Annotated in this window: 47 protein-coding genes and 1 other annotated feature (1 of these 48 cut by a window edge); of the genes, 6 read left to right on the forward strand and 41 right to left on the reverse strand. The window is 40.1% G+C overall.

Features of this window, described 5'->3' with window-relative positions; genetic code table 11:
- The first annotated feature begins 183 nt into the window (after positions 1-183).
- Together CBM15_RS02280 and CBM15_RS02285 are read left to right on the forward strand one after the other, a co-directional pair.
- Positions 184-582 carry a globin domain-containing protein gene (locus tag CBM15_RS02280; RefSeq protein WP_008403570.1) on the forward strand — a complete coding sequence of 133 codons (399 nt, stop codon included), beginning with the start codon at positions 184-186 and terminating at the stop codon, positions 580-582.
- Entirely contained in the window at positions 579-1400 is an 822-nt protein-coding gene (locus tag CBM15_RS02285; protein ID WP_008403571.1) for a DsbA family protein, read from the forward strand. The genes CBM15_RS02280 and CBM15_RS02285 overlap by 4 nt, the downstream gene beginning before the upstream one ends.
- Before the next feature lie 904 nt (positions 1401-2304).
- Here CBM15_RS02285 and pepF read toward each other — a convergent pair.
- The 4 genes from pepF to spxA all read right to left on the reverse strand — a co-directional run bounded on the left by pepF (position 2305) and on the right by spxA (position 6984).
- Positions 2305-4113 (reverse strand): oligoendopeptidase F, encoded by a 1809-nt coding sequence (gene pepF, locus CBM15_RS02290; protein WP_087615572.1) that lies wholly within the window; start codon positions 4111-4113, stop codon positions 2305-2307.
- A 54-nt stretch (positions 4114-4167) separates the two neighbouring features.
- Positions 4168-5295 (reverse strand): competence protein CoiA, encoded by a 1128-nt coding sequence (locus CBM15_RS02295; protein ID WP_087615573.1) that lies wholly within the window; start codon positions 5293-5295, stop codon positions 4168-4170.
- A 323-nt stretch (positions 5296-5618) separates the two neighbouring features.
- Positions 5619-6272 carry an adaptor protein MecA gene (gene mecA, locus CBM15_RS02300; protein WP_087615574.1) on the reverse strand — a complete coding sequence of 218 codons (654 nt, stop codon included), beginning with the start codon at positions 6270-6272 and terminating at the stop codon, positions 5619-5621.
- Positions 6273-6585: 313 nt separating this feature from the next.
- Positions 6586-6984 carry a transcriptional regulator SpxA gene (gene spxA, locus CBM15_RS02305; RefSeq protein WP_008403575.1) on the reverse strand — a complete coding sequence of 133 codons (399 nt, stop codon included), beginning with the start codon at positions 6982-6984 and terminating at the stop codon, positions 6586-6588.
- 466 nt (positions 6985-7450) lie between these two features.
- Positions 7451-7668: a binding site (T-box leader), on the forward strand.
- Between the two features lie 64 nt (positions 7669-7732).
- On the opposite strand from spxA, the gene trpS reads away from it, so the two are divergent.
- The gene (gene trpS / locus CBM15_RS02310; protein WP_087615575.1) at positions 7733-8722 is read left to right on the forward strand and encodes a tryptophan--tRNA ligase; all 990 of its coding nucleotides are present in this window, start codon (positions 7733-7735) and stop codon (positions 8720-8722) included.
- A gap of 245 nt (positions 8723-8967) precedes the next feature.
- On the opposite strand, the gene fabF is transcribed toward trpS, so the two are convergent.
- Together fabF and CBM15_RS02320 are read right to left on the reverse strand one after the other, a co-directional pair.
- Complete coding sequence (fabF, locus tag CBM15_RS02315) at positions 8968-10209, reverse strand: beta-ketoacyl-ACP synthase II (protein WP_008403577.1); 1242 nt, start codon at positions 10207-10209, stop codon at positions 8968-8970.
- Between the two features lie 119 nt (positions 10210-10328).
- The gene (locus CBM15_RS02320; RefSeq protein WP_087615576.1) at positions 10329-11264 is read right to left on the reverse strand and encodes a beta-ketoacyl-ACP synthase III; all 936 of its coding nucleotides are present in this window, start codon (positions 11262-11264) and stop codon (positions 10329-10331) included.
- Positions 11265-11710: 446 nt separating this feature from the next.
- On the opposite strand from CBM15_RS02320, the gene CBM15_RS02325 reads away from it, so the two are divergent.
- Positions 11711-11914: a YjzD family protein gene (locus CBM15_RS02325; protein WP_087615577.1), complete on the forward strand. Its 204-nt coding sequence runs from the start codon at positions 11711-11713 to the stop codon at positions 11912-11914.
- A gap of 339 nt (positions 11915-12253) precedes the next feature.
- Here CBM15_RS02325 and CBM15_RS02330 read toward each other — a convergent pair whose 3' ends face one another.
- The 3 genes from CBM15_RS02330 to CBM15_RS02340 all read right to left on the reverse strand — a co-directional run bounded on the left by CBM15_RS02330 (position 12254) and on the right by CBM15_RS02340 (position 15684).
- Positions 12254-14383, reverse strand: coding sequence for an ATP-dependent Clp protease ATP-binding subunit (locus CBM15_RS02330; RefSeq protein ID WP_087615578.1), 2130 nt, complete (start codon positions 14381-14383; stop codon positions 12254-12256).
- 174 nt (positions 14384-14557) lie between these two features.
- Positions 14558-14866, reverse strand: a complete 309-nt coding sequence (locus tag CBM15_RS02335) for a metal-sulfur cluster assembly factor (RefSeq protein ID WP_039966323.1) — start codon at positions 14864-14866, stop codon at positions 14558-14560.
- A 62-nt stretch (positions 14867-14928) separates the two neighbouring features.
- Complete coding sequence (locus CBM15_RS02340) at positions 14929-15684, reverse strand: serine aminopeptidase domain-containing protein (RefSeq protein WP_087615579.1); 756 nt, start codon at positions 15682-15684, stop codon at positions 14929-14931.
- Between the two features lie 111 nt (positions 15685-15795).
- Between CBM15_RS02340 and CBM15_RS02345 the strand changes: the two genes are divergently transcribed.
- The gene (locus tag CBM15_RS02345) at positions 15796-16602 is read left to right on the forward strand and encodes a Cof-type HAD-IIB family hydrolase (protein WP_008403583.1); all 807 of its coding nucleotides are present in this window, start codon (positions 15796-15798) and stop codon (positions 16600-16602) included.
- Positions 16603-16657: 55 nt separating this feature from the next.
- Here CBM15_RS02345 and CBM15_RS02350 read toward each other — a convergent pair whose 3' ends face one another.
- The 17 genes from CBM15_RS02350 to CBM15_RS02430 form a co-directional block, all read right to left on the reverse strand.
- Positions 16658-18112 (reverse strand): alpha-amylase family glycosyl hydrolase, encoded by a 1455-nt coding sequence (locus CBM15_RS02350; RefSeq protein WP_087615580.1) that lies wholly within the window; start codon positions 18110-18112, stop codon positions 16658-16660.
- A gap of 472 nt (positions 18113-18584) precedes the next feature.
- Positions 18585-18953 carry a YisL family protein gene (locus tag CBM15_RS02355; RefSeq protein WP_008403585.1) on the reverse strand — a complete coding sequence of 123 codons (369 nt, stop codon included), beginning with the start codon at positions 18951-18953 and terminating at the stop codon, positions 18585-18587.
- Positions 18954-19164: 211 nt separating this feature from the next.
- Positions 19165-20067 (reverse strand): fumarylacetoacetate hydrolase family protein, encoded by a 903-nt coding sequence (locus tag CBM15_RS02360; RefSeq protein WP_087615581.1) that lies wholly within the window; start codon positions 20065-20067, stop codon positions 19165-19167.
- A gap of 139 nt (positions 20068-20206) precedes the next feature.
- On the reverse strand, positions 20207-21385 hold the full coding sequence (locus CBM15_RS02365) for a DUF418 domain-containing protein (protein WP_087615582.1): 1179 nt from the start codon (positions 21383-21385) through the stop codon (positions 20207-20209).
- A gap of 12 nt (positions 21386-21397) precedes the next feature.
- Positions 21398-25117, reverse strand: coding sequence for a helicase-exonuclease AddAB subunit AddA (gene addA, locus CBM15_RS02370; RefSeq protein WP_087615583.1), 3720 nt, complete (start codon positions 25115-25117; stop codon positions 21398-21400).
- On the reverse strand, positions 25092-28733 hold the full coding sequence (gene addB, locus CBM15_RS02375) for a helicase-exonuclease AddAB subunit AddB (protein ID WP_087615584.1): 3642 nt from the start codon (positions 28731-28733) through the stop codon (positions 25092-25094). The genes addA and addB overlap by 26 nt, the downstream gene beginning before the upstream one ends.
- Before the next feature lie 126 nt (positions 28734-28859).
- Positions 28860-29483, reverse strand: coding sequence for a TVP38/TMEM64 family protein (locus CBM15_RS02380; protein WP_087615585.1), 624 nt, complete (start codon positions 29481-29483; stop codon positions 28860-28862).
- A gap of 139 nt (positions 29484-29622) precedes the next feature.
- Positions 29623-30792, reverse strand: coding sequence for a PDZ domain-containing protein (locus CBM15_RS02385; protein ID WP_087615586.1), 1170 nt, complete (start codon positions 30790-30792; stop codon positions 29623-29625).
- A 212-nt stretch (positions 30793-31004) separates the two neighbouring features.
- Positions 31005-32438, reverse strand: coding sequence for a S41 family peptidase (locus CBM15_RS02390; RefSeq protein WP_087615587.1), 1434 nt, complete (start codon positions 32436-32438; stop codon positions 31005-31007).
- 127 nt (positions 32439-32565) lie between these two features.
- Complete coding sequence (locus CBM15_RS02395; RefSeq protein WP_087615588.1) at positions 32566-33138, reverse strand: peroxiredoxin family protein; 573 nt, start codon at positions 33136-33138, stop codon at positions 32566-32568.
- A gap of 109 nt (positions 33139-33247) precedes the next feature.
- Positions 33248-34552: a murein hydrolase activator EnvC family protein gene (locus tag CBM15_RS02400; RefSeq protein WP_008403594.1), complete on the reverse strand. Its 1305-nt coding sequence runs from the start codon at positions 34550-34552 to the stop codon at positions 33248-33250.
- A 133-nt stretch (positions 34553-34685) separates the two neighbouring features.
- Positions 34686-35582 carry a permease-like cell division protein FtsX gene (gene ftsX / locus CBM15_RS02405; RefSeq protein WP_014824629.1) on the reverse strand — a complete coding sequence of 299 codons (897 nt, stop codon included), beginning with the start codon at positions 35580-35582 and terminating at the stop codon, positions 34686-34688.
- Positions 35572-36258, reverse strand: coding sequence for a cell division ATP-binding protein FtsE (gene ftsE, locus CBM15_RS02410; RefSeq protein ID WP_008403596.1), 687 nt, complete (start codon positions 36256-36258; stop codon positions 35572-35574). Before ftsE ends, ftsX begins: the two co-directional genes overlap by 11 nt.
- Before the next feature lie 534 nt (positions 36259-36792).
- On the reverse strand, positions 36793-38007 hold the full coding sequence (locus CBM15_RS02415) for a DUF4097 family beta strand repeat-containing protein (RefSeq protein WP_087615589.1): 1215 nt from the start codon (positions 38005-38007) through the stop codon (positions 36793-36795).
- Positions 38008-38093: 86 nt separating this feature from the next.
- The gene (gene uvrA, locus CBM15_RS02420; protein WP_087615590.1) at positions 38094-40961 is read right to left on the reverse strand and encodes an excinuclease ABC subunit UvrA; all 2868 of its coding nucleotides are present in this window, start codon (positions 40959-40961) and stop codon (positions 38094-38096) included.
- A gap of 5 nt (positions 40962-40966) precedes the next feature.
- Positions 40967-42949, reverse strand: a complete 1983-nt coding sequence (gene uvrB, locus CBM15_RS02425) for an excinuclease ABC subunit UvrB (protein WP_087615591.1) — start codon at positions 42947-42949, stop codon at positions 40967-40969.
- Positions 42950-43309: 360 nt separating this feature from the next.
- A complete protein-coding gene (locus CBM15_RS02430) occupies positions 43310-43549 on the reverse strand; it encodes an IDEAL domain-containing protein (RefSeq protein ID WP_008407312.1) in 240 nt (79 codons plus the stop codon).
- Positions 43550-43736: 187 nt separating this feature from the next.
- On the opposite strand from CBM15_RS02430, the gene CBM15_RS02435 reads away from it, so the two are divergent.
- Positions 43737-44228: a competence protein ComK gene (locus CBM15_RS02435; protein WP_087615592.1), complete on the forward strand. Its 492-nt coding sequence runs from the start codon at positions 43737-43739 to the stop codon at positions 44226-44228.
- Between the two features lie 5 nt (positions 44229-44233).
- Here the strand turns inward: CBM15_RS02435 and CBM15_RS02440 are convergent, their stop codons facing one another.
- The 15 genes from CBM15_RS02440 to CBM15_RS02510 all read right to left on the reverse strand — a co-directional run.
- Positions 44234-44587, reverse strand: coding sequence for a YhjD family protein (locus CBM15_RS02440; RefSeq protein ID WP_008407316.1), 354 nt, complete (start codon positions 44585-44587; stop codon positions 44234-44236).
- A 163-nt stretch (positions 44588-44750) separates the two neighbouring features.
- A protein-coding gene (gene prfB, locus CBM15_RS02445; protein WP_140405549.1) for a peptide chain release factor 2 occupies positions 44751-45855 on the reverse strand; the annotation gives its coding sequence in 2 pieces (ribosomal slippage) (positions 44751-45782 and positions 45784-45855; 1104 coding nt in all).
- Positions 45856-46126: 271 nt separating this feature from the next.
- The gene (gene secA, locus CBM15_RS02450; protein ID WP_087615593.1) at positions 46127-48637 is read right to left on the reverse strand and encodes a preprotein translocase subunit SecA; all 2511 of its coding nucleotides are present in this window, start codon (positions 48635-48637) and stop codon (positions 46127-46129) included.
- A gap of 153 nt (positions 48638-48790) precedes the next feature.
- Entirely contained in the window at positions 48791-49348 is a 558-nt protein-coding gene (gene hpf / locus CBM15_RS02455; RefSeq protein WP_008407321.1) for a ribosome hibernation-promoting factor, HPF/YfiA family, read from the reverse strand.
- A 158-nt stretch (positions 49349-49506) separates the two neighbouring features.
- Positions 49507-49884, reverse strand: coding sequence for a PilZ domain-containing protein (locus CBM15_RS02460; protein WP_087615594.1), 378 nt, complete (start codon positions 49882-49884; stop codon positions 49507-49509).
- A 238-nt stretch (positions 49885-50122) separates the two neighbouring features.
- Positions 50123-50665 (reverse strand): competence protein ComK, encoded by a 543-nt coding sequence (locus tag CBM15_RS02465; RefSeq protein WP_087615595.1) that lies wholly within the window; start codon positions 50663-50665, stop codon positions 50123-50125.
- Positions 50666-51308: 643 nt separating this feature from the next.
- Positions 51309-51716 (reverse strand): flagellar export chaperone FliS, encoded by a 408-nt coding sequence (gene fliS / locus CBM15_RS02470; RefSeq protein ID WP_087615596.1) that lies wholly within the window; start codon positions 51714-51716, stop codon positions 51309-51311.
- 44 nt (positions 51717-51760) lie between these two features.
- On the reverse strand, positions 51761-52120 hold the full coding sequence (gene fliT, locus CBM15_RS02475; protein WP_087615597.1) for a flagellar protein FliT: 360 nt from the start codon (positions 52118-52120) through the stop codon (positions 51761-51763).
- 18 nt (positions 52121-52138) lie between these two features.
- On the reverse strand, positions 52139-54205 hold the full coding sequence (gene fliD / locus CBM15_RS02480) for a flagellar filament capping protein FliD (protein ID WP_087615598.1): 2067 nt from the start codon (positions 54203-54205) through the stop codon (positions 52139-52141).
- 26 nt (positions 54206-54231) lie between these two features.
- Positions 54232-54603 (reverse strand): flagellar protein FlaG, encoded by a 372-nt coding sequence (locus CBM15_RS02485; RefSeq protein WP_239534735.1) that lies wholly within the window; start codon positions 54601-54603, stop codon positions 54232-54234.
- Positions 54604-54706: 103 nt separating this feature from the next.
- Positions 54707-54946, reverse strand: coding sequence for a hypothetical protein (locus tag CBM15_RS02490; protein WP_087615599.1), 240 nt, complete (start codon positions 54944-54946; stop codon positions 54707-54709).
- Positions 54947-55271: 325 nt separating this feature from the next.
- Positions 55272-56783 carry a flagellin N-terminal helical domain-containing protein gene (locus tag CBM15_RS02495; RefSeq protein ID WP_087615600.1) on the reverse strand — a complete coding sequence of 504 codons (1512 nt, stop codon included), beginning with the start codon at positions 56781-56783 and terminating at the stop codon, positions 55272-55274.
- A gap of 182 nt (positions 56784-56965) precedes the next feature.
- Positions 56966-57178, reverse strand: coding sequence for a carbon storage regulator CsrA (gene csrA, locus CBM15_RS02500; RefSeq protein ID WP_087615601.1), 213 nt, complete (start codon positions 57176-57178; stop codon positions 56966-56968).
- A gap of 4 nt (positions 57179-57182) precedes the next feature.
- Positions 57183-57617, reverse strand: coding sequence for a flagellar assembly protein FliW (gene fliW / locus CBM15_RS02505; protein WP_087615602.1), 435 nt, complete (start codon positions 57615-57617; stop codon positions 57183-57185).
- A gap of 11 nt (positions 57618-57628) precedes the next feature.
- Positions 57629-57671, reverse strand: the final stretch of a protein-coding gene (locus CBM15_RS02510; RefSeq protein ID WP_087615603.1) for a DUF6470 family protein. It continues 512 nt past the right edge of the window; 43 of the gene's 555 nt are visible here — the last part of the coding sequence; its start codon lies beyond the right edge, outside the window; it ends in the stop codon at positions 57629-57631.

Raw genomic sequence — 57671 nt, forward strand, 5'->3', positions numbered from 1 at the left:
CAACAATTCCAACATACTTTTAATAGAAGTGAAATGCCCTTCAAATTTTTTGGCAGGGCACTTTATTTGTTAAAATGGCCCTACGTTGCTAGAATGATTGTATCGCCTAAATGAAATTTACATTACTTACATGACATTCATATTTCATATACTGGCAAAGAAAGACACAAAGGAGTATAACTAATGAATCGAAAATATACGATTCCTTATGAGGAACTCGGTGCTGAAAAGCTTTCTGAATTAATTAACGCGTTCTACTCTCGAGTGGCGAAGCATCCTTTATTAATTCCTATTTTTCCTGAAGATCTGACGGAAACAATTCGTAAACAAATACAATTCCAAACGCAGTATCTTGGAGGGCCTAACCTTTTCAGTGAAGAACATGGTCATCCAATGATGCGTGCTAGACATATGCATTTTAAAATTACACCCGATCGTGCCCAGGCATGGCTTGAATGTATGGCAGAGGCGATGGACGAAGTGGGCTTGGACGGGAAATTCCGTGAAGTTTACTATAAGCGTCTCGTAATGACTGCTCACCATATGGTCAACGCCCCAAATGATGAGGAGGGATTTGAGTGAATAATATCCAACTTTTACAGCAACCTGTTGCACCATCCACATGTAATAAACCGATTGAGCTTTATATTTTTATTGACCCCCTTTGCGAAAAAGCATTATCTCTTCAAACGACAATGCGTAAACTGCAAGTAGAATATGGTCATTACTTTACATGTCGATATGTCCTTAGTACGGAACTCTCTGCTCTCAACAGCATGACGAGCCGGATGAAAGGCTGTGTTTCCGGAGCGGAATTGGATATTACACATCCAGCATTACCTTCAATTGCAATTAAAGCGGCTGAACTTCAAGGAAAGCGAGCAGGTTTCCGCTATTTAAACAAAGTTCAAGAAGTAGCGACACTTAATACACGCAATATCAATTCCCATGCGACATTAATTGAAATCGCCCAGCAAGTTAACCTGGATATGGATGAGTTCGTGTCCGACTTTGGTTCAAAAGAAGCAGCTCGTGCCTTCCAATGTGATTTATACTTAACACGTGAAATGGAAGTTGAAGAAATTCCAAGCATCGTATTTTTCAATGAATGCATTGAAGATGAAGGCCTGAAAGTAAGCGGTTCTTATAATTATGAAGTTTACGAGCATATTTTAGCAGAATTGCTTGGGGAAGAATTAATTCGCCAACCGGTTCCCGCATTAGACGAGTTATTCGATCGATTCAGCACCTTAACAACAGCTGAAGTAGCCGAAATCTACTCAATCAATGAACAACTGGCAGAACGTGAATTAAAGAAACGCATGCTTCAGCAAAAAGTAGAACGCATCATGACTGACGAAATTACACTTTGGCGTGCAAAAGAACGCACGACCTACTAAATAATTTATAAAACGCACTTATACAATATTTTGACCAGCTATGCATTCATGCAGGGCTGGTTTTTTGTTTTTTCCGGAGGTTGTTCCGAGTTGGGATAAGGTAAGTAGATTCTTTTAGGGTTGTAAGAATAGATATAGGTAAATTTGCCCCTGTGCTTGTTTATACGGCTGTGAATGGAGAGCCTGCTAGCATCAGTTAGGGAGAGTACGAAAGCTGTTGTGAGGGATTCAGAAGCGTTTTGGGATGAAGTGCAGTAGCGCTTGTTTTATTCGCCGTTTGGATTGGAAAAGTAGCAGTTTTTGGGATGAAAATAGAACGTTTGCCTTGGAATGTGGGAATTTTCGAGTGGAACGTGGAACACTTGCCTGATTAAGTAGAACGTTCTCTCTTTATACGCCAATTTAATCGGAAAAGTAGAAACTTTTCATCGGAATGTGGAATACTTGCCTGATTAAGTAGAACTCCCTTTCCCCTTAAACCTACTGCACGGATTATGGAGAACAAAACAAAAGAGGCGCCTTATTCTCGAGAAATAAGACGCCTCTTTTTCACAAAGGGGATGGGAGAAATGTTCACGTTCAAACAAAGGGGTGTATGTTTGTTATGTGATTTATTTCACGAGTATTACTCTATCATGGAATAATATTTCTTGCAATGTATCTTTCACAATTTCACAAATTCGTCATATAGTAAGCGTTTCCATTCAAAGAAAAGTGGTTTAAAACAAAATGTCATAAATCTGTAGTCAACTCCCCGCCTCAAACGCCGATACATCAACATTTCCCAACCCTTCCCCCTCAATATCAACCGCAATGTTTTTCCATCAAATTCATCATCGAATAAGTAAATTTACATTTTTTCAAGCAAAAAACGCACCTGAAACAGATGCGTTTTCACAAACTATTAATTATTTAATAATAATTTTTCAAGCTCTTCTAGCTTCTCTTCGAATACTTGACATGCCAATGCAATCGGTTCCGGAGATTCCATATCTACACCCGCAGCTTTTAATACTTCGATTGGGAAGTCCGAGCAGCCTGCTTTTAGGAAGTTGTTAATATAACGCTCAACTGCCGGTTCGCCTTCTTCTAAAATTTGTTTAGATAATGCTGTTGCCGCTGATTGACCTGTTGCGTATTGGTATACGTAATAGTTGTAGTAAAAGTGTGGAATACGTGCCCATTCCAGACCAATTTCCTCGTCAACTGTCATTGCATCACCAAAGTATTGTTTGTTTAGATCGTAATAAATCGATGTTAATTTTTCCGATGTAATCGATTCGCCTTTTGCATCCAATTCATGAATCATATGCTCAAACTCAGCGAACATTGTTTGACGGAATACCGTACCACGGAAACCATCCAGCCATTGATTTAATAAATAGATTTTCTGCTTATCATCATCTAATGTTTTCATTAGGTGATCAAATAATAGTTCTTCGTTACATGTTGAAGCTACTTCTGCAACGAAAATCGAGTAATCTGAATATTGATATGGCTGGTTGGCACGTGAATAATAACTGTGCATCGAGTGGCCGAATTCATGTGCCAATGTATAAAGGTTATTCACATTATTTTGCCAGTTCATTAAGACATACGGATTTGTACCGAATGTTCCCGAAGAATAGGCACCGCTGCGTTTCCCTTTGTTTTCTAGCACGTCTACCCAACGGCTTTCCAAACCTTTTTCGACGATTTCCTGATATTCTTTACCAAGTGGCGCGAAGCTTTCTACCATCGTTTTCTTTGCTTCGTCATATGTTACTTCCATTTTCACTTCTTTAACAAGCGGCGTAAATAGATCGTACATATGCAGCTCATCTACACCAAGTACTTTTTTGCGAAGCTCTACATAACGGTGTAATGCCGGTAAGTAATCATGGATTGTTGAAACAAGCTGGTCATACACTTTTTCAGGAATGAAGTTATTGCTAAGTGCTGCATGACGCGCTGAATTGTAATTACGAACTTTTGCATTTACATTATGTGCCTTTACATTACCTGCTAATGTAGTCGCAAATGTATTTTTATATTGACCATAAGTTTTGTAAACGGCTTTAAATGCTGCCTCACGTACTTCGCGATTGTCGCTTTCAAGCATTGTAATATAGTTACCGTGCGTAATTTGTACTTCTTCGCCGTCTTCCCCTTTAATTTTCGGGAATTCTAAATCAGCATTGTTTAATGCGCTGAATGTTTTGCCGGCTGTCGATGTCACTTCCGAAAATTGCGCAAGTAATTCTTCTTTTTCAGCTGATAGGATATGAGGACGGCCTAAGTTAAGTTCTTTTAAGCTTTGTTCATATAATGAAAGTGGTTCATAGCTTTCCACATAGCTGTTTAAAGTTGCTTCATCCAAGGCTAAAATTTCAGGCGTAATAAATGACCACGCTGCCCCTACATTTGTAAGAACAGAACGCACACGACCATCCAGATCCTGATATTTACTGTTCGTAGTATCCTGGTCATGTTTTAAATGTGAATATACGTACAATTTGTGTAAACGCTCGTATAATGCATCGCTAAATTGCAAAGTGTTGTATAAGCTTTCCGCACTATCCGCTACTTTTCCTTTATAATTTGAAGCTTGTTTTGATAATTGCTCAACTTCCTTCAGTTCAGCTTCCCACGTTTCATCCGATTCAAAGATTGATGTTAAATCCCATGTTAATTGCTCAGGTACTTCTTCACGCGTTAAAATTTGCTTTGCCATTTAATTGCCTCCTACTATTCCGATATTCGAAATTATAAATCTATTTAAACAATTTCAACATCCAATTGCAACCAATTCGTCGTATAGAACATTAAAAAGTTGTTCTTCGGCTATATTTTCATCCAGTTGCTCAATTTTAAGATGTCTTAAAATTGTTAAATAATGTTCCACCGCTGTTTTCCGCTCATTCGTCAGCTCCAATTGACTCCATTTGAAAAAGTAAGGAATCGCTTGCACATTCATCGTTTTAGGTGTGAGCGCATGGGCGTTCATAAAATGAAATAGCCCTACTTGCCATTCTATACAGAATCGGTTAAAAGCATGCGTATTGCAGACAGGAATCCCTAAAAAAATCGGTAAATTCGTCATAGTTAGCCTTAATTCATAAATGGCTCGAAAAAATCGATCGTTAACCCCTTTTTTGCTCAATAGTAGACGGTGACGGATATAGTGCTCCCGATAACTCCTGTATTTTTTTAGAATCAAATGAAATTGTGATTTTGATATTTTCTCTGGAACTAAAAGCGGAAAACGTTGTTGGCTAAGGGGCAATGGCTTAACGACAGTAAAATACTGCAATTTATGAAGATGGATTAAATTGCTTAGATAGTAGAAAGTTCTACTTTTCTCATCGTAGGTGATGAGGTATTTCTGTTTTTTATACTGTTGCACAAACTGCGCGTTTGTATGATTCATTGAAATTTTTACGATACCGGGACTTTTGAATTTTTCGGGAGTGTGCAATATCCAGATCGGTGTGATTTCAGCATTTAAATAGCCGGTTGTACGCAGTTGAAAAGATGGATGCGCGATTGGGCTGCACTGAAATTCAATAGCATATTGGCGGTCTTTAAATGTAATGAGGAGATCTGGCCGCTGTTGTAGCTGTGGTAAATACGGTTCAAGAACGGGACGTAGCTGAAGGCTTGTAAAAAGTTGAAAGAGGTGTTGTTTCCCGAGGAGATGCGCGGCAGATTCCCCTTCTGAAAACAAAGAATCGCATTCACTATTTTTTTTATGGGCAAAGTGCGGGATTTTTATTCGACCAGCTTTTAACAGAAGCTGTTCTTTACATTGAGGACAAAAAAAGGATTGCTGCTTTTTTAATTTTTGCAACTCATCCAGCGGCAGTTTCGACGTTAAATAGAATAATTGCTGTTGTTCCGTCAAAGCGACCAGCATTCGCTACCCCCCTTTTTTTATCCATCTTAATGAACTGAACATTCAATTTCAACTTATAAATAGTAACTATTGGAAACTGATTTTTTCAAAGGATTTCTACTTTTATTGATTGCCGTTCCCTTTTATAGACGAACTTTCCACTTTTCCGTCACAAGGTTCTACTTTCTCGATGCTCTGTTCTGCTTCACACGCACGATATTCCACTTTCCTCAACCATTATTCTGCTTTTGCCCCTCTATATTCTACTTCCCCCAACCAGATATCCCCCCAGCACAAACACAAAAAAGCCACCTGAAATCAGGTGGCTTTCGTAAACTGCTGTCCTAATCAAAATACGTAATGATTGTTTCGAAGCAGTCTTCAGCAATGATTGTTTCCCCGTACTCTTCAAGGCGGTGCGCTGTAATTTTGGAAGCAGATAAATATTCAGTACATAAAGCGATGATATTTCTCGCTTCCTGGCTTTCCAAATCTTTTAAATCTACATATAAATAGTAATAATCTTCCCATTTATACAACACAGACTCTATTCCTAATGGTGCTGCGCGTTTTGCAAGAGGTACTAGTTCGTCAATATCTTTAAATCGGAATCGGGCATTTTCAAGCGATTGTTCTTCTTCTTTTGCAGCTTTGCCAATCGCATTGAAGATCGATTCTTCCATTTCATTTAATTGATCTGATATATGAAGGTCATCTTCAAAGTTGCCTGTCATTGAAGAAGTTTCGGAGTCATTACCTACAGACGCGCGTGTAACAACGACTTCCAATCCACTTTCTGAAGCGTTAATATGAATCCAAATTGGACCATCTAAATCGAAATAATCATCTGTATTTATTTCACCAATGATATCCCAGAAAAGCTCTTCACCTTTTGCGCGATTGTACCATATTTCTTCGCGAGTATAACCGCGGTCCTCGATATCACTATACGTAATAAATAATTTTAGCGTATTTTCATTAATGCGTTCGATGTCCATTAGACCTCAACCCCCTTCACAGTCATTGTATAGAACGTCGCTTTATTTCCAAGTGGCATACAATATGGCGTTCTATTGCATCGGAACTGAGATACTTTTAAATATTAGAAGTATCTATAACTCTATTGTATGATGGAATGGATTAAAATGAAAAGGAAAAACATTATTCATCATAAATTATTTGAATAATTGAAATTGTATTGCACCACTCCATTTAAATCAAGTAATTAAGGTGTCTTTCTAATATGTTCTAAAATAAAAAAAAGATGCTACAATTGCACAATATGCATCCGTAACATCATGAGCGGTCTATTTAGTTAACCATGCGTTGGGCTTCTTGCAACTGGTATGCTCGTACTTTACGAGGCAGGAATCGACGAATTTCATCTTCGTTATAACCGACTTGCAGACGTTTTTCATCTAAAATAATCGGACGGCGTAATAATCCTGGATATTCCTGAATAAGCTCATATAATCGCTGTAATGGCAATGTTTCAACATCAACATTCAACTTTTGGAAAATTTTCGAACGCGTCGAGATAATTTCATCGGTACCATCTTCTGTCATTCGTAAAATCTCTTTGATTTCACTAATTGTAAGTGGCTCGGAAAAAATGTTGCGTTCTGTATATGGGATATCATGTTCCTCTAACCATGCTTTTGCTTTTCGACATGAAGTACAACTTGGTGAAGTAAATAATGTTACTAACATTGGCTCACTCCCTCTCTAATTGATTTCAATTCAATTGCTAGATGTTGCTTCCTTTTAATGAAGAAGCACAAATGTATAAATAAAACTCAATTTAGAATTAATTTAATTTAAGATTCTGTTCCCATTATACATGAATAACCCATGTTTGAATATACAATGTCAACAAATAATTCAACTTACGTAATAAATTTTATTACGTATTTCTCTCTAATAAGCACACTTTCTAGAATTTTGTGCCATATTAAAATTTACCCATAAAATAGTAAAATAAAACGTACTGATTTTTAAAGTTTTTTCTCATTTATCAAATTGTAATTGAGAAAAAAGTCAGATAATATCATGCCATTTCTTAAAATATAATTATCTATTTACTACTATTTCCATTTTCACTTTGTTTTATTCCTATTTCTTTAAATAAAACAATTGCTTTCTTTTCAATACTTACGTTATAATCCATTCAAGATTATGAAAAACGATGACGAAGAGTAGTACATTTAATTTGAATGCCTAGAGAGTCTGTGGTTGGTGCAAACAGATCATTCGTTAAATGGAATGGACTTCCGAGTTAGCTTGATGAACGTTTCTATTAGTAGTCCAGCTCGTCGCCTTCACGTTACGAAGTAAAGTGGCCAATTGAGGCAAGCTGGGTGGTACCGCGGATTTTTAACATCATTCGTCCCTTCTATTTTCGAATAGAGGACGCATGATGTTTTTTTATTTTCATTTGATTTTTAAGGAGGAACACCCAATGAAAACCATCTTTTCAGGTGTACAACCAACAGGAACAATTACTTTAGGGAATTATATCGGTGCGATTAAACAATTCCCCGCTTTACAGGAAAACAACAACGCCATTTACTGCATCGTGGATCAGCACGCAATTACTGTGCCACAGGATCGACTTGAGTTACGAAAAAATATTCGCTCATTGGCAGCAATGTATATCGCATGTGGCATTGATCCGAAGAAATCGGTTTTATTTATTCAGTCAGAAGTCCCTGCCCATGCCCAAGCAGGCTGGATGCTTCAATGTGTCGCTTCAATCGGAGAATTAGAGCGCATGACACAGTTTAAAGACAAATCGACAGGTAAAGAATCCGTTTCTGCCGCACTTTTAACATACCCGCCGTTAATGGCTGCCGATATCCTTCTGTACAATACAGACATCGTACCAGTTGGTGAAGACCAAAAGCAGCATATTGAATTAACACGAGATTTAGCTGAACGTTTCAATAAGCGCTACAATGATGTATTAACGATTCCTGATATTCAATTGCCGAAAGAAGGCGCTCGTATCAAGTCATTGCAGGAGCCAACGAAAAAAATGTCAAAATCCGATACAAATTCAAAAGCGACGATTCGCCTGCTTGATACAGCAAAAGAAATCGAAAAGAAAATCAAATCCGCAGTAACGGATTCTGAGGGAATCGTTAAATTTGATATTGAAAACAAACCGGGTGTATCGAACTTGCTTATTATTGAATCTGCCCTATCCGGTACAGCGATTGCAGATTTAGAAGCAAAGTATGAAGGCAAAGGCTATGGTGATTTTAAAGCTGGAGTAGCGCAGGCTGTTATTGACCATTTAACACCAATTCAAGAACGCTATTATGCACTGATTGACTCACCGGAACTTGATGAAATTTTGGATGAGGGTGCAGTAAAAGCGAATGCCATTGCCTCTAAAACACTCAAGAAAATGGAGAACGCGATGGGTTTAGGCCGTAAACGACGCTAATCATCCCACCAATAGCAACAATCAACAGATACAACTCTGCTCCATGTACAATGTACAGTAATACAGCATGCCATGAATAGCCGAGCGTGCGGTAATTCAAGTATAGAATCATATTACTGATCGACATGACACTGAGCCCATAAAAAAATAAAAATAGTACGAAGCGTGTCAAAACACCATCCTTCGTACAACTATACGAAAAACGAACGTGCGATAGAAGAAGCACGTTCGTTTTTTGTCATTTATTAATCTGTATATTTTTTGAATAATAAACAAGCATTATGTCCGCCAAAGCCCAGTGAATTGCTTAACGCATATTCAACTTCCGCTTTTCGTGCGGCATTTGGTACATAGTCCAGGTCACATTCCGGATCCGGATCCTGTAAATTCATTGTCGGTGGCAAAATGCCTTCCTTCAATGCAAGTACCGTAAAGATTGCCTCAATCCCGCCTGCTGCACCTAATAAATGGCCTGTCATACTTTTCGTTGAACTCATCGCCAATTTATAGGCATGGTCACCAAAAACAGTTTTGACTGCCTGTGTTTCAAATAAGTCATTATATGGTGTACTCGTACCGTGTGCATTAATATAACCAACGCGGTCAGGAGATACTTGTGCATCATCGATCGCCATTTGCATCGCACGTGCTGCACCTTCACCGTTTGGAGCCGGTGCTGTAATATGGTGGGCATCCCCTGTTGAACCATAACCAACGACTTCTCCGTAAATTTTTGCACCGCGCGCTTTCGCATGTTCATATTCTTCTAAAATTAAAATCCCTGCACCTTCACCAATAACGAAGCCGTCACGGTTTTTATCAAATGGACGTGATGCAGTAGCCGTATCCGGATTTAACGATAACGCTGTGTTTGCACTGAAGCCTGCAACCGCCATTGTTACGATCGGCGCCTCTGCTCCACCCGTAATCATCACATCAGCGTCTCCACGTTCAATTACTTTAAATGCGTCACCAATCGAGTTAGTTCCCGATGCACAAGCCGTTACGGAACAAGAGTTGACCCCTTTTGCCCCAAGATAAATCGATACTTGACCTGAAGCCATATCCGGAATCATCATTGGTACGAAAAACGGGCTCACACGTCGAACACCGCGTTCCTGAAAAGTTAAAAACTGCTGCTCATGCGTTTCCATTCCGCCAATCCCTGACCCGATCCATACACCTACGCGTGGCGCCATTTCCTCTGTAATAGTCAAGTTGGCATCTTTTGCAGCCATCATTGAAGCAGCGATCGCATAATGTGTAAAACGGTCCATTTTGCGTGCTTCCTTCTTTTCAATATATTCTTCTATATTAAAGTCTTTTACTTCTGCCGCTACAGACACAGTAAACTTACTCGTATCAATTCGTGTTAATGGTCCAATACCAGACTTGCCTGCAATTACATTTTCCCAGGCTTGCTCTGCACTGTTTCCTACTGGCGTAACTGCACCGATTCCTGTAACAACAACTCTTCTTTTCTCCATTATTTAACACCCTTTTCTAAGTTAAGTTCTTTTTCCTCTATTTAAAGGTTAATTTCCATTTCAGTCGAACGCTTTCCAAAGGGAAAAATATTGTACCATTCTCCCAGGAGCCCAAGTTTTTATTTACCCCACTTTAATGCGAGCGCTCCCCATGTAAGCCCACCGCCGAAACCCACTAAAACAACGATATCATCATCTTTGATTTTACCAGACTCCAAATCTTCTACAATCGAAATTCCGATTGAAGCGGCAGATGTATTGCCGTATTTTTGGATTGTTTTCGACATTTTTTCCTCTGGCAAGTCAAGACGCTCTCTTGCGGCTTCCATAATGCGGATGTTTGCCTGATGCGGCACTAAATAATCGACATCTTCCTTAGTCATGCCTGCCTTTTCGATGACATTTACAGCCGATTCGCCCATTTGACGAACCGCAAATTTAAATACTTCACGACCATTCATTGCAATGTGATTTTTAGGATTTAAATAAAGATGCTTTCCGCCTGTTCCGTCAGCTCCTAGTTCGAAAGCCAATATACCGCGCCCTTCCGAAACTTTTCCAAGAACGGCCGCACTTGCACCATCTCCGAAAAGGACAGCCGTGTTGCGATCATCCCAGTCCACAATTTTCGACAGTTTTTCAACACCTACTACTAACACATATTCATAACTATTGCTCTCAATAAATTGCTTGGCAATAGCCGTTCCATAAATGAATCCTGAGCATGCCGCGGACACATCCATAGCGCCGCATCCCGATATTCCAAGTCGCTCTTGAATCTGACAAGCTACACTCGGGAAATTCTGATCCTGTGTAACGGTTGCCACTACGATTAAACCGATTTGATCCGGCTTAATACCTGCGTTTTCAATAGCTTGCAATGCTGCTTTATATGCTAAATCCGATGTTTCTTCATTCTCAGCGATAAAACGATTTTCAATACCTGTACGAGAACGAATCCATTCATCTGATGTATCTAAAACATTTTCAAAATTCTTATTTGGTATAGCTTTTTCCGGAACATATTTCCCCATCCCTATAATACCGGCATTCATATAATAGCCCCCTTGTTTTCTCGTGAATCAAAAAATATAACTAATTATTAGTAGTTGGTACTAATTATAGAGCATAATTATTTTGAACACAATTAAAATTTCTGGAAAACGAGGGATTGGGGGAAATATTCTTGTTTTCTCCCCATTAAATTGGCTATACTAACCGAGAAACACCTTACTCAAATTGACATGCGGATGGACGTTTATTACGTGTAAATTTTTTACTGAAACAATTGTTAAAAACGAACATTGATAGAGAAACAAATTCGAGCTAATCTTCTCTATTTTCCTGTTAATTCCTACTTAAAAAAGCGATAAAAATAGGCATTTATGACAACTTGAAGAATAATTTGATTCGCCCTTTTAATTTCATGAAGGCTTGTGGTATGATATTGAAGATGTAATTTCACAATAACGTTATAAATAAGTTCAATGAGGTGAATTTGATGCAATATATCATTACGTTCTTTTGGTCATTCTTATTAGTTTCAATGCTAAACTATGTAGTAAGTTCTGTATTAAGTGTAGATTTTAACTTCATGAATGGCGTAATCGTATCATTAGTATTCAGCGTATTAGTTATTATTATCGCTGCAATCATTCCAAACGAATCAACTCCAGAAGCAGAAGCAGAAGCAGAGCATCATTAATAGATAACAAGGGGCTGTCCGGTAAAATTACTGGACAGCCCCTTGTTATTTACCGCTCTATTTGTTGCGGCGCTTACCAGCCTCATTTTTTATTAGAACACTTCTATCCAATATTAGATGTTACATACTTGATATTAGAAAAGTTGGCTTGTTTATTTGAACAGTAGCACCTCTTATTAGAACAGCTGACATTTATATTAGAACTTCCGACTTTTATTAGAACTTCTTCATTTTTATTAGAACTTCTTCATTTTTATTAGAACTTCAGTCAGCCTTATTAGCACATCCCTACATACAAAAAAGCTTGTACGCCATTCACGTACAAGCTTTTTTTTACACTTAATTTGAATTTATAACCAACTCTTCATTTTCCAATGCAATTGACAATGTTCCACCTGCTGCGACTTCCCCTTTTAACAGTTCACGTGCAACAATCGTTTCTAAATGGCGTTGAACAAAGCGTTTTAATGGACGTGCACCGAATTGCGGATCAATCCCATGCTTGACAATCCAGTCGACCACTTCACCGTCCACTGATAACGTAATTTCCTGTTCGGCAACTCTATCTTGAAGCTGCTTTACATATTTCCAGGCAATCTTATGGAAGTGCTCGTTCGATAAGGCATGGAACATAATAATATCATCCATCCGGTTTAACAGCTCTGGTTTAAAGTGCTGACGTAATGCCGTTTGGACAAGCTGTTCCGATTCTTCTGATCCTTCCAGTAAAAACTGCGAGCCGATATTCGATGTCAAAATAATGACGGTATTCGTAAAGTTGACGATCCGCCCTTGGCTATCCGTAATGCGGCCATCATCGAGCACTTGCAGTAAAATATTCGCAACATCCGGATGCGCCTTCTCGATTTCATCCAAGAGTACAACGGAATACGGGTTGCGGCGTACCGCTTCTGTCAGCTGACCGCCTTCTTCATAGCCAATATAGCCTGGAGGTGCTCCGACGAGGCGCGATACAGAATGTTTCTCCATATACTCGCTCATATCAATACGGATGAAATGATCTTCTGAATCGAATAATTGTGCTGCCAATGCTTTTGCCAATTCGGTTTTTCCGACACCAGTCGGCCCTAGGAACAGGAAGCTTCCGATCGGCTTATTCGGATCTTTAATACCTGAACGTGCACGCCATACTGCTTCTGTTACATAAGTTACCGCATCGTCCTGACCGACTACCCGTTCATGCAGCGTATCTTTTAAACGGAGCAGCTTTTCGCGTTCACCTTCAACAAGCTTCGTTACCGGAATACCTGTCCAGCGTGAAATGATTTTAGCAATTTCCTCTTCCGTCACTTCTTCACGCAGCATGCGGTTACCTTCCGACTGTTTCAGCTGCTGTTCCAACTCGGTAATTTCCTTTTCAAGCTGTGGAATTTTACTGTATTGGAGCTCACTTGCCCGCGCTAAATTATTGCCTGAAATAAATAAGTCATCGCGTTCGGCCTCCATTTTTTTCAGTTCATCTTTTTTATCGCGCACGATCTGCAAGCCGTTTTTTTCAAGCTCCCACTGTTCTTTCATCGATTTAATCGAAGTTTCCAATGTATCAATTTCATCAGTAATTATTTCAAGACGCTTTTTGCTCGCGCCATCTTTTTCTTTTTTCAAAGCCTGCTGCTCAATTTTAAGCTGTGTAAGACGGCGCGTTAACTGATCCAGTTCCTGTGGCATTGAATCGATTTCAATACGGATCATTGCACATGCCTCATCAACGAGATCAATCGCCTTATCCGGTAAAAAGCGGTCTGTAATATAGCGGTTTGCCAGCTGGGCCGCTGCAATAATCGCGCGGTCATGAATGCGTACGCCACGATGATGTTCTTCAAATCGATCTTTTATACCGCGTAAAATGGATACCGTATCTTCAATAGAAGGTTCACGCACCATTACTTGCTGGAATCGGCGTTCCAATGCAGGATCTTTTTCGATATACATGCGGTACTCGTCCAATGTTGTTGCTCCAATACAATGCAGTTCACCGCGTGCTAGCATTGGTTTCAGCATATTTCCTGCATCCATTGCTCCGTCCGTTTTCCCTGCACCGACAATTGTATGAATCTCATCGATGAATAAAATGATGCGTCCTTCTGATTCTTTTACTTGTTTTAATACAGATTTCAGTCGCTCTTCAAACTGTCCGCGATACGATGCACCGGCAATGAGCGCACTCATATCCAGTTCATAAAGCTCCGCATCTTTCAATCCTTCAGGTACATCCCGTCTCACAATACGCTGTGCCAATCCTTCGACGATCGCTGTTTTACCAACACCTGGTTCACCGATGAGAACCGGATTGTTTTTTGTTTTACGTGACAGGATACGAATGACGTTTCGGATTTCTTCATCTCGTCCGATAACCGGATCCATCTTACCTTTTTTTACTTGTTCAATTAAATTACGTCCAAATTGTTCTAATGGCGGACGATTATCTTGAGTTTGATTAAATTGCATACAGTGCACCCTTTCATTTAGTTTGACCTTTTTTGATTAATTTAATTATAAGTCAAAATTGGTCAAACAACAAATAATTACACCCAGATTCCTTCGCATATATGTTCGTAAAAAAAATCGATCACTTTGCCTATATGCAAAGTGACCGAATTTCAAATGATTTATTTACTTTTATTAACGAATACCTAATGCCATTTTTGCATAACGGGACATATTGTCTTTAGACCATGCCGGTTGCCAAACGATGTCAACTTTTACTTCTTTTACTTCCGGTAATTCACTAAGTGCAGTTGTTACTTGGTCAACAATTACCGGAGCAAGCGGACAGCCCATTGATGTTAATGTCATTGTAACAATTGCTAAACCCTCGTCTGTTAAATCCACTTCATATACTAAACCTAAGTTGACAATATCAATGCCTAACTCAGGGTCAATTACGTTTTCCAATGCACCTAACATACTTTCTTTCATATCATGATCAATTGCCATTTTTAAATTTCCCCTTTCGCCTTGGTGTTATTGTTAATCATAGCAGAACGTATGGTTTATGCCAAACATTGCGCCATAAATTGCGTGACTTGCAAAATCCCATTTCTCGATACGGCATGGCCTGCTTTTTGTTCTGCCAAATAAGTAATATGTTCTGCTTTTTTTTCTTTTTCTAGTTGTTCAACATAATCTCGGCTCATATGATAAGGAACGACCGTATCGCGCTCACCATGCCAGAAAATAATCGGTTTGTTTGCCCATAGATCCTCATGCTGCTCCATATCGAATTTTTGCAGCATTTGAAGCAAGCCTGTTTGCTGTTCTTCAGACAATGGGAATGTTACGCCTTTTTGCTTTAATTCCTCTACTTGATGAAGAGCCAGTTTCGTATAACTTGTCGTTCCCATGCAAATACCTGCCGTTTCAATCCAAGGATAGATCGCTAAACATCCTGATGTAACGATTCCGCCCATTGAAGTTCCGGCAATACCAACTTTGCTCCCAGCTAAGTTTTTCAGCTTCAATTCTTCATAAATAGTATGTACTTCTTCCACTGACTTTAATACAATTTTCCAGAAGTTAAAGTTCATCTGGTCTTCCGTCAATTGATTCGAGCGCTCACCATGCAATAATGCATCCGGAAGTATAACGCGTATACCTTGCTGCACAAACTGATAAGCATAATGTAAATTATGTTCCTTTGCGCTTAAAAAACCATGGAGAAAAATCACGACTGGTGTTTGCTCATCCATCGTTTCATCATATACATGCAGTAATGGAATGGACTTCCATTGTTCTTTATTAACTATCAAATTTCTCACCTCTTTGTTTACATTAGCAAAAATTGGTCAATGTTTCAAAACTTTGACGAATACTAAATTTGCACGTTACAATTATACCCAGGCTAAAGGAGGCTTACTCTTATGAACGAACATTTAATTGTATTAGATTTAGACGGCACTTTATTGACGGACGAGAAAAAGATTTCTTTGCTGACAAAGGAAACGTTGTTGAAAGCAAAGGAAGCCGGTCATCAGGTGATGATCGCGACAGGACGTCCGTATCGTGCAAGTCAGCTTTATTATCAGGAGTTGAGTTTAACAACCCCGATTGTCAATTTTAACGGAGCCCTCATCCACCACCCTAAAAATCCGATGTGGAAAGCGATTCATACAACAGTCGATTTAAGCGTAGTCCACGATGTTGTAGAATCTGTTCATAAATATGAATACGACAACTTAATCGCCGAAGTAATGGATGATGTATATCTTCACCGTGAAGATGAAGGTGTGCTTCAGTTGCTGCATATGGGTAACCCCAATATTTTAACAGGCGATCTGAAAAATACATTAAAGGAAGATCCGACAAGTTTACTCATTCAAGCCGACGATGTTAATACACCGATTATCCGCAAGCATTTGCAGGATGTCCACGCTGAGCTGATTGAGCATCGACGTTGGGGGGCGCCTTTCCCAATTATCGAAATTGTCCATAAAGGGTTAAGTAAAGCGGTAGGCATCGACTATATTGCAAAAGAAATGGGCATTCCGCGCGAACGCATCATTGCATTTGGCGATGAGGACAATGACTTGGAGATGATTGATTACGCTGGTGTCGGGGTTGCGATGAGTAACGGGATTGACGATTTGAAAACAATCGCTAATGAAATTACATTATCAAACAATGAAGACGGTATTGCGAAGTTTTTGCAGGACCGCTTGAAACTGTAGCAGCTAGAATATAAATAGCCTGGAAAAGCATGTGGTCTGCTTCTCCAGGCTGTTTTTATTGTGCTGAATTCTCGGCACGGCGTTTTTTCCCGCGCTTCATAATAACAATCATAAATGCTGTGTATAATACAACGACCAAACCAAGTGCCACAATGTAAGAAGTGTTAATACCCCGCGCTTCAATCACCTGGTACACTTCCACCATTTCGCGGTCTAAAATAATCGCATAATTGCCGTCCTTATTTTCACGAATAATTTCACTGTTGAACATGCCGCGAACTTCTTTTCCTTCACCTAGCTCAGCTACCGGAATATGCACACGTTTTGTCTTACTACTATTATTAATGACAACAATCCATGTTTCCTCATCAGATTTGCGTTCGAATACAAGATAGCCGTCTTCATTTTCAAGCCATTTAAATTCCCCGCGACGCAGTGTCTCGGAATCATTTCTTAATGACTGGAGCTTTCCTACATAATCGGCTAATTCCGAATCCGTTTTAAAATTGTAGTACTGGTGCGCTTCAACACCCGCTTCCCCATTCATCGCAATTTCAGATCCATATTGCACTACTGGCACACCTGGAAGTAAGAGTGTGCTCGCGATGGAAATTTTACTCCGTGTCGGCGGATACATACCTTCCTCGGTTGCCGCCAATGTGAAGCGATCCGACCAGATCGTATCCGTCATGGATAAAACCGGTGTCCCTGAAAGCATTTCCTCGATATGAGGATCCAGTACAGTCGTATTTAAATCGACATTTTTAAATGCATATGTGAAGTTTGAAGCAGTATCACTATAAAATTTCGCGTCAAAATTTGCATCACTTTCCGCATTCGCAATTGTATAAGCACCTGCTGCTTTTAACTGCTCGATAAAGCGATTTAAAAATGCAGTATCGGCTTGTTCAATATTCGTCAAACGAACCCCATCTAATTTATATGTATTTACAAATTGTACAGCACTGTTGATCAGCTCATTTTGTACTTCTTCATTCGTTAAGTCCCACTGTATTTTTCCATTATTCTCAGATGCTACAAATCCTTGTTTTTCTGAAAGTTCATGGTTTGGACTTACATTAGAAATAGGGAAATCTACCATTATTTTGATGTCACGTTTTTGATAAGCCTCGACCATTTTTTTAAATTCCTCTGCTGTACCAAATCGGTGGTCAAACATTGTATAGCTCGTTGGCATCGACCCATCATATTTTTCAGTCTCAAATACAGAGCCAATCGAAAGCATCGTATACCCCATATTTGCAACATAATCGATTTTCTTCAGTAAACCATTAAAATCCCCGCCTGCAAACATCGTCGGGTCCTGTGTATTTACTGTATCATCATCATTTTTACCGGTACCATTAAAGAAACGGTCCACTAAAACGTCATATATACTTTCATCTGCAATCGTACGCTCTTCTTCCGCATTTGCAACAGCAGCAACTGACAATGAAGTCGAAAGCAGCACACCCGCAGCCAATGTACGAAACCATTTATTAAATCCCATTCATTTCCCTCTCTTTCATTTACAGTCCAACGTCATTTTACCAAAAAAGGTACAAACGTAGCCAGCTTAAAAAGTTATTTATAGGAAATTCGGCAAATACGTGACAAAAATGTGTATGGATTGTTACATAAGGTTAGAAATTGGTGGCGCGGTGTCTTTTAATAGAAGTTTTCGTGTGGAAAGTGGAACGATTGATTGGGAAAGGAGATTATTTTGGCTATAAAGGAAAGCAGCTCTCCTCATTTGTAGAATGATTCACGGTAATATAGTAAGTTTTAGGGATATTAGAACCTTGCGCATGAAATGTAGAACGATGGGCCGGGAAAGTAGAATGGTTTGTGTCAAATGTAGAAATTTCCGGAGATAATGTAGAACGAATCTCCTTAAATGTAGAACCTCTCAATTCTGCCTTTACTCCATACAAAAAAGCGTGTAAAAAGCCACCTCCACTTTTTACACGCTTCAACCTTTATTAGAAATTTACACCGATACCCATGCTTAAGCCTAAGTATAATGTGATTAATAGAACGATACCGAAAAGTACCCAGAACATGTTGACAGATTTGCCTTTGTTTTTGCGTACTAGCACCATTTCCATAAAGCCGATTACTAAAATACCAAATAAAACTTTCATATCATAGTTCATGCCGCTTTCAGTAATCTTGTCGCGCCATTCCAGGAATAAAGACAACCCTGTTACGATTACTAAAATATACATTACACGTAAGATCATGTGTACTGCTTTCATCTTTTTGCCGGATAATGCAGCGATAAAGAATAATATTAATGCTATTACCCAAGTCGTGATGTGCATATGTGTCGTACTAGTTAAGAAATCCACGAATTTTCCACCTCTTCTATTTATTCTCTACAGGCAATATCCTACCATGTAAAGCTATATAAATTCAATTGAATCTGCCAAGTGTTCTATGAGTTGTCATAAAAAAACGAAACTTTTCCGCAAAAAAGCAGTAGATTTTCCTTATACCAGAAAATCTACTGCCTATTAATAGCGAATCTAGCAATCTGCAGCTATGAATATCCTAATTTAATTAAGCAAATCGGTTTGCTAAAGTCCCGATTCCTTCAATTGCAATTTTCACTTCATCGCCTGCTTTTAAAAATTGCGGCGGGTTCATCCCTTTTCCGACTCCGGCCGGCGTACCTGTTAAAATAACATCGCCCGGTTCTAATGTGATATATTTAGAAACTGTCTCAATAATTTCCGAAACGGAAAACAGCATTTCTTTTGTCGAACCGTTTTGACGTACTTCACCATTTACTTTCGTCACAATTGATAATGCATGCGGATCAGGAATTTCATCTTTTGTTACTAAATACGGCCCCATTGGACAGCTGCCTTCCAAGCTTTTCCCTAAGAAAAACTGCTTATGCTTCTCCTGTGCATCGCGGGCTGTAAGATCATTGGCGATTGTATAACCGAACACATAATCAAATGCCATTGCTTTTGGAACATTTTTTCCGCGCTTGCCGATTACAACAGCCAACTCTCCTTCATAATCAAGGTAATCCGTCACATCTGCATGCACAGGTAATGTTGATTCATCCGGGGCAATTGCAGTTGGTGACTTTGTGAAGACAACGATATGTTCCGGTGCCTTTTCTGCACCCATTTCACGGGCATGATCACTGTAATTTTTACCAACACATAAAATATTTTTCGGTGTACGAGGAACTGGCGACAGCCACTCAATATCAGAATAAGCCAGTTTGAACTGAGCACCATCTTCATGATTCTGAGCTGCCTCTACTAATTTACGAACTTGCTCAACAAATTCATAGCCATGTGCAATCCCGTCAATAATTGTTTTCGGAAAGTCTTTTAGTACATTAAGTTGGTTTTGGATTTCAATAACATCCCAAACTGCCTCTTCTTTTTTTACTTTTGGGCCAAACTTTACTTGTTCGTTTACTTTAAATGATAACAATTTCATAACGTGGAGCACTCCTTCTGTTTTTTTACATCATACATTAAAACAAAAACAATTGCCTTACTTTTCTGACAAAAAGGGACTTAATACGTAAAACTAAGCGTTCGGCGCATAAAACTTTTTACAATACCGTATTCTTTGTTCACGCTTTACGGTCTGCCGGTTTGCCGTAAGTAAATCTTTTCAGTAATGCTTCAAGCGGTCCTTGTTTATATTTTGAGAAATAGATTTCCGCAAACAGTACTTGGATAATGAAAATTCCGACGGCCATATAAATCCCCATCTGCACATCTACTTTTCCATATAAACCGAATCCCCAATTGTAGAACAGTACCGTACAAATGACGGATTGCATCAGATAGAGCGTAAGAGACATACGGCCAGCCTTTGCAATTGGCGACAGCATTTTTACAATGACCGGCAATTGTGTCAGCAATGTGATGACTGCCATATAGCCAATCGCCAGCAACGGTCCACCAATGTAAACTTGCAAGTATTCATTGCCGAATGTTTGGTCACCGGCAATCGGCAAGCTCTTCATATAAAGTCCACCGCCCATACCAGCAACAGCCAGAATGATCCAAACAGCGATTTTTTCTTTCGCTTGCTCGATGAGACGCCATTTCGCAAGTGCTGCGCCAAACAGCATATAAGGTAATATCGTAAATAAAGACGAAATCCACATCATGACACCCATCTGAATCGATAAATCATCCAGACGCTGCATAAATGCATCTGTCCAGTTCCCGATACCGTATGCTGTTAAGGCACTTTGAATTGCTTCAATATCGACAGAAAAACTATCCGTTGATGCCGTAAAAAAGCCTGCCGCAACATATAAACTTAAATTAAAACCATGATACAAAGCATTTACCGCAATTGCTACAAGCAGGAGCCATTTTGCCTTTAACCGAATAAGCGCGATTAAAAATATACCGCAAAACGCGTACGTCGCTAAAATATCGCCCCACCAAATAACAACTGCATGAAACATCCCAATGCAAAACAACAAAATGAGACGCTTCGGTGCAAACCGGTAAAAATCGGCGCCCGTCTCCTTTGCTTTAATATATTGCATAGCTAGTCCATACCCGAACAGCATAGAAAATAACGGATAAAAGCTACTTTGTACATAAATATCCAAAAGCTGTTGGAGTATGATATCCTGCACTTCGTTAAACCAGCTGCCTAAATCCGCTATATGCGGCATTGGTAAATAAAAACCGAACATATTCACTAATAGTATGCCGAGCAAACTTACCCCGCGTAATATATCCAGTGTCGCAACACGCTCTTTCGTACCTACTGGGCGAAAATCCACCGTCAAATCCCCCTAATCTATTTTCACTTCTTGTCCAATACTGTATAAATATAAAATGCGTTCACTTATTTGAATACGCTTAATTGATTGGACAGCATGCTGATAATAGTTTAATTGAATTTGGTACGACTTTGTCATTTTTTGTTTAATTTTCTCAAAATCGCCTAATAAATATTGTTCGATATAGTCCGTTTTATAATCAAGAAGCACCCAGTTCCCATGTTCATCTTCAAAAATACAGTCGATGACACCTTGAATAATTTGGGCGTCCCCTTCCTGATCTTTCAAACTAAGTGTAAATGGTTCTTCACGCAGCACTTGTTTCGCTTTTTTAAAACGCCCACCTATTTCTGTTTCGAAAAAGGCGAATACCTTTTCTGCCGAAACCGCATCTGCTTCGATTTGCTGCAGAAGCTGACGTTCTACGAGTGATTGGATATACTGTTTTGTCTCTTCAATCGATGCAAATCCTTGCTGCGGGATATGCTGCATAACGGCATGGACAGCTGTACCGACTTCGGTTGCCGAAAGTTTACGTTCTTTTTTCCCTTTCAGCATAAAGCTTGGTACATCGGTTTTTACATAGCGCTTCGCTTCCATATTGTAAAGCTGCTCTTCTTCCATTTGCTGCAAACTTTCGAGACGCTTTTGCTCCGACACCGACGTTTTCGATTTTTTCGTCACCGCATTTGCGTACGGGTACGGTGTTGTAAAGCGTTTTGTCAGCAGCTCCACCAACTCTTCATTCACTGCCTGTTCAACCACTTCCTGCTCCACCGTTTCCGCTTCATTGGCAAGCAAATAGTCGCGGTTTGGAATAATGCGGACTGTCCACTTTTCTGTTGTTGCCGCGTCATTTGAATAGCCGTAATCGGCAAACAGGAAATCATTATGTCGGGCAACAGCCGGACCGACCCAGCTTAAATAACTGTTCGCTTTTGAACGAATGTATGCAGGAAGCACCGTCTCCTCCAGCTCCTGATAAAATGCCCATTCTTCCTTCTGCTTCTCCCAATCTTTAATCGAGCCGACTAAAATAAGTCGTTCCTTTGCGCGAGTCATCGCAACATATAAAACACGCATTTCCTCCGCCTTCATTTTCGCAAGCTTTTTCTCCTTCACATATAAATGCGGCAAAGAGGTCGAAATGATATTTAAATCCGGATTGACCGATTTAATCGCCAAACCGAAATCCTGATCGAAAATATAGCGGCTGCCTAAGTCTTTTGTATTGAAAGCCCGGCTCATCCCCGCTACAAACACGACCGGATATTCAAGCCCTTTTGATTTGTGGATTGTAAGCAATGTCACGACATCATCAGCTTCACTTGTCGATTTCGCAATCCCTAAATCGTCTCCGCGTGAACTCATGCGGTCGATAAATCGCAGGAAGCGGAATAATCCGCGGAATGACGATTTTTCATAGCTTAATGCACGGTCATGCAGTGCCCGTAAGTTCGCCTGTCGCTGCTTGCCGTTCGCCATCGCGCCGACCATTTCATAATAATTCGTATCTAAATACACTTGCCATACTAAATCAGCTAATGCCCCGTGACGGGAAAACTGCCGCCATTTCTGATGCATTGTGAAGAACTTATCAAGCCTAGCTTCAGTTTCGATTGGCATGTCACCCGCTGCTTCTTCTTTATATTGTTTTAACGCTTCATAAAAAGGTACTTTTCCATTAATTAAACGGATTTTTGCCAGTTCATTTTCCGTTAACCCGATAAACGGAGCACGCAGTACAGACGCGAGCGGTATATCCTGATACGGGTTGTCGATGACTTTTAATGTGTTAATCATAATCATGACTTCTAGCGATTCAAAATAACCGCCGTCCGTTTCGGCATATAGCGGCAGGCCAGCCAATTTGAATTCCTCCGCAAATGTCGTATACCATGTACGTGAACGCATCAATACGACAATATCGCGGTAGCTGACAGGGCGCATCGATTTCGTTTTCGGATTGTATACTTGTCCACCACGATCGACTAAATCACGGATGCGCTGGATAATGTAGCGCGCTTCCTGCTGTGCCGAGCTGATGCTCTCTTCCTCTGAACCATCTTCGCTTCCCGGAATGATTTGCGCTTTTGAATCACCTTCCAGTAAAACTAATTCAATCGGTACTTGCTGTTCATCATAGCTCGCCCCGAACTTCAGTTTTGCCTGTTCATCGTACGCAATTTCACCGACTTCTTCATCCATAATTTGCTCAAACACATAGTTCGTACCTTCCAGCACTTCCGAACGACTACGGAAATTGGCATTCAAGTCAATTTTCATTCCTGTGCCGGACGGGTCTTCTTCAAATCGCTTATATTTATCAAGGAAAAGACGTGGCTCTGCAAGACGAAACGCGTAGATGGACTGCTTTACATCGCCAACCATAAACATATTCCCGTCCTGCTCCCCGCCATTTTTCACAAGCTGTAAAATTGTTTCCTGTAGAAAATTGACGTCCTGATACTCATCGACAAGCACTTCTTTGAAACGCTTCTGGAAATTCAATGCAACATCGGACGGCAGAGGCGGATTTGACGTACTTTCTTCATCCGTCAAAATTTCCAGTGCATAATGCTCTAAATCCGAAAAATCAAGCAGGCCGCGCTCTTGCTTCGCCTTTTTAAACGCTTCACTGTATTCAATCGTCAGTTTTACGAGCGTTTCCAAAATAGGCTTTGTCGCCGCCATTTCCTGTACATACAACTTTGGATGGCGTGCAAAAAATGTTTCCTTTAAATCAGACAGCATTTCTTTTGCCGTATCACGATGATTTTTCGCTACCGCATAATATTGTTTATCTTCCTCGGTATCCTTTTTCGTCAATGGCTTGATCCGTCCGAACTCAACAGCTGGAATCAGCTCATATGCCTGTTCCCATGAACCTTCTTCCATTGCCTTGAGTACATGCATAACCCCTGTATATTCAGCTTCAAACAATGGCTTATTTTTCTCTAACGCTGGTTTAACGGACACAATTTGCAATCCTTTTTCAAGACGAGTGGCAATTTCTCTCAGGCTCCCGATAATAAACGGGCGGACTTCCTGCGCAATGACCAGTTCATCAATTGGACTTTCAGGATCAACATCATATTTTTCCGGCAATGCACGCAGCCACTCATACGGGTTTGGCTGTACGCGCGATACTTTATACATTTCCTGCAGTAACAGCTCAATCGCCTGGTCACTGCGGTCAGACGCAAAGCTGTCGATTAATGTATAAAGCTCCTCTTTCGTGAACAATGCCTCCATATCACCGCGGTATGCCTTTTCAAGCACATCCATCAGCACATCATCCTGTAATAATGAAGCTTCCTCCGTACTTGCCAGACGGAAACCCGGGTCCAGATCAATCGTGTATGCATATTCACGGCAAATCGATAAACAGAATGAATGCAATGTAGAGATTTGTGCTTTGTTCAGTAAACTTAACTGACGGCGAAGAAATTGGTTGTTCGGATTTTGGGCAAGTTCCTTTTCAAGCGCTTCTGCCATACGGTTACGCATTTCCGCAGCCGAGGCATTTGTAAACGTCACGACGAGTAGCTCATCTACATCAATGCGCTTGTCTTCAGGCGCTAACATCTTTTGAATCAGTCGCTCGATCAATACGGCCGTTTTTCCTGAACCGGCCGCTGCCGATACTAATATGTCATGACCGGATGCATAGATGGCTTTCCACTGCACATCTGTCCATTGAACATCATTCGGCTTCGCTGGAATCGTCATCTGCACATACCACCTTTTTAATATTTTCGAATACTTCCTGTTCCGGCTGTTTTTTAATTTCATTATAGCTGTTGCCGGTTTCCGACTGGTCGAACTGGCAAACCGATTTAAAGCTGCAATACGTACAAGCCTTTTGATTCCCTAGGCTGTACGGTTTAATTTCCGTATTTCCGCGGTAAATTTCATTGCCCGCCTGCCGGAATTTATAGTGTACAAATTCCTGCAGGTTTTCCATCTGGTCCTGTTCGATTACTTTTGATGAACGGCTGTTAAATTCCGGATTCTCGCCGCTTTTGAACGCTGCCGGCACAATAATCGATGTTTTACTCGGCTCAAGTGACTTGTCCATCAACTGTGCCACTTCCACATCTTTTACCATATAGCCGCTTAACTTGAACTTCTCCTGACGTAAACTTTCCACACGCTCATACTGCTCATAGTCCTCTGTCGGAATAAGCGGATTATGCACATGGAGATAGAACATCCCTGCTGCCTGGACAATGATATTTTCCAGCTCCGATAAGTCCTGGATGAACTTTCCTTCGCGTGCGATAATCGGGATATTTTTCATCGCTACATCCAAATACGTCAACAGCTGCAGTGAAATCCCGTTATATACTTCTGTAAAATCGAGTTTACGGCCGCTAGATTTATAATCAATGACGCGCAAATACAGGTTTTCCGCATCTTTATATGCATCGATCCGGTCAATTTGTCCGCGTACATACATTTTCCGGTTATGCTCCAAATCAATTTTCAGTGCTTCCAGCGGATTGCGGTCATCCTGTTCCGTATTTTTATCGTCTCGCTTCCCAAATGGCTTTTCATGAGCAATCGCTTTAAACTTCGACAGCTCACTTTGATTAATGAGCGCATAAATCGTACGGGCAACAATTTTCACAAGTTTCGTTTTAATATATTCGAAACGGTGGCTGCTCTTCAGAATACTGTAAGAGAAATAATCCGCCAGTTTTGAAATCGTTTCATCCGCTTTTTTATAGCACGCTACATATGTTGTGAGCGGAATCGATGGCTCTTTCTCGGATAAAATCGTTCGGATTGCCTCATGGAACAGATCGCCCATCGCGAACGTTTCCAGCTTGAATTCAGTACGCTCCTGCAGTTTCAGCCCGTAGGACGCAAAATGCGAATACGGACAGCTGTAAAAGCGTTCGATACGCGACACACTCGCCAAGAAATCTTCGCCATACAATGCTGTCGCTACTTCTTCCGTTAGAGGCTCCGCTTCATTTGTCGTATATAAAGGTTTTTCCACGAAATTCAGTACATCTTTCCAGCGCTGTTCCCGTTCGTAAAAAGCTTTTAATGCTGTCCATTCTTCTGTAAGTGGACGTCGCTCATGCTGCGCCTGCTTCAGCTGGGTCATTAAGAAGCCAATCGCCGGTGATGGGTGCTGTATATAATTGAGCACATTGTCCTTTTGGAACTCATCAAGCGGGTCCATTGCAATTTTTCGATGAGGCAGTGTACGAACCACTTTTTCATCTGGTGTACCGCGGTTTTCCGTCATTTCAAACATGCTGTGAAGGCGGTTAATATAAAGTGATGGCAGTTTGCTTTTACTTTCCTCATCTGCATTTGCATACGTAATATATAGATATTGTGTCGATGAAGAAATTGCCCGGTAAAACAGGAAGCTTTCCTGCAGGAGCCTGCTTTTTATACCTGGTGCAAGTTCCACATCGATTTTTTCAAATGTTTCACGCTCATCATCAGACAGCAGACCTCCCGCTTCCATACGCATCGGGTACACCCCGTCATTGACACCGATTACGAAAATGGCCTTTTTATTATCAAATCGCGCAAACTCGACAGTCGAAACGGTTACTTCATCCAATGTCGGCGGTACACTTGCAAATTCAAGTGTTTCAAAGCCTTCATCCAAAATTTGCGCAACTTCTTCCAACGGCATAACTTTATCGCCGAACATCAGGTCAAACTGCTCCAAAATATGAATCCAGCCATTCCAAGCCTGCTCATGCTCCAATGACTGATGCAGTGAAGCGGACTGCTCTTCCTGCTCCTGCATTTTTAACAGCTTTTTATAAATATCAAGCTGCTCCATAAATTCATACAGTGCAACTACAATTTCACGGCCTGTCTTTTTGCCTTTCAACCGGTTCTGCAATGCCAGTACCGGTTCACGGATTAAGTCTCGTACCGATTTCAAAAGCTGTTCATGCTCCAGCTCGTCTTCTGTCTGAACCGCATTTACTTTTTCCAGTGATTTAAAGCGACGGTAATGCCATACTTCCTCTTTCATCCAACGGTCATGAACAATCCCTTTTGCAATGACGAAGTTTTCCAATATATCCGCTCTGTCTCTCATCGCGACTAAGTTGGCTCCATAAGGGAAGAACAGATCTGTTTTTATACTTCTGAAAATCGGTTCGTATTTCCAGTTTGTTGTAATAATTTCCAGTACAGATCGACTAAATTCGATAAGAGGATGATAAAGCATCGCCCGCTTCTCATTTGAGAAAAACGGAATTTCATACTGTGTAAAGGTCGTTCCGATAATCGCATCATATACATCTGCCTGTCGGTACATAATCCCGATATCTTTATAACGCAGTCCCTTTTCCAGAACAAGCTGTTTAATTTCCTGGGCAATACCTTGCACTTCTGCGCGCGGATTTACGCCTTCCAATATTTTCGTGTGTCCCGTTGATTCGACTGGTCTATCGGTAATTTTGTCGAAGCAATGTTCAATCTGCAGCAAGTCCCGATTAGTCGCACGGTAATTTACTTCTAAATGAACACGCGGCTCCTCTTCAATATCAATTCCTCGTTCGAATCGTAACTTTTGCAGCTCATTCTTTATTTTGTCATACGTCATCGCAGCTCTGTAAAATACCGAGCCTTCCAGTAGATCCATTTGCGGGTCTTCCATTGGGAGGACAATTGTGACACTCTTCGCATAAATAAGCAGCTCTTTTAAAATGGCGAATTCCTGTCCATTAAACGAAACAAACCCGTCCAGATAAATATCGGTATTGCGCAAGCTTTCCATTTTCGGAATACGTTCAATTAGCAGCGGGAAATAGCCATCGCCATCAATGTAATCTGTCCCGATCCGTTCATGCAGCTGCTTTAAAATAATATTCAGGTCATGTAATTTATGAAGCAGTACTTCACTTGCACCGTTTAATCTTAATGACTCGATCAATGGCTCGATAGTTTCCACATCAATATGATATTGGCTGAATTCCTTTAAAACCTGCTCGACTTCTTTCGTAAAACCGGATTTACCTGCCGCGCGTTTAAATAATAGGAACTCCTCCTGATGTTCTTCCAAAATACGTCGTAACAGCATGCGGTACCCTGTGCCGTCAATACGTTCGTGGGCGATACCTCCTTCATTTTGCAGCACAAACCAGGCCAGCCGTTTGAATGTCATAACCTGTGCACGCATCATTCCTTCAATGTCATAGTTCGTCGTCAGCTCATATTCCGTTGTAAACGACATTTGGTCAGGAACTAATATAAAAATTGGATGTCCAAATATATTTGTTTTTAAATCATTGACTATTTCACGGTGTATCAAAGTCGTTTTCCCCGTGCCTGCCCGTCCTGTTATAACTCGTAACGTCACAATTCCCACCTCATTTCTATTTCTTTCTTCTATTATAATATAAGAATGCATGTTCGTGCATTAATTGCCATCATACAAAAAAGCCCTGTCTTTTCACAATTTGTTAAAAGACAAGACTGAAGCTTTTTATTTATGTTTTCGTAATTTTCCAATCTCACGCAAATCTCTTTCCACACGCTTATTTAAAATGTGTTCGATCAATTTTCCGATTCCCCAAATAATTAAAATTATCACAGCTGAAATAATAAGTTTTACAGGAGAGGTTAAAATATCACGTAGATCACTGCCTAAATAGCTAATCAAGAAGATCAAGATCGGTTTTGAAATAAGGAGTGTCAAAAAATAATATTTCTTTTTTATATTGGATAAACCGGCGACCGTATTGACAACGACAACAGGTGTAAATGGCAGGCACAGCAGCACAAACAATGGTGTAAATCCTCTAATATCCACCCAGTTAATCAGTTTTTTCACTTGTTTCTGCTCTTTAATCCGACGGAAAAGACGATACTTCCCAAACATGCGAATCATGAGAAAGAACATGTAGGAGCCTGCGACTGTTCCAAGCCATGACAGTAAAAAACCCCAAAATAACCCGTAAGCTGCAGCATTGGCAATGATGATTACAAACAGCGGCAATACAGGGATAAATGATTCCAGGAACGTTAATAAAATCCCGAAGAACGGACCTAACAGTTTATATTTTTCTACAATTGTTTCAATATTATCGATTGTCATCCATTCTAACATAACTGCTCACCCCTACCAAAAACGATAAAAATTCCTGAAGCTACACAATGTAGTCTAGTACAATTTAATCTTAACATAATTTCTTTATACCCGTTTTCACCAAAAAAAAGAACCTCGTCTTAGCGAGATTCTTTTGAAATTAACTAACAACTAATAACCCGATTTTGTGGTTATCATCTCGATGGACAACATGCTGGGCTAGACGCAATTCGCCTGAATGATCAAGCACTTCCAAGCGACAATGGGCAGCATTAATCTGCAATGCTTTGTACAAATCTTCTTCTGTAAAAACATCTTGTCCATTTACACGTTTAATAATTTCACCTGCAGCAAGTCCCATTTTCTCAGCAGGAGAATCTGGTAAAATGCCGGCAATCATCACACCTTTATCACTGCGTACAACAGCATAACTGTTGCGGTCCTCTGAGCGACTATAATGAATACCGATAATTGTACGGGAAATTGCACCTAATGCTAATGCAGCTGCACCTAGTATCGGCAGGAAATAAGCGGCTAATCCGACGACCAGCACAAATTGTCCTATCATAATAATCGAACGTCCCATTTGCGGATACACATTCATCGGCAGCTTTTGACGCACCATCTGCTGGAATCCGATAATAAACGGGAAAACAATGATCGAAAACTGTTCTGCTCCGATCGTAAATTGTGGCCAATAAGGCGCAAAGTTTTGAATGCCTTCACCTGGAATAATCGTAAAGACAGGTAAAATCCAAAGCTGCTTACTGAAATAGCCTATCCCATTTAATCCACGCTTTGTTTTCTCCACAATCGGTGAAGCAAAACGGGCACCATACCGGCGAATTAAAATCCCTTCCGCCATGAGTAAGAGCCCCGTCATCATCGGAATTGTCATAACAAGATCATTTGTAACATTTCTGCCTGCCAATTCGAGTGTTCCGATTGTATATGACCAATCTTGCCATTGCATCCAAACAATTCCACAAAAAGCAACCGCCATCACAATCGCTGGCGATAATAATTGATACATATAAATGAGTAAACCTAAGAAACTTACAATAAAAACAATTGTCAATAATTCGAGTGATACTGTTAAGCCTATTACAAGACTAAATAAGGAAATAATAACGGACAGCATAAAACCCATCGCAAGCATATTTTTCAGCTCGGACCAGCCACCTAATATCCGTCGGTTAAAATACCTTCGTTCGCGCTTCACTCGGCGATATCCTAAAAAAACTGCGGAAATGATGGCGACATAAAACAAAGGATTTATAAAAAATCGGCCAATCCCTTTTAAAATTTCAATCAAAATTGTTCCATCCATATTCTCACCTACCGTACGAATAATTGTACCAAATCCTTTCCGTAATGCGTAGTCCCATTTGTACCGGAAATGAAATAAAGGCGTTTTCGGGAAAATTGAAAATCTACGGGTGAGTTAAATAAATTGGATATTCTTCATATCGTTTTTATGTTTATCATATAAAAAGCCCGTTTCATTATGAAACGAGCCCTCAATATGTTTTACAATGTCCATCACTCAAACTGATGCATAATATAACTGATCGCCATCTGCAGTTGCATGTCATTTACTTTTGACTGTTTGAATGTTTGCAGTTCTTCTGTTAATTCATGGAAGAATACTTCATCCATATAGCTTCCTTCTGCAATATCATGCTTTTTTCTGAAGCTTTCCACTTCCTGTGCCGTATCCTTATCAAAGAATCCATCTGTCCGGCTGATACTGTAGCCTAATTCACTTAAAATACGTTGGCTGTAGGCAACTTCTTCACTGTATTCTCCCTCTTCAAATCGGCCTTTCAGTATTTTTGTTTCTACACTGTAAAGTGGATGCTGTGTCACTTCGACATCGGGTTCAATCCCTACATCATGGATCCACTTTTTCGAAGGAGTAAGCCATTTATTCGTCGACAATTTTACTTCTCCGCCATTTTGAAGATCCCATGTTTGTTGGACCGTTCCTTTACCGAAGCTCGTCACCCCAATAATGACCGAACGTTTCCAGTCCTGTAGGGCACCGGCAAACACTTCACTTGCTGATGCGCTTCCTTCATTTTGGATAAGTGTTAAAGGTGTGTCACGCAGCCAATTTACATAAGGCTGGAACTGTTCCACTTCCTTTGTTTTCAGTGGCTCTGTTACACCGTCATGATTTTGCATATACGCAAAGATTTTTTCTTTTTGCTCGAACATGCTCATCATTTGGGCAACACTATGTAAATAGCCACCTGGATTGTCCCGCACATCAATGATTAACCCTTCTACTTCCTCCTTCATCACTCCATCAAGAGCCTCTTTCCATTCTTCTGCTGTTTTTTCACCAAATAGATTGATCGTTATATAGCCGAGTTTTCTTCCTTCTACTTCGAGAACTTCAGCTTCTACCGTATCATTTTTCAAACGTTCTCTTTTCACAACCAACTTTAAATGCTGGTCCAGTTCCGGTCGATAAATGACAAGTTCCACGGCTTCCCCTTCTTTACCATACATCAGCTTACGAACTTCCCCCATAGACTTTCCGTCAAGTCTTACTTCATTAATTTGTATAAGCTCATCCAATGGTCGAATGCCCGCTTTTTCTGCAGGTGAAGCTTTAATAGGGGCTACAACGATAATCTTTCCATTCGCATCTGCCAATTCAACACCAATACCGATTCGTTCACTTGCGAGCGTCTGTTTATGTAATGCCGCTTCTTGCTCCGAATAATAAGTACTATAGGGGTCATTTATTGCATTTGCCATCCCTCGCAGTGCACCCTCCACCAATTTTTCAGAGTTGACATCATAAACTGATTCGCTCGTGATTAACTGATGCAGTTCATTGACTACCGCAAAATCTGCCTGTTCCTGCTGTGGCTGCGGCTTCACTTTCATCACACCATAAACAATTACTCCGATACACACCACCGCAACTACTAATACTAATAAAAAAATCCGACTTTTTCGCACGAATTCTCCTCCGTTCCATAAAATTTATGAAGCGAATGAAACTTTCATACTTATAAAGTCGAATTTAAACGTCCTAAAGTGAAGATATTTTAAGGTTCCGGCGGCCGAATCGTCTCAATTCCTGCATTTAATCTAGTTGAATGACATTTTCCCGCAATGCATCCAAATCCAGCGGACCGATTATTTGCTTTTGTATTTTCCCTGATGTATCAATCATATATGTTGTTGGCATCGTCATAATTTCATATTGATAGGCAACAGCTTCAGTTTGTTCCAGTACGATTGGGAAGGTGATGTCATAACTTTTTAGAAACTGCTCTACACGCTCCAGCTTTTCGTTTGCGTACGTCATATTGACACCGACAATTTCCACATTGTCTTCTTCACGGTATTTTTCGTAGTATTTTTGCATATGCGGCATTTCGGCTTCACACGGCGGACACCAGGTTGCCCAGAAATTCAGTACGACACGCTTCCCTCTCAGCTCCGAAAGTGTCAGTGGCTCGCCCTGTAAACTATATAATGTAAAATCCGGTGCAAACTGACCTTTTTCTAGGCCGACTTCTTCATCCAATTCAACTTCTTTTCCTAATGCATGCTCGTTGATTGCAGTACTTTGATCGATTTCAGCTTTTATGTAAGTGCCAAGCATCGTGATGACAAGCACTAAAATAATACCGACTCCAACATTTTTCTTCATCAACTTCACCCCACATTTCTTCCTATTAGTACATTATCATAACTTTTAGATAATTATTCAAACGAAAAAGGCAAAACTTTAATAATTAAAGTTTTGCCTTTTAAATAACTTACAGTGAAATATAGTTTAATGGGTTGACGGCGTTTGAACGACTACCGTTCCATTCACCGACATGGATCTCAAAGTGTACATGAGGTCCTGTTGAGTTACCTGAATTCCCAAGTCTTGCAATTTGCTGACCTTTTGAAACAGATGCGCCAACACTCGTATTAAATCCGCTTAAATGGGCATACGTTGTCGTGAATAATTGTCCTTCAATCGAGTGCGTAACCATTACAACATTCCCGTAACCATTCATCGAACCAACATAGGAAACAACACCATCCGCTGCTGCAACAACCGGTGTTCCGATTGAGTTGGCAATGTCAATTCCTAAGTGATTTTTACTTCCGATTGGTCCAATATCACGCCCACCGAACCCTGATGTAAAACGGCCCGCTGCAGGTCTTGTCCAATGTCCTGAAGAAACAACCGGCAAGTTTCCGGAACTTACAGTACTATTGCTGCTGCTACTGTTTTGTTGTTTCTTTTTAGCAGCCGCAGCTTCCAATGCCTTTTGACGGGCAACTTCCGCTAATCGGCGCTGTTCTTTAAGAAACTTCTCTTCCAGCTCTTTACTTAATTCTACCTTATCATCGTACTCTGCTTTCAGTTCTGTTTTCTCAGATCGTAGTTTAGCTTCTTCTTTTTCAAGCTCTGCTACTAACTGTTTCTTTTCTTTCTTTTGTTGATTTAACGAAGCCATCAAACTTTTCAATTTCGCTTTATTCGCTTCAAGCTCTTCTTTCGTCTTCACAAGCTCCAGCTTTTGAACTTCAAGTTTTTCCTGGTCTTCCTTTTGCTCACGCATAATTTGACGGTCAGCGTCCATAAGTGTGCTTACAGCAGAAAAACGATCGATAAAGTCTACGAAACTATTTGCTCCAAGCAGGACGTCAAGGTAACTAACTGTACCTGATGACTGAATCGCCCGTGCACGCTCACGCAATAGTTCATTACGTTGCTCGATCTTTTCTTTTAATTCTGCAATTTCATCTTCTAAAATAGAAATCTCTTCGTTTGCAATTTCAATATCCAATTCGACAACGGCAATGCTATGATTCGTTTCATTAATTTTTGCACCCAGTTGCTCCAGCTGCGAAATAATTTTTTGCTGTCTGTTTTGATTTGTTTGAATCTCGTTTGTTTTTTGTTCGAGTGATTTATTAATTGATTTCTTTTCTGCTTCGAGTTGACTGCGCTCTTTTTTCAGTTCACTTAATGATGCTGCGGATGCTGCCGGTATTTGAACAAATAGTACTAGCGCAAGTATTGCTGCAATGGTTTTAAATGAACGCGTCGTTAGCTTCTTCAAAAACTTTTCCCCCTAAATGCATGGGTAATAGTGGCTCTTTTTGTCTCTCTTAGATGTAAAAAACGAGCCACTTCCCACTATTTTCGTCATTGTCAATGTTGCCTTTGCAATGTGTGACAGTCGCTGAAAGAAGTTATACTTTTAAAAACTTACGAACTGACATGAAACTTCCCCATATACCGATGAACATCCCGATGAAGATGATTAATCCGTTCACCTGGTACATAAGTGGTGTTACTTCTAACATTTGGAACAATTCCCCTTTTAATCGAGGTGCCAATAAATCATAAATATTGTAATAAGCAATTGTAACGGCTGCGACTGGAATAATAGATCCAATCAAACCAAGCCACATTCCTTCCAATACAAATGGAATGCGGACGAAAGAATTTGTAGCCCCTACAAGCTTCATAATTTCAATTTCATCTTTACGTGCAATAATCGTAATGCGAATGGTATTAGAGATTAAGAACATTGCTGTGAACAGCAGTCCTAAAATTAATACGAGTCCAACATTACGAGCGATTTCTAAAAAGTTAAATAGTTTTTCTACTTTACCCTCGCCATATTTTACTTCAAAAGTATTGTCTAAGCTATCAATCTGCTTAGCGACATCAGCTGTTTTCAAAGGATCGACAGCTTTGACGTACAATACGTTATATAATGGATTGTTCTGTTCGAATAAACTTAATTCATCGCCAAAATCTTTGATTAACTTACTTAATTCTTGTTCTTTTGAAGAATATGTAACTTCCTCGACATCCGGCATATTATGAATCTCGTCAAGAAGCTGCTCTTCTGCCAATTTTGCTTCTTCCGCTTCCGGAATAATATCAATCATGACACGAATTTCAACATCGTTTTCCAAATCGGAAGCGACTTTGTTTAAATTCATCATAATCGCAGCAAATACACCGACCAATAATAATGTAACCGTTACAGCACTGATGGAAGCCAGTGTCATCCAGCTGTTACGGCCTAATGATTTAAAACTTTCACGGAAATGACGGGCAATTGTTCTAGTTTTCATAGCCGTAGTCACCTCCGTACTCATCACGGACGATCATTCCGCCTTCAATTGCAATAACTCTTTTACGTACAGTATTTACGATTTCACGGTTATGTGTTGCCATCAAAATCGTCGTACCTTGGCGATTAATTTCCTCAAAAATATTCATAATTTCCCACGATGTTTCCGGGTCTAAATTTCCTGTAGGCTCGTCCGCAATCATCACTTTCGGACGGTTTACAATCGAGCGGGCAATTGCTACACGCTGCTGTTCTCCACCTGACAGCTCATTCGGCAGCATTCGCACTTTATGCTTTAAGCCCACCAGTTCAAGTACTTCCATTACCCGCTTACGGATGACGCTTGGCTGTTCTTCAATTACTTCCATCGCGAACGCTACATTTTCATACACTGTTAAGCGCGGCAATAATTTAAAGTCCTGGAAGACGACACCAAGATGACGGCGTAAATGAGGTACGCGATTATTTTTTAGCGTTCTCAAATTAATGCCATTAATGATGACATCGCCGGAAGTCGGTTTTTCTTCACGGTACATCAACTTAATAAATGTCGATTTACCTGCTCCACTCGGGCCAACAATATACACAAATTCACCTTTTTTTATATGAACCGTAATCCCGTTTGCGGCGACGACCCCATTAGGATACTTCTTCACTACATTATTCATTTCAATCATTCACGAAACCACCTAAGCTCAATATCTAGAATTTTAAATTTTAGTCTTACCCATTATAGCATTTTCAAGCTCAAATTTTATTACATTTTCTTTTCAATGTAAGCCCCGTCTCGTTTTCAGGCTCCCGGAGCGCCATGACAACATTACAAAATTTCATTTGTTCATAAAATTTCATAGAATTACACTTATTTTTTGGTTTTCGTAATGTAATTGTTAAAATATGAAATGTTCTTAATATAATAAAATACTCTACACTATTTTTAATTATTCGACGATTTCACTGAAAATCCTTCTCATCATTTGGATTATTATGGTATTTGTAGGGAGATTTTTAGAAAAATTCTTTTTCCATGTAGGAATGTGGCAATTTGTGACTTTTTATTGGAGACTTGGCGGAAAACAAAAAGTTCGAATAAAAAGCACCCAAATTCTTTGTAAGAAAATGGATGCTTGATTTTATAGGAATTTATTTCTTTGAAGAATTAGTTACTCGAGCTTCACCAAATCCGGAAAGCTGTAGCTGAAATCCTACGCCTATTGAAGCGTATAGCGTACCAACACTGTACCTGTGCGGGATTCTCCTACTAATTTCAAGAGTTTCGCGCCTTCCAGTTCTTTAGTGAAACGTACCGATTTTGACAGGAATTGCTCTTCTTCTTCTGTAAGCAATACATCACTTAAACCGATATCTGCTTTTCCGAAGTTCGAGTAAACCTGACCGTCCAGTGCCACTGTTTTCGGCACGTAAATTTCTACTGAACCTGCTAGAGCACGGGCCTTGATTTTATGCGCTTCCGCACTCGTTGTTGTAATGACAACATGTCCATTCATCGATTCAGCTTCTACTTCATTTAATTCACCATCTACATATATACGTCCATTCGCTGTGCCGATTTCCAAATCTTCACCTTTAATATGACGGGCTTCTACTGCACCATTGCTCGTTTGCAGTTCCGCATGATCAAATGTTGCATTTTCCAGACGGATTACCCCGTTATGTGTACGCGCTTTAACTAACTTTGCGTCAACCTGTTCGATTGAAACGCTACCTGTTAATAGTTTTGCGATTACTACGTCATAATGTTTCTCTGGAATAGCTACTTGTACTTTCACTTGTGCAAATTTATTTGTAGACTGGATAAATAATTTGTCATTTGTCAGCTTCGACATATTTTCCGTTGCCTGTGCAATCGTTTCTTCTTCTGTACCTTTTAACGGTGTTTTCCCTGTCACATTTACAGTAACTAATTCATCCGCTGCGCGTACGATATCGATTTTACCATTGGCGATTTCCAGCTCTACCCCTTTAACATCTGCTGCAGGGTAAGCATACGTTTTAGTAAACTCAACTTTTTCTCCAAACGGTGTATCAATATCAAGTTCTTTAAACTTGGATAATGCTGCGCCGACCAATCCTGTCATGCGTGTGCTGAATTGCGATAAATCCTGTTTAATATCGCCCATGAACTCGTCCATCTTTTTATTGAATTCTTTATCGTTAAATGACTTGCCGAAAATATCTTCAAATCCTGTTGTTTTACGTTTTTCTTTTTGCTCTTCAAAAACCGGTTCTGCCTTATGCGGCTCTTCCCCAAACTTTTCTTCAAAAAGCGGTTGCTCGACTGGTGCTGCTTGTGATGGAGTGGATTCCTTTTCCGACGACAATTTTTCCAGTAATACAATTGCCTCTTCTGCCGTAATTGTACCGCTTTCAACTAATTTTAAAATGCGTTTACGTTCTTCTTGCATAAAAAAATTCCTCCCTCTGCTTCGTATATAGTTATTATACGAGGAGGGAGGACGAAAAGTTTCGTTTGCGCTCTTAGTTTTTCAATCTATTTATTTTGCGCTTCTCTAATTCTTGATTCCATACGTTCACGGTCACGTTCCAAAATCGGTTTTAAGTAGCGTCCTGTATAACTTTCCTTCACTTCGGCTATTTTCTCCGGTGTACCTGTCGCTAAAATTGTACCGCCACCTTCGCCACCTTCAGGACCTAAATCAATAATATGGTCGGCTGTTTTGATAACATCGAGATTATGCTCAATCACAAGCACGGTCTCACCGTTTTCGACTAAGCGCTGCAGGACAATCAGCAAACGGGAAATATCATCGGCATGCAAACCGGTTGTTGGTTCATCCAAAATATAAAATGACTTACCGGTTGAACGACGGTGCAATTCCGACGCCAATTTCACACGCTGTGCTTCACCGCCAGATAATGTAGTTGCAGGCTGACCAAGTTTCACATATCCAAGACCAACATCGACAATCGTTTGCAGTTTCCGCTGGATTTTTGGCAAGTTCCCGAAAAACTCCAACGCATCTTCTACCGTCATTTCCAAAATATCGGAAATATTTTTATCTTTATATTTTACTTCAAGTGTTTCGCGGTTATAACGCTTCCCGTGACAAACTTCACACGGTACATAAACATCCGGTAAAAAGTGCATTTCGATTTTAATAATGCCATCTCCGCGGCAAGCTTCACAACGTCCGCCTTTTACGTTGAACGAAAAACGTCCTTTTTTATAGCCCCGCACTTTCGCCTCATTCGTCATAGCAAATACATCGCGAATATCATCAAATACGCCAATATACGTTGCAGGGTTAGAACGTGGTGTACGTCCGATTGGCGATTGGTCCACATCAATTACTTTTTCAAGTTGTTCTAAACCTTCTATTGTTTTATGCTTGCCCGGTTTTACTTTTGCCCGGTTCAGTTTTGATGCGAGCGATTTATATAAAATCTCATTCACTAATGTCGATTTACCAGAACCGGACACACCTGTAACGGCGATGAACTGACCTAGCGGGATATCGACACTGACATTTTTCAAGTTATTTTCAGATGCGCCTTTAATCTTTATTTTCCGGCCATCTGATTTACGGCGCTCAAGAGGCAGTGGGATAAATTTCTTCCCGCTCAAATATTGGCCGGTAATCGACTCTTTGTTTTTCATGACTTGCTTCGGTGTCCCTTGTGCAATGACTTGACCGCCATGTACACCGGCACCCGGACCGATGTCGATTAAGTGATCCGCTGCCATCATCGTATCTTCATCATGTTCGACGATAATTAACGTATTACCGAGGTCACGCATATTTACAAGTGTATTAATTAACCGGTCATTATCACGTTGGTGGAGCCCGATTGACGGCTCATCCAAAATGTAAAGTACACCTGTTAAACGGGAGCCGATTTGAGTGGCCAGTCGAATACGCTGTGCTTCCCCGCCGGATAATGTTCCAGCAGATCGTGCAAGTGTTAAGTAATTTAATCCGACATCCAATAAGAACTTCAGTCGTTCAATCACCTCACGAATAATTAAATTCGCAATCTGGCGTTCTTTTTCTGTTAATTCTACTGAACTAAAGAACTCATACATTTCCTGAATGGAGTGGCGTGTCGCTTCTGAAATGTTCTGGTCTTTAATTTTCACTGCGAGTGTTTCCTTTTTCAGACGGTGCCCTTTACAAGTCGCACAAGGCTGTTCGGTCATGTACTTTTGCATCGACTCACGTACATAATCTGAAGAGGAATCTTTAAAGCGTCGTTCGATATTTGCGATGACGCCTTCAAATTCGATATTTTTCTTATGCATACTGCCATAATCATTTGTATATTCAAATAGAATTTTCTCTTTTCCAGAACCGTATAAAATTTTATCCATTTTCTCCTTAGGAATATCTTTTACCGGTACATCCATTGGAATGTTGTAATGTTTGCATACGGATGCCAAAAGCTGCGGGTAATAGTTGGAAGATACGGATTCCCATGGTGCTATCGCATTTTCAAGCAATGTTAAATCCCAATTGTGAATGACTAAGTCGATATCAGCCTTTGCTTTACTTCCAAGCCCATCACATGTAGGGCAAGCTCCGAACGGACTGTTGAACGAAAACATGCGCGGCTCAAGTTCACCAATCGAAAATCCGCATATTGGACATGCATGATGCTCACTGAATAACAGCTCCTCATGATCGATCACATCGACTAGAACACGTCCATCCGCAATTCTGAGCGCTGCTTCTAGGGAATCGCTTAAACGCGTTTCATTGCCCTCTTTTACGACAACACGGTCCACGACTACTTCAATTGTATGTTTTTTGTTTTTATCCAACTCAATATTATCATCGAGATCACGCAGTTCCCCATTTATACGGATACGAACAAAGCCTTGTTTTTTCAAGTCTTCAAGCAGCTTCACGTGCGTTCCTTTTTTGCCTTCAATAACAGGGGCAAGCAGCTGCATTTTCGTGCGCTCCGGATATTCCATCAGGCGGTCAACCATTTGTTCAACTGTCTGCGATGTAATTTCAATCCCATGTGTCGGGCAATACGGTTTTCCGATACGCGCAAAAAGCAGTCGCAAGTAGTCGTAAATTTCTGTTACTGTTCCGACTGTTGAGCGCGGGTTACGGCTCGTTGTCTTCTGGTCAATCGAAATCGCTGGTGACAGTCCTTCAATTGTATCGACATCCGGCTTGTCCATTTGTCCTAAAAATTGTCGTGCATATGCAGACAATGATTCGACATAACGACGCTGCCCTTCCGCATAAATCGTATCAAATGCCAGTGAAGATTTACCGGAACCTGAAAGCCCTGTCACAACGACAATTTTATCGCGTGGAATTGTGACATCAATATTTTTTAAATTATGCGCTCGTGCACCTTGTACGACAATTTCTGTATTTTTCACATTGTTCACCCTTCTGCTTTCAATTCAAATATCATGTCACGTAATTCAGCCGCGCGTTCAAAGTCCAGCGCTTTTGCGGCTTCTTTCATTTCAACTTGCAATGTTGCAACAAACTTCTCCAGCTCTTTTTTCGTCAGCTTTTTACCGCCTGTCACTTTTGTAATATATGTTTCTTCCTGTTCCGCAGCTTGTGTGGCGCGGATAATATCAGGAATTTTTTTAATGATTGTTTTCGGTGTAATACCATGTTCTTCATTGTAAGCCATTTGGGTCTCACGACGGCGCTTTGTTTCACTGATCGCCTTTGTCATTGAATCCGTCATATTATTGGCATACATAATGACATGACCGTTCGAGTTACGCGCAGCACGTCCGATAGTTTGAATAAGCGAACGTTCCGAACGGAGGAACCCTTCCTTGTCCGCATCCAAAATTGCGACAAGAGATACTTCGGGAATATCAAGACCTTCCCTTAATAAGTTAATACCGATCAGCACATCATACGTCCCTTTACGAAGTTCCCGGATAATTTCGATCCGTTCCAGAGTTTTGATTTCCGAGTGCAAGTATTCGACTTTCAAGCCCATTTCTTTTAAATAGCTCGACAAATCTTCGGACATTTTCTTCGTCAATGTCGTGACGAGTGTCCGTTCATTACGACGGATTCGCTCATGAATTTCATCGATCAGATCATCAATTTGCCCTTCAATCGGACGGATATCAATCGTCGGATCAAGCAGCCCTGTCGGACGAATAATCTGTTCCACCATGTCCGGTGTATGCTCTAGTTCGTATGGACCTGGTGTTGCCGATACATAAATTGCCTGGCTCACTTTCGACTGAAACTCGTCAAACATGAGCGGACGGTTATCGAGTGCGGACGGCAGACGGAATCCATGCTCGACCAATACTCCTTTACGAGCCTGGTCTCCATTATACATACCACGTACTTGCGGTAATGTAACATGGCTTTCATCAACGACAAGCAAAAAGTCTTCCGGGAAGTAATCAAGTAATGTATACGGCGTCGCCCCTGCTTCACGCAATGTTAAATGGCGCGAATAGTTTTCGATACCTGAGCAGAAGCCCATTTCCTTCATCATTTCCAAATCGTAATTTGTCCGTTGCTCCAGGCGCTGCGCTTCCAGTAAACGGTCTTCCGAACGCAGGGCAGCAAGACGCTCCTCCAACTCTTTTTCGATATTTTCAATGGCAATTTTCATTTTCTCTTCGCGGGTAACGAAGTGGGATGCCGGGAAAATGGCTACGTGCTGACGATCTCCTAAAATTTCGCCCGTCAATGCATCCACTTCCCGAATCCGATCAACTTCATCTCCGAAAAACTCGATTCGGATACAGTGTTCATCGCGTGATGCCGGGAAAATTTCGACAACATCCCCGCGCACTCGGAACGTACCGCGTGTAAAGTTGATATCATTTCGTTCATATTGAATGTCCACTAGTTTCCGCAAGAGCTGATTGCGCTCGATTTCCATCCCTGTTCGAATGGAAACGACCATTTCACGATATTCTTCCGGATTACCGAGACCGTAAATACATGAAACGGACGCGATAATAATGACGTCTTTCCGTTCAAACAAAGCCGTCGTTGCCGAGTGGCGCAATTTATCGATTTCTTCATTAATACTTGAATCCTTTTCAATGTACGTATCGGTTTGCGGTACATACGCTTCCGGCTGGAAATAGTCATAGTAGCTGACGAAATATTCAACCGCATTGTCGGGAAAAAATTCTTTAAACTCACTATATAATTGGCCGGCCAGTGTTTTATTGTGTGCCATCACAAGCGTCGGCTTATTCACTTCTTTAATTACATTGGAAATCGTAAATGTTTTACCCGTACCTGTCGCCCCAAGTAATGTCTGGTGACGCTTGCCTTCTTTAACTCCCTGTACGAGCTGTTTAATCGCTTCCGGCTGATCCCCGGCAGGCTGATAGGCGGACTTTATTGTAAAAGTTTCTGTCATATTTAGATTGTCCTTTCTGTCACTTATGGTATCTTCTATTTTAACATACCCGTTTTTAATTTACGATAAAATTGCGAACGTACATTCGAATTTAGTGTGGCGATAGCGTTTTAGATGCGCGTTGTTTGTTTTATTAGAAATTTTGTGGTGGATATTAGAAAAGTACGGTGACTTATTTGAAGATTTGAGCCGGTTATTTGAAAATCCCGAGCACTTATTAGAATAATTATCCTTTTTATTAGAAAATAACCAATTTATTAGAACTATTTTTATTTTATTAGAATCTTTCCATCATATATTAGAAAACAACCAGAGCCCCGATTTTGCCCATAAAAAAAACCACCTGGAATAGGGTGGCTTTTACGAAACAGTTTCCAATAACTCTTTTAACTCTGTAGTATAGCTGTAAAATGCTTGTTCGTTCTTTTGATCTAACGATGTATCGATAAGTAACTTTAATTGTTCAATACGTTGCATCCGCTGCAACCGACTAATAAATAAATCTAAATAAATTTCATTCAATAGCTTCTCTGCATGATGTTCAGTGGACTGCTGACTAACCGCTTTTAAAAAGTCTGTATACGAATAATATTTATCCATCGATATCACCTCGACCTCTTTTACCCATTATAAGTTAAAAATCATACAATTTGCAATATATTCTGAAAAATTATCATATGACAGAATTTTCTAAATATAATGTTGATTTTTAGCACTTTATGCAGTAGTTTAGATGTATAGTGAAAATTTAAGCGATTAAAAAAGTAGGAAAGATAGGGGATGCAAAATGATCAGTAATTTAACACGAAATTCCAATTACATTATTTCTAATTCCACCTTTTGTTTGACGTCCTATCAGCATCGAGATAAAATTCACACTACTATATTGGACAAGTACGGCAAATCTACCTCTCCGTATAAGCCTCTAAAAATTATTCGCGATACATGTCGTCTGCATGGAAGTTCCTATGATGCTAGCAAATATCAGGCGAGGGGATTTTTCGGAGAGAATAAACATAAATTGCCGATCATGGTAGCCTATGATTTCGGGGACCCGTGCATTTTATTCCCGCTGTTTTCGCCGTATTCATCTCAAAATATTTGGATATCCTTGAATCCTATTATTAATATTAGTGAAGACGGGGATAAAACGCTCGTAACTTTTGTGGATAATACTGAAATTAGTCTGGACATCAATATGAAATCATTCAACCAGCAATATGTACGCGCTGCTATGTACTATAAATATCTGCTTTTACAGCGCAATAGTATCTTATAAGAGCATCAGTTTTTTTTAAAATATTCAGCAAGAAGTAACTCACTTTGATTACGAAGGCGAATATTCGAATATCTTCTACACTCCATGACTCCCCCAAAGTAAAAATGATACTCGGTAAACAAATCATCCGTTTTGCCTCTCACTAAGCGCATCTGATGAAGTTTAAAATAGTCCTTCGTTTCTTTTAAGTCATGCTCTATTTTGATACGTACAGCATCGATTAATTGCAAATAGGGATTTTTAAATTTGAACGGACTTTGCTCCACTATTGAGTAATCCTTCCCAAGAATAATTAACAGCAACGGCAAATAAATCCCTGCCTCATAATACGGAATCGTTTTAGAAGGAATTTGCAGCATACGAATACCTCCAATTAATAAGAACGTTTGTTCGTATATGTATTTTCACATATTTTTTTATATTTGACAAGTGGAAAATGAATACCTAGCTTAAATTTCACTAAAAAAACCGTGCCTTACTAAGGCACGGTTTTATTTTATTGGATGTGAAAGGTATTAGGTATTAATATGAGATTTTTGATCGTAAATAAGCCGTAATGAAAATGTCGAGATCGCCGTCCATTACAGCGCCTACATTTCCTGTTTCGGCGCTTGTACGGTGATCTTTTACCATTGAATACGGATGGAACACATATGAACGAATTTGCGAGCCCCAGCCGATTTCTTTTTGCTCACCGCGAATTTCATCCAGCTGTGCCTGCTGCTTTTCAATTTCCAGCTGATACAGCTTTGATTTCAGCATTTTCATTGCCGCATCACGGTTTTTAATTTGTGAACGTTCTGACTGACATTGTACAACGACACCTGTTGGAAGATGGGTAATACGTACAGCTGAGTCTGTCGTGTTAATATGCTGACCACCGGCACCAGTTGCGCGATACGTATCGACTTTTAAATCTTCAGTTCGTATATCGATTTCGATTTCGTCATTGAACTCTGGCATAACATCACATGATACGAACGATGTATGACGGCGGCCTGATGAATCGAACGGTGAAATACGCACTAGACGGTGAACCCCTTTTTCCGCTTTTAAATAGCCGTACGCATTATGGCCCGAAATTTGAAGTGTAACCGATTTGATACCTGCTTCATCACCTGGCAAATAGTCGATTGTCGTTACTTTAAAGCCGCGCTTCTCTGCCCAGCGTGTGTACATACGTAATAGCATCGAGCCCCAGTCCTGTGACTCTGTACCACCTGCACCTGGATGTAGTTCCAAAATGGCGTTGTTTTTATCGTATGGTTCTGATAGCAGCATTTGCAGTTCGAATTCTTCCATTTTTGTTTGGAATTCGGCTAGTTCTTTGCCTAGTTCTTCCTGCAATTCTTCGTCTGGTTCTTCGCGTAACAGTTCAAGCGTCATTTCGAGATTTTCCTGTGTATCGACTAACTCATTAAATTCATTGACAACTGCTTTAATGCCGTTGCTTTCGTTAATAATTGCCTGTGCACCGTTCTGGTCATTCCAAAACTCGGGTTCAAGCATAAGTTCATCTAGTTCCTGGATTCGTGCCTCTTTGTTTTCTAAGTCAAAGAGACCCCCTGAAGTCCGCTAGTTTTGTAGCTGTATTTTCGAGTGCATTGCGCACATCTGCTAATTCCATCATATATTTTCCTCCGTAGTTGGGTGATAAAGTAAAGGCTTGTGTATCCCGTTGTTTTCCGTTCCGGGCGAATGCTTTCCGCGGGCACGGCTCGAGCCTGTAGTCTCGAGCGTCGTGCTGTTCCCGCAGGAGTCCTCGCCCTCCACTCCAATCAACTAGTTTCACACTAAACACCAAGTATTCACTTACAACACTATTTAATAAATATAATTTAGTAAAAAACAAACCGGGTCATTGAGCATAGTTTCAATGACCTCGGTTTTTATTGCTTTTATTGGCCTACGCCGTGGCATGATTTGTATTTTTTGCCGCTTCCGCATGGGCATGGGTCGTTGCGTCCGATGTTTTCGGCTTTGCGTGTTGGTAGTTTTTTCGGTTTTGCTGCGCCTTCTTCTTTCGGGTTAACAGCTTGGCCTTTTGCTACTTCTTCACGTTGCAGGTTGCTACGGATTTCCGCTTTTAATGCGTACTTCGCCACATCTTCACGTACTGCTGCAACCATGTCTTCGAACATTGCGAAACCTTCTTGCTGGTATTCGCGTAATGGATCGTTTTGACCGTAAGCTCGTAAGTGAATCCCTTGACGTAACTGGTCCATTGCATCAATATGGTCAATCCATTTCGAGTCGATTGAACGAAGTAAAATAACCTTTTCAAATTCACGCATACGCTCCGGTGTCATCGCTTCTTCTTTTTCATCATAGCGCGCTGTCACTTTTTCAGAGATGAACGCAATCATTTCTTCAGGAGATTTATTTTCCAGTTGCTCTTTCGTAATATCGCCCTCATCTAAAAGGTTTGCTGCGATATAGTCTTCAAGTGCATCCAGTGTCCAGTTTTCCTTCTCGCCTTGTGTATGAAGGGCCACTTGATTTTCGATTGCCTGAGAAATCATTGACTCCACTAACGCACGCATATTTTCCGAATCCAATACTTCTTCACGCTCTTTATAAATCACTTCACGTTGCTGACGAAGTACATCATCGTATTGTAATAGACGTTTACGTGCATCGAAGTTATTCCCTTCAACACGTTTTTGTGCTGATTCTACCGCTTTTGATACCATACCTGATTGGATTGGCTGTGTATCGTCCATACCAAGTCTTGTCATCATTGACTTCATTTTATCTGAACCGAATCGACGCATTAACTCATCCTCTAAAGAAAGATAGAATTGCGTTACCCCCGGGTTCCCTTGACGACCAGAACGACCACGAAGCTGATTATCGATACGGCGTGATTCATGACGTTCCGTACCAATTACCGCTAAACCGCCAACTTCAAGTACACCTTCACCCGGTTTAATGTCCGTACCACGACCAGCCATGTTCGTCGCGATTGTAACCGCACCTTTTTGACCGGCATTTAAAATAATTTCCGCTTCACGCTCATGGTTTTTCGCATTTAACACGTTATGCGGAATTTTAAATTTCGTTAAATATTTTGAAATAATTTCCGATGTTTCGATTGCAACCGTACCAACCAGTACCGGTTGACCTATACGGTGACGCTCTGCAATATCTTCTGCAACCGCTTTGAACTTACCTTCCATCGTTGCGAAAATAAGGTCAGGACGGTCATCACGCGCAATCGGCTTGTTCGTAGGAATCGCTACTACCTGCATATTGTAGATGTTGCGGAATTCCTCTTCCTCTGTTTTCGCTGTACCTGTCATACCAGACAGTTTCTCGTACATACGGAAATAGTTTTGGAATGTAACGGTCGCCATTGTCATCGATTCATTTTGAATCTCGAGACCTTCTTTCGCTTCAATCGCCTGGTGTAAACCATCCGAATAGCGACGACCTTTCATTAGACGACCAGTAAAGCCGTCAACGATTACAACTTCCCCATCCTGCACAACATAGTCGACATCTTTATGCATGGATGCATGTGCTTTTAAGCTTTGGTTGATTGCATGGTTTAAGCGGACATGTGTTAAATCGAATAAGTTGTCGATCCCAAATGCACGCTCCGCCTTCTCGATCCCTTGCTCCGTCAGCGTTACGCCTTTTGTTGATTCTTCATAGTTGTAGTCTTCATCCTGCTTTAACATACGGGCAAATGCATTTGACTGTACATAAAGCTGTGCTGATTTCCCTGCTTGTCCGGAAATGATTAACGGTGTACGCGCCTCATCGATTAAAATCGAGTCAACCTCATCGATTACCGCATAATAAAGCGGACGCTGTACACGGTCTTCTTTGTAAAGCACCATGTTGTCACGTAAATAGTCGAAACCAAGCTCATTGTTCGTCGAATATGTAATATCCGCAGCATAAGCTTCGCGCTTCTCATCTTTAGACAGGCTATTCAGGTTCAGACCGACCGTTAAGCCTAACCAATTATATAACTCTCCCATTTCAGTCGCGTCACGGCTTGCTAAATATTCGTTGACCGTCACGACATGAACACCTTTACCAGTAAGCGCATTTAAATAAACGGACATTGTCGACGTTAACGTTTTACCTTCACCGGTTTTCATCTCCGCGATATTTCCTTCATTTAATGCAGCCGCCCCCATAATCTGAACGCGGAACGGGAACATGCCAAGAACACGGCGAGAAGCTTCACGAATTGTAGCAAATGCTTCAGGCAATAATGAGTCCACTGTTTCACCATTTTGGAAACGGTTTTTAAATTCTTCTGTTTTCGCTTTTAATGCATCATCAGAAAGGCTTTCAAACTGTCCAGCCAATGCTTCTACTTTATCTGCAATCTTTTCTAAACGCTTTACTTCTTTTTTATTGAAATCAAATAATTTATTTAATATGTTTGCCATCGAATTGGTCACTTCCCAATAAATAGTCTCAAAGTATATTTTAGCATTATATATACCGGTGGCGCAAATGGACTGTTGCAATGTGGGAAATTTAGGAACGCTTCAAGAAAAAACGGACTGCCCATATCAGGCAATCCGCTTGCAGCCAATCATTTAGTTTGTTTCGATTAAACCGTATTTACCGTCTTTACGTTTGTAAACGATGTTCGTGCCATCTGTTTCTGCATCTGTGAAAATGTAGAAATCATGGCCAAGCATGTTCATTTGTAAAACGGCTTCTTCCTGATCCATCGGTTTCAGATCAAATTGCTTCGTACGAACGATTGTATATTCATCTTCTGAAGATTCTGCGTTCGCTTCCATTTGGGATGTCACATTGGCGAAGTAAACACCTGTACCTTCGCGATCACGGAATTTACGATTAACTTTAGTTTTATGTTTACGAATTTGGCGCTCTAGCTTGTCGACAATTAAGTCAACTGCCGCATACATGTCATTATGACGCTCTTCTGCACGCAGTGTTAAATTTTTCATCGGAATCGTCACTTCTACTTTTGTTTGTTTATCATTATAAACCTTCAAATTGACGTTAGCGTTCGCGTTTAGATCTTCATTGAAATAGCGTTCTACCTTTTCAATTTTGTTCTCCACGTAATCACGAATCGCTGGAGTTACCTCAATATTTTCACCACGAATGTTAAACTTTAGCATGTGAACTCCTCCTTCATTACTGCTCTACTTATCTAATTCTACATACATCAATAAAATCCTGTTACGACTTGAAACTTTTTTCAAATTTCGACAAGTTGTCCTACATATTGATTAGAAAGACACCGCATCGTTATAAAATTCAATGGTAACCAACCAATTTACTTACGTCCGACTTCTTTTCTGCGACGTACTTTCAATTCACTGACGATTAGTTCTTCAATACCGGGCTGATTTTCGAAGATCAAACCATATTGAAACTTATCGCCGTACTTTTTCTTCCATACGATGTCTCCAATGGCCTTAATCAATACCTCGTCTAAAATGAATTCCAGTTCCAACTGCATCAGGTTATTATTATTTTCACCAATTTCCCGAGAAGAAAACATTTTCATGCCATGCGGGCTCACATCGATGATTTCACACGGGTATTTTACTACTTCTAATTGTTCCTGTTTTCCATTGATCAATTCAGTGAAATTTGCTTCGATTGGGATCCCAAAAGTAAAGCGAAATCCTTCTGTGCGTTTAAACGCCATAACTGTTCCCCCTAGCCATTCAGTGCTACAATTTATATACCCACATTATGATGCAATACACGATTAAATGTCTATGTGCTTAATTGCTATTTTAAGGAGAATTTGTGACTTCAAACTCATGACTAATGAACCTGAATTTTCCCCCATTGCAATAAAAGAATGTGGAATCGATAAAAAAATGCGAAACAAAAAGAGTTTTACACATTGGGATGCTCCGTTGCGTAAAACTCTATGCTTGTTAATTGATTACATATTGTTCATTTATTTCTGCACATTTTAACATAATTTGTGTTTCGGCTTTTGAATATAAAGGGTCCCTGTAAAATTGTTTTAATAAGGCAGTCGAGCAGTAATCTTTAGCCTTAATCCATTGTTTATACAGTTTACTGTATGATACAGGCACTTCAATTCTTTCATAGTTCGTTAAAACGACGATTGTACAATTTTCCAGATACGGCACGATTTTTTCGACGTGATGCAATGAAAAGTACATACAATTTTCAACATTTCGCATTGCCTCTGTTGGGAACCAAATATGAATAAGGGGAAATCTCGGAATCATGATCGGGTTAACAGATTTGGAGCTAAGAACCGCTTTTGCTGCTTCCTTTGCACCTTTTAGGCTGGACCCATGTTCTTTCAGCTCGCTATCTAGCAATTGCATCGGTGTGAAAGGGACTCTTTTATGGCCATTCGGAGTGATTATAAGCGTATAAAGATTATTGAATTGATCAAATTCAGGCTTTAATACACAGGCATCATACAAGGAAATTCTGTACATTATCCATACTCCTTCCAATTTATAGTTATCATTTTTAGTAAAAAGGAGTATACTAACTATATGTCGGTATACTCCGGCTTCCAAACCTCAGGTGATATCTTTGGAGGATGCTCACTTGGGGTTTTTATATTGCCATTTCACATACTCACTCACCCCCTTTATCGGTTAACCTGGCATGGTAACCGCTTTCTTCGATGAATTAAAGTAATGGAATTTTTCCAGCCAAAAACAATATCGCAGTGGAACAGAATTGTGATAAAAGTTTGCTATAGATGACTAACCGATTGATTATGTATTTTGGGAAAACGGATGAAATTTTCGAATTCATGGGATGTAGTGGCATCTTGGGGTTTAATATTACCGTTTTCTATTTACTAAAAGGCGAATATTAATTTGTTGATGCTAATGGTCGTGGATGTTTATAAATTAATGTAGGTCTATTGATTATATACGTTTATTTTGTAGTGAATATATCTAAGTTCGAATTGCTAATTATTTACATTATACAAAATAGTACAATATAATCAATACTATTTTGACTATTTTAAATTTTATAAATAAAGAAGTCGAAATTTGAGAGAAAGGGTATATATGAAAAAGCCGTTGTGAAAAGATGCGTCCTTCTCACAGCGGCTTCTATATTTTAAACTTGTCCAGCTGTACCATATTGCTGCTGACGTGTAATTTTGATAACTTCTTTCCATGTATCGCGGAATTCAGTAACTAGGCCTTCGACTTCTACGATAATCGTAGAATCGTTATTAATGTTGGCTTCCATTAAACGACGGTTCATATAGTCGTATAGTGGAATCATTTGCTTCGATACTTCAAGCTCCGCATTTAAAGTCGACATCAGCTCCGAAATAATGGCCTGTGCCTTCTGGATATTCGTGTTTTTTTCTTCGATATTCTTTTCTTCAATCGCTTTTTTGGCTCTCGTTAAAAATTTCAGGCAGCCATTATAAAGCATCAATGTAAGCTCACCCGGTGACGCTGTTGTCACACTGTTTTGTTTATATGCATTAAAAGCAGCTGCTGTTTGAACTGTCATTATACACACTCCTCTATAGTTAAAACGCGCATACCGGCACGTTGTTATTTCTTCTGATCGTAATACTTCCCGTCCATCACACGAACCGACGCATACGGGTTATTATACTGCACTTCGCTCTTCTTTGCTGTCTGGACATTTTTCATATCTTGTCTGATTTCGCCCATGATTGATGCAAGCCGTTCCTGGATTCCTTTGTCGAGCTCTTGTAACAGCGCATGCTGCGGATTCGTTTTGGAAAGCTGAATATTTTCCCGCTGAAGGGAGGCAATGAGCTGGCCACGCTCTTCCAGCAGCTCTTCAACCGTTTTTAAAAGAGTCTCACGGTCTTCTGTTTGCGCCACTTCCCCGAGTTGCTTAAAAAGCTTTGCGGAAACTTGAAGTAATTGTTGTTCTACCGCCATGTTTTCGCCTCCGCTCTTTTAGTAATACTGACTCATCAATGAAGCCGATTGACTGTTCGCCTTGTTAATCATCGATTCCATCGCACCGAATTGCTTCCAGTAGCGACTTTCTATAGCTGTCAATTTATCCTGCCAAGCGTCCAAACTCTGGTTTACATTACGCAAATATTTGCCTAAAGTGTATTGCGTATCTGCCATCGAACCACGGCCTGCACGTTCATCGATTTTCTTCTCCATTGCATCCATCTCATCACGAATTTTGCGCATGAAGCCCCGTGTATCGCTTTGTACAGTTGTCCCGTCTGCTTTTGTCACAGTTGCGGATTTCTCTCCGCTCATTGTAAGCAATTGTACAACTGCATCCGGATCCTCCTCCAACGCTTTACGCAATTTCGTTTCATCAATTTCAAGCGTCCCGCCACTATTGTAGTCTTTTGAAGTCCCAATCCCGATTGTAAATAAGGCATTGTACTTTTGGTTTGTGACCGCATGATTTGTTTGATAAACCAATCCACGTAATGAAGATAGGCCACTTGTAAGAATTGAATCGCTTTTCAATAAACCGCTTTTTGCTCGTTCTTCCCACTGCTCAATTTCTTTTGTTTCCATCTCTTTCTTTTGCAGCGCTGTTAATGGCTTAAAGTCACGGTATTTCGCTTGTTTTGTCTGATCGGTTAAATCTTTGATAAACCCGTTGTAGGTTGCAACGAATTCCTTTACTTTGTTGATGATTTCGTCTACATTTACGGATGATGTCATTGTTACAGCGCCAGTTGTTACAGTTGTAGTAGGTGGTGTATTCTTTAAATCTTCTACTGTTTTCTCTGCAGTTTTATAATTTGTTTCACTTGTATCAAGAGAAGTTTTTGCCGCTTCAGCATTCTTCAATTTAACGCTTGCAGCTTCCAGTACCGCTGTATGTGTATGAACTTCTTTTAAAGCATTAAAATCATCCTCAGTTAATGTTGATGTAAACATCGCTTTTTGATCATCAGACAATTCACTATAACCCATATCTGTATCCAGTATTGCCTTGGCTTCTTTTGATAATGGCTTGTATACTTCTTCAGCCGTTTTTCCATCTACTAATAGTTTATTAGCTTCTGTAAGTAGCTCTGTAGCGTTTTCTACGCTTTTTCCATGCTCACTTATTTTACTCTCGATTTTCGTTCTAACAATGCTGATTTGTTCTTCTAGCGTCCCGCTTTCGTCTAAAGTAACATTATATGTCGAAGCAAGGGTTTTCAGAGTGCTATCAAGCCTTTTTTTAGTAAAGTCTAATGAATCCTGAGCTGCTTTCGTGAGCGTTGCTCCCTCATTGAATATAGATTTCAATGTGATGTTATAACCATTTATCGAAAAGGCATTTGTCGTACGCTCTGTTGCAATGCCGTTTACCTGGAACATTGCATTCTGTCCAGCTTCCGTCACTACTTTTGAAAGCCCTAGTTTTGCAAAGAGTTCCGATCCATTTTCATCTGTCGTCATCGCTGCACCGCCATTAACTTCCTTACCAGTGTTCTTAGCAGTTAGCGATAAACGCCCATTTTCAAATATCGCTGAAACCCCTGCGTTACTACCATTAATTTTCGTAATCAATTCTCCTACAGTAGTGTTTTCATCGATTCCAATTGATACTGCTTCGCCTAATTTCCCTTGCGTATCAATCGCATTTAATGTGAACATTTTTGGCATTTTTCCACTCTCAAATAGCGAACTCAGCTTCGTACTACTTGTGGCATTCACTTGTTCCCCAATTCCTCGCGCAGCTTTCGCTAATTGCGAGACACCCTCAATCGTAAGTGAACCCGAAGCCGTTCCAGTCGCTACAGCAGATACTAAATCCGAATTTGAACTTGTCGCTGTTTTCGTATTTAAGCTTTTTAAAATAAAATTATCGGCAATGTAATTATCCAATGTTGTCATTTTTTTATTGACATCGCGGTAGGCATCACGCTGCCATTCATAAATCTGCTTCTGTTGCTCGAGCTTGTCCATCGGCATGCGCTCAGCCACCATCAATTTTTCCACGAGCGTATCTATATCCATGCCTGACGCTAAACCGCCAATTCGCATTGCTGCCATACAATCTCCTCCAAACTACTTACACATTAGATTTTTTTATCAACTATCATTCCTACGAGCTTTTGCATTTCATAAAAAACATCCAGCATTTTTTTCGACGGTATTTCACGAATCACTTCTTCTGTTTCCGCATTCACTAGCTGAGCAAAATATTTGCCCAATCCTTCATGCAAGACAAATTTCAGTTCGCTGTTATTAATCGTAAAAAACTCATTTATTGAGTCAATTGCCTGCTCCAGCTTTTCTTTGACTACTGGTCCTTCAGTGCCTGTTTCACTTTGATTTTCCTGGATGACAATATTTTCTGCTTGCGCAGTTTGAACAGATCGAGCAGATTGTACGTCTGTCGACTGCTGGATTGTGTTCGGCATTGAAATACTAGTTGAATCAATTCGCATTTATACCCCTCCGTTAACATCGCTTGTTATGTTTTTTATCGGCTCCATTTTCGATTTTTTTATATTCATTTATTATATGATGAAATAAATTGACAGTATTTCGCTAATTATAGGAAGTATGCAGCTGATTTTCTAACTCGGTCACCTTAATTTTTAAATGCGTAAACCTTTCATTTAATCTACGCTTTTCATTTGCAGATATTGATTTGTGATTCGATGCCACTTGTTCTGCTATATGCTTCATTTCATATAAATTACTTTCTACTTGTTCAAGCAGTGCGTCACGCTGTTTTACCCACTGCAACTGGGCTTCCAAAAATGCAAGTTCTTCTTCGTTATTCATAAAATTCTCCTTCAAATTTTGATTACTATACATTATCTACTTTACGTAGAGACAGGGAACAGATTATTTCTCTCTTATTATATCAAGCAAAATATTCAATTATTTAATTTCCAAATGAAAAAAACGCGCATACTTCATTGCTATGTATACTTTAATAAAATTGAGTTGGAAAAAGTAAGATTAAACAGAAGCTAAGGTAATAGTATTTCAAGAAGATTTTGAATTAGTTATAAAATCTATATATATGTTCACTAGAACAATCTAATTATCTCCTCTAAATGTAAAAAAGACCCTAGCATGGCTAGAGTCTTTCTTACTATTAAACTTAACGTAATAATTGTAATACGCCTTGTGGTTGTTGGTTAGCTTGAGCTAACATTGCTTGCGCAGCTTGAGAAAGGATAGAGTTTTTAGTTTGCTCCATCATCTCTTTTGCCATATCTACATCACGGATACGAGATTCCGCAGCAGTTAAGTTTTCAGAAGATGTATTTAAGTTGTTGATTGTGTGCTCTAAACGGTTTTGGTTTGCACCAAGTTTAGAACGCTCAGCTGATACTGTATCAATAGCAGATTGAATAGTTGTAATAGCTTTTGCAGCATTTGCAGCGCTTGAAACATCTAGACCTGATTCTGTACCAGTTGAGTCAGTACCATTACTTACATCTTTAGTTGATGTAAATCCATCACCTGTACCTGTAATTTTAAGAGCACTTGCTCTCATATCGTTAATAGTAATGCCCATTGATTGACTTTCGTTAGCGCCAATTTGTAGATTAGCAGTAAAGTTGTCACCTGTTTTTACAGCTACTTGAGGTGCTGCAGCATCTGATTCAGTTCCCGTAGCTTGTGTTAAAGTAATTGTATTATCAGTTTGAGCTGCTGTATATTTGCCATCTGCACCAATTGCTGTTTGTAATTCTGCAAAGTCTTTAAAATCACCCGAACCATCTGCCTTGAATTCGTATTCGTCATCACCAATTGTTAACTTTTGGCCATCTGACAATTTTGAAATATCTAAATCAAAAGAGAATTTACCAGCTACTGCTGCTACTGCTGTTACTCCTGTTACTCCTGTTACCCCCGCAGTATCTTCTGTAAAACCAGTACCAGTAACTCCAGTTGCACCAGTTGTATCTACTGTTGCACCTGTATCATTACCAGTTTTTTGTGTTAATTTAAACGTAGCTCCTGTACCAGAAAAATCATACTTATTAGCTAGGTTTGTGTTTGCTTTAATAGCTGCCTCTGTATCTGCTAAATTAGCAGTAGATGTAATAGTTTCTCCATCAATAACTACATTTCCTCCGGTAATACCTGTAAGATCTAATGTGTATTCACCTTTTACTTCAGTAACTGCTGTTACTCCTGTAACTTCTGTTACTCCAGCAGTTACTGTTGTAGTTGCAAGATCTTCCTTACCGCCATTTAATAATTTCTTTGTATTAAACTCAGTAGTGTTACCGATACGGTTAATTTCTGATGTTAATTGATTAATTTCTTTTTGAATTTCACCACGGTCAGAGTCAGTATTTGTATCGTTACCAGCTTGTACTGCTAATTCACGCATACGTTGTAGGATATCATGTGTTTCATTCAATGCACCTTCAGCAGTTTGAATCATTGAGATACCATCTTGAGCGTTTTTAGAAGCCATATCTAAACCGCGGATTTGTCCACGCATTTTTTCAGAGATTGCTAAACCAGCAGCGTCATCTCCAGCTTTGTTAATACGCATACCTGAAGATAATTTCTCCATTGATTTTGATTGCTGTGTTGAAGCAGCGTTTAATTGACGGTGTGTGTTAAGTGCCGCAATGTTGTGATTAATTCTCATTATAATTTCCTCCCTGGAATGTTTGACCCACGTCCTTGTGGGCAAATGATGTTTTATGTAGAAGAGAAGTTAGCCGGCCGGTCGTGCTTCTCTTGCTAACACTAGTAATATCGGACATATTTTTTTTTGTTTAATAGTTTTTATTAATTTTTATAAACTATTTATCAACTAAGTTAACAGTGCTATTTTAGCTTATCAAACAGTGATAAATCTTTAACTACCGCTTCTGTATTGGAATCCGAAATATCCTTTCTCAGCTCGCCTCGGATGATGTCCACATGACGTGGTGCCCGGATGCCTACCTTCACTTGGTCGCCCTTGACTTCCGTGATGACAATTTCAATCTCTTCATCAATCCAGATTGTTTCGCCTACCTTCCGTGTTAGTACCAGCATGTGCTCACCCCTCCTTATTTCCTACCGCCAGACGATGGCGGATGGCGTAGTCTTCTTGCAGAATGATCTGCTTTGCTTTTTTGTTTTCCATATTCAAAATAATCGGTGCCTTCAAGTTCACCGTTGAGGCTTCCAGCGTTTCCTTGAGTGAGACAATGGCAAAAACCGCGACCTCTTTATTGCTTTTAATATCCAGCGCTTTAGTGACAGATTCGTCAAGTTCAATGCTGTAATCTGCTACGGTTGTGTACGGCGTTGTAATAATAAATGCCAAGCCTTGAGTGTTTAAGGACTGCAGTACTTGAAACACGCTTTCCTCTGACAATGGCAGCTGAATAAATTCCTTTTCTTCTTCAAAACCAGGTAGTCCATGCTCAAATTGAATGATTTCAGAGGGATTGATTTCAACCTCGCCTAAATAAGCAGTTGTAATTTTCATCGTATTCTCCTTTAAATAAGCCAATCGATTTTCAGTGATGGGTGTTGCTGTATA

Source organism: Solibacillus kalamii (assembly GCF_002174535.1).
In the GTDB taxonomy this organism is placed as follows: Bacteria; Bacillota; Bacilli; order Bacillales_A; family Planococcaceae; genus Solibacillus; species Solibacillus silvestris.

Coding starts and splice junctions, on each gene's coding strand:
- csrA (WP_087615601.1), bottom strand. CDS start 57,178: ATGCTGGTACTAACACGGAAGGTAGGCGAAACAATCTGGATTGATGAA.
- ftsX (WP_014824629.1), bottom strand. CDS start 35,582: ATGAAAACTAGAACAATTGCCCGTCATTTCCGTGAAAGTTTTAAATCA.
- CBM15_RS02350 (WP_087615580.1), bottom strand. CDS start 18,112: ATGGGATTTAATAAATGGTTTCGTACATTGGCTGCGGGTGTGCTGCTT.
- CBM15_RS02440 (WP_008407316.1), bottom strand. CDS start 44,587: ATGCTGCAAATTCCTTCTAAAACGATTCCGTATTATGAGGCAGGGATT.
- mecA (WP_087615574.1), bottom strand. CDS start 6,272: ATGGACATCGAACGCATTAATGAAAATACGCTAAAATTATTTATTACG.
- fliS (WP_087615596.1), bottom strand. CDS start 51,716: ATGACAGTTCAAACAGCAGCTGCTTTTAATGCATATAAACAAAACAGT.
- fliW (WP_087615602.1), bottom strand. CDS start 57,617: ATGAAAATTACAACTGCTTATTTAGGCGAGGTTGAAATCAATCCCTCT.
- CBM15_RS02465 (WP_087615595.1), bottom strand. CDS start 50,665: ATGTACAGAATTTCCTTGTATGATGCCTGTGTATTAAAGCCTGAATTT.
- CBM15_RS02360 (WP_087615581.1), bottom strand. CDS start 20,067: ATGAAATTGTTATCATTTAAAGTAAACGAACAAGTAAAGTTTGGCCCA.
- CBM15_RS02280 (WP_008403570.1), top strand. CDS start 184: ATGAATCGAAAATATACGATTCCTTATGAGGAACTCGGTGCTGAAAAG.
- addA (WP_087615583.1), bottom strand. CDS start 25,117: ATGACGATTCCAGCGAAGCCGAATGATGTTCAATGGACAGATGTGCAG.
- CBM15_RS02485 (WP_239534735.1), bottom strand. CDS start 54,603: ATGCGAATTGATTCAACTAGTATTTCAATGCCGAACACAATCCAGCAG.
- CBM15_RS02495 (WP_087615600.1), bottom strand. CDS start 56,783: ATGAGAATTAATCACAACATTGCGGCACTTAACACACACCGTCAATTA.
- CBM15_RS02395 (WP_087615588.1), bottom strand. CDS start 33,138: ATGAAGAAAAATGTTGGAGTCGGTATTATTTTAGTGCTTGTCATCACG.
- CBM15_RS02345 (WP_008403583.1), top strand. CDS start 15,796: ATGAACGAACATTTAATTGTATTAGATTTAGACGGCACTTTATTGACG.
- pepF (WP_087615572.1), bottom strand. CDS start 4,113: ATGGCAAAGCAAATTTTAACGCGTGAAGAAGTACCTGAGCAATTAACA.
- secA (WP_087615593.1), bottom strand. CDS start 48,637: ATGGCAAACATATTAAATAAATTATTTGATTTCAATAAAAAAGAAGTA.
- fabF (WP_008403577.1), bottom strand. CDS start 10,209: ATGGAGAAAAGAAGAGTTGTTGTTACAGGAATCGGTGCAGTTACGCCA.
- spxA (WP_008403575.1), bottom strand. CDS start 6,984: ATGTTAGTAACATTATTTACTTCACCAAGTTGTACTTCATGTCGAAAA.
- CBM15_RS02325 (WP_087615577.1), top strand. CDS start 11,711: ATGCAATATATCATTACGTTCTTTTGGTCATTCTTATTAGTTTCAATG.
- CBM15_RS02430 (WP_008407312.1), bottom strand. CDS start 43,549: ATGGATAAATATTATTCGTATACAGACTTTTTAAAAGCGGTTAGTCAG.
- CBM15_RS02385 (WP_087615586.1), bottom strand. CDS start 30,792: ATGGATGGAACAATTTTGATTGAAATTTTAAAAGGGATTGGCCGATTT.
- CBM15_RS02295 (WP_087615573.1), bottom strand. CDS start 5,295: ATGCTGGTCGCTTTGACGGAACAACAGCAATTATTCTATTTAACGTCG.
- CBM15_RS02380 (WP_087615585.1), bottom strand. CDS start 29,483: ATGTTAGAATGGATGACAATCGATAATATTGAAACAATTGTAGAAAAA.
- hpf (WP_008407321.1), bottom strand. CDS start 49,348: ATGCTAAAGTTTAACATTCGTGGTGAAAATATTGAGGTAACTCCAGCG.
- CBM15_RS02435 (WP_087615592.1), top strand. CDS start 43,737: ATGATCAGTAATTTAACACGAAATTCCAATTACATTATTTCTAATTCC.
- uvrB (WP_087615591.1), bottom strand. CDS start 42,949: ATGACAGAAACTTTTACAATAAAGTCCGCCTATCAGCCTGCCGGGGAT.
- ftsE (WP_008403596.1), bottom strand. CDS start 36,258: ATGATTGAAATGAATAATGTAGTGAAGAAGTATCCTAATGGGGTCGTC.
- CBM15_RS02415 (WP_087615589.1), bottom strand. CDS start 38,007: ATGCAAGAAGAACGTAAACGCATTTTAAAATTAGTTGAAAGCGGTACA.
- fliT (WP_087615597.1), bottom strand. CDS start 52,120: ATGGCGGTAGAACAACAATTACTTCAAGTTTCCGCAAAGCTTTTTAAG.
- trpS (WP_087615575.1), top strand. CDS start 7,733: ATGAAAACCATCTTTTCAGGTGTACAACCAACAGGAACAATTACTTTA.
- CBM15_RS02460 (WP_087615594.1), bottom strand. CDS start 49,884: ATGGCGTTTAAACGCACAGAAGGATTTCGCTTTACTTTTGGGATCCCA.
- CBM15_RS02320 (WP_087615576.1), bottom strand. CDS start 11,264: ATGAATGCCGGTATTATAGGGATGGGGAAATATGTTCCGGAAAAAGCT.
- CBM15_RS02330 (WP_087615578.1), bottom strand. CDS start 14,383: ATGCAATTTAATCAAACTCAAGATAATCGTCCGCCATTAGAACAATTT.
- fliD (WP_087615598.1), bottom strand. CDS start 54,205: ATGGCAGCAATGCGAATTGGCGGTTTAGCGTCAGGCATGGATATAGAT.
- CBM15_RS02490 (WP_087615599.1), bottom strand. CDS start 54,946: ATGAATAACGAAGAAGAACTTGCATTTTTGGAAGCCCAGTTGCAGTGG.